Annotated in this window: 49 protein-coding genes, 1 tRNA gene and 1 pseudogene (1 of these 51 running past the window's edge); 21 read left to right on the forward strand and 30 right to left on the reverse strand. The window is 57.8% G+C overall.

Annotated elements, in window-relative coordinates; all coding sequences use genetic code 11:
• Nucleotides 1–543: 543 nt before the first annotated feature.
• The 5 genes from ACQ4N7_RS09640 to psbX form a co-directional block, all read right to left on the reverse strand.
• Entirely contained in the window at nucleotides 544–1,434 is an 891-nt protein-coding gene (locus ACQ4N7_RS09640; protein WP_430711399.1) for a nucleoside monophosphate kinase, read from the reverse strand.
• Nucleotides 1,435–1,628: 194 nt separating this feature from the next.
• The gene (locus tag ACQ4N7_RS09645) at nucleotides 1,629–1,934 is read right to left on the reverse strand and encodes a hypothetical protein (RefSeq protein ID WP_430711400.1); all 306 of its coding nucleotides are present in this window, start codon (nucleotides 1,932–1,934) and stop codon (nucleotides 1,629–1,631) included.
• Between the two features lie 131 nt (nucleotides 1,935–2,065).
• The gene (locus ACQ4N7_RS09650) at nucleotides 2,066–2,374 is read right to left on the reverse strand and encodes a hypothetical protein (RefSeq protein WP_430711401.1); all 309 of its coding nucleotides are present in this window, start codon (nucleotides 2,372–2,374) and stop codon (nucleotides 2,066–2,068) included.
• A 59-nt stretch (nucleotides 2,375–2,433) separates the two neighbouring features.
• The gene (locus ACQ4N7_RS09655) at nucleotides 2,434–3,177 is read right to left on the reverse strand and encodes a Ycf66 family protein (RefSeq protein ID WP_430711402.1); all 744 of its coding nucleotides are present in this window, start codon (nucleotides 3,175–3,177) and stop codon (nucleotides 2,434–2,436) included.
• 144 nt (nucleotides 3,178–3,321) lie between these two features.
• Nucleotides 3,322–3,444, reverse strand: coding sequence for a photosystem II reaction center X protein (gene psbX, locus ACQ4N7_RS09660; protein ID WP_194053584.1), 123 nt, complete (start codon nucleotides 3,442–3,444; stop codon nucleotides 3,322–3,324).
• A 339-nt stretch (nucleotides 3,445–3,783) separates the two neighbouring features.
• Between psbX and ACQ4N7_RS09665 the strand changes: the two genes are divergently transcribed.
• Nucleotides 3,784–4,068 (forward strand): YggT family protein, encoded by a 285-nt coding sequence (locus ACQ4N7_RS09665; protein WP_430711403.1) that lies wholly within the window; start codon nucleotides 3,784–3,786, stop codon nucleotides 4,066–4,068.
• Nucleotides 4,069–4,324: 256 nt separating this feature from the next.
• Here the strand turns inward: ACQ4N7_RS09665 and accC are convergent, their stop codons facing one another.
• Nucleotides 4,325–5,674, reverse strand: coding sequence for an acetyl-CoA carboxylase biotin carboxylase subunit (gene accC / locus ACQ4N7_RS09670; protein WP_430711404.1), 1,350 nt, complete (start codon nucleotides 5,672–5,674; stop codon nucleotides 4,325–4,327).
• A 275-nt stretch (nucleotides 5,675–5,949) separates the two neighbouring features.
• Between accC and ACQ4N7_RS09675 the strand changes: the two genes are divergently transcribed.
• Nucleotides 5,950–6,031 (forward strand) — tRNA-Leu (locus tag ACQ4N7_RS09675).
• A gap of 270 nt (nucleotides 6,032–6,301) precedes the next feature.
• Here ACQ4N7_RS09675 and ACQ4N7_RS09680 read toward each other — a convergent pair.
• Nucleotides 6,302–6,856, reverse strand: coding sequence for a phycobiliprotein lyase (locus ACQ4N7_RS09680; RefSeq protein ID WP_430711405.1), 555 nt, complete (start codon nucleotides 6,854–6,856; stop codon nucleotides 6,302–6,304).
• A gap of 303 nt (nucleotides 6,857–7,159) precedes the next feature.
• Between ACQ4N7_RS09680 and ACQ4N7_RS09685 the strand changes: the two genes are divergently transcribed.
• Nucleotides 7,160–7,696 (forward strand): phycobiliprotein lyase, encoded by a 537-nt coding sequence (locus tag ACQ4N7_RS09685; RefSeq protein WP_430711406.1) that lies wholly within the window; start codon nucleotides 7,160–7,162, stop codon nucleotides 7,694–7,696.
• A gap of 30 nt (nucleotides 7,697–7,726) precedes the next feature.
• Here ACQ4N7_RS09685 and ACQ4N7_RS09690 read toward each other — a convergent pair whose 3' ends face one another.
• On the reverse strand, nucleotides 7,727–8,710 hold the full coding sequence (locus tag ACQ4N7_RS09690) for a ligand-binding sensor domain-containing protein (RefSeq protein WP_430711407.1): 984 nt from the start codon (nucleotides 8,708–8,710) through the stop codon (nucleotides 7,727–7,729).
• A 517-nt stretch (nucleotides 8,711–9,227) separates the two neighbouring features.
• On the opposite strand from ACQ4N7_RS09690, the gene ACQ4N7_RS09695 reads away from it, so the two are divergent.
• The 3 genes from ACQ4N7_RS09695 (at nucleotide 9,228) to ACQ4N7_RS09705 (ending at nucleotide 11,706) form a co-directional block, all read left to right on the forward strand.
• Complete coding sequence (locus tag ACQ4N7_RS09695; protein ID WP_106871752.1) at nucleotides 9,228–10,658, forward strand: form I ribulose bisphosphate carboxylase large subunit; 1,431 nt, start codon at nucleotides 9,228–9,230, stop codon at nucleotides 10,656–10,658.
• 189 nt (nucleotides 10,659–10,847) lie between these two features.
• The gene (gene rcbX, locus ACQ4N7_RS09700) at nucleotides 10,848–11,276 is read left to right on the forward strand and encodes a RuBisCO chaperone RbcX (RefSeq protein ID WP_430711408.1); all 429 of its coding nucleotides are present in this window, start codon (nucleotides 10,848–10,850) and stop codon (nucleotides 11,274–11,276) included.
• Nucleotides 11,277–11,358: 82 nt separating this feature from the next.
• A complete protein-coding gene (locus ACQ4N7_RS09705; RefSeq protein ID WP_106921642.1) occupies nucleotides 11,359–11,706 on the forward strand; it encodes a ribulose bisphosphate carboxylase small subunit in 348 nt (115 codons plus the stop codon).
• Between the two features lie 91 nt (nucleotides 11,707–11,797).
• On the opposite strand, the gene ACQ4N7_RS09710 is transcribed toward ACQ4N7_RS09705, so the two are convergent.
• On the reverse strand, nucleotides 11,798–12,433 hold the full coding sequence (locus ACQ4N7_RS09710) for a TetR/AcrR family transcriptional regulator (protein ID WP_430711409.1): 636 nt from the start codon (nucleotides 12,431–12,433) through the stop codon (nucleotides 11,798–11,800).
• A 289-nt stretch (nucleotides 12,434–12,722) separates the two neighbouring features.
• Between ACQ4N7_RS09710 and psbA the strand changes: the two genes are divergently transcribed.
• Entirely contained in the window at nucleotides 12,723–13,823 is a 1,101-nt protein-coding gene (psbA, locus tag ACQ4N7_RS09715; protein ID WP_430711410.1) for a photosystem II q(b) protein, read from the forward strand.
• A 76-nt stretch (nucleotides 13,824–13,899) separates the two neighbouring features.
• Here psbA and ACQ4N7_RS09720 read toward each other — a convergent pair.
• The 3 genes and pseudogenes from ACQ4N7_RS09720 to ACQ4N7_RS09730 form a co-directional block, all read right to left on the reverse strand.
• A pseudogene (locus tag ACQ4N7_RS09720) lies at nucleotides 13,900–14,088 on the reverse strand (Uma2 family endonuclease); the annotation flags it as partial.
• Nucleotides 14,089–14,177: 89 nt separating this feature from the next.
• Nucleotides 14,178–14,672, reverse strand: coding sequence for a hypothetical protein (locus ACQ4N7_RS09725; protein WP_430711411.1), 495 nt, complete (start codon nucleotides 14,670–14,672; stop codon nucleotides 14,178–14,180).
• Between the two features lie 285 nt (nucleotides 14,673–14,957).
• Nucleotides 14,958–15,782 (reverse strand): photosystem II manganese-stabilizing polypeptide, encoded by an 825-nt coding sequence (locus tag ACQ4N7_RS09730; RefSeq protein ID WP_430711412.1) that lies wholly within the window; start codon nucleotides 15,780–15,782, stop codon nucleotides 14,958–14,960.
• Nucleotides 15,783–16,201: 419 nt separating this feature from the next.
• Here ACQ4N7_RS09730 and ACQ4N7_RS09735 point away from each other — a divergent pair, with 419 nt between their 5' ends.
• The 3 genes from ACQ4N7_RS09735 to ACQ4N7_RS09745 all read left to right on the forward strand — a co-directional run bounded on the left by ACQ4N7_RS09735 (nucleotide 16,202) and on the right by ACQ4N7_RS09745 (nucleotide 18,890).
• The gene (locus ACQ4N7_RS09735) at nucleotides 16,202–16,570 is read left to right on the forward strand and encodes a hypothetical protein (RefSeq protein WP_430711413.1); all 369 of its coding nucleotides are present in this window, start codon (nucleotides 16,202–16,204) and stop codon (nucleotides 16,568–16,570) included.
• Between the two features lie 56 nt (nucleotides 16,571–16,626).
• Nucleotides 16,627–18,180, forward strand: a complete 1,554-nt coding sequence (locus ACQ4N7_RS09740) for a hypothetical protein (RefSeq protein ID WP_430711414.1) — start codon at nucleotides 16,627–16,629, stop codon at nucleotides 18,178–18,180.
• A 116-nt stretch (nucleotides 18,181–18,296) separates the two neighbouring features.
• Entirely contained in the window at nucleotides 18,297–18,890 is a 594-nt protein-coding gene (locus ACQ4N7_RS09745; protein ID WP_430711415.1) for an antibiotic biosynthesis monooxygenase, read from the forward strand.
• Nucleotides 18,891–18,940: 50 nt separating this feature from the next.
• On the opposite strand, the gene treS is transcribed toward ACQ4N7_RS09745, so the two are convergent.
• The gene (treS, locus tag ACQ4N7_RS09750; RefSeq protein WP_430711416.1) at nucleotides 18,941–22,480 is read right to left on the reverse strand and encodes a maltose alpha-D-glucosyltransferase; all 3,540 of its coding nucleotides are present in this window, start codon (nucleotides 22,478–22,480) and stop codon (nucleotides 18,941–18,943) included.
• A 390-nt stretch (nucleotides 22,481–22,870) separates the two neighbouring features.
• On the opposite strand from treS, the gene malQ reads away from it, so the two are divergent.
• Nucleotides 22,871–24,379 (forward strand): 4-alpha-glucanotransferase, encoded by a 1,509-nt coding sequence (gene malQ, locus ACQ4N7_RS09755; RefSeq protein ID WP_430711417.1) that lies wholly within the window; start codon nucleotides 22,871–22,873, stop codon nucleotides 24,377–24,379.
• A gap of 376 nt (nucleotides 24,380–24,755) precedes the next feature.
• Here the strand turns inward: malQ and ACQ4N7_RS09760 are convergent, their stop codons facing one another.
• Entirely contained in the window at nucleotides 24,756–25,592 is an 837-nt protein-coding gene (locus ACQ4N7_RS09760) for a lysophospholipid acyltransferase family protein (protein WP_430711418.1), read from the reverse strand.
• A gap of 203 nt (nucleotides 25,593–25,795) precedes the next feature.
• On the opposite strand from ACQ4N7_RS09760, the gene ACQ4N7_RS09765 reads away from it, so the two are divergent.
• Entirely contained in the window at nucleotides 25,796–26,992 is a 1,197-nt protein-coding gene (locus ACQ4N7_RS09765) for a sensor histidine kinase (RefSeq protein ID WP_430711419.1), read from the forward strand.
• Nucleotides 26,993–27,099: 107 nt separating this feature from the next.
• On the opposite strand, the gene ACQ4N7_RS09770 is transcribed toward ACQ4N7_RS09765, so the two are convergent.
• The 5 genes from ACQ4N7_RS09770 to ACQ4N7_RS09790 form a co-directional block, all read right to left on the reverse strand.
• On the reverse strand, nucleotides 27,100–28,743 hold the full coding sequence (locus ACQ4N7_RS09770) for an alpha-amylase family protein (protein ID WP_430711420.1): 1,644 nt from the start codon (nucleotides 28,741–28,743) through the stop codon (nucleotides 27,100–27,102).
• A 200-nt stretch (nucleotides 28,744–28,943) separates the two neighbouring features.
• A complete protein-coding gene (locus tag ACQ4N7_RS09775) occupies nucleotides 28,944–30,014 on the reverse strand; it encodes a 3-deoxy-7-phosphoheptulonate synthase (protein ID WP_430711421.1) in 1,071 nt (356 codons plus the stop codon).
• 100 nt (nucleotides 30,015–30,114) lie between these two features.
• On the reverse strand, nucleotides 30,115–30,612 hold the full coding sequence (locus ACQ4N7_RS09780; protein ID WP_430711422.1) for a GNAT family N-acetyltransferase: 498 nt from the start codon (nucleotides 30,610–30,612) through the stop codon (nucleotides 30,115–30,117).
• Nucleotides 30,613–30,872: 260 nt separating this feature from the next.
• Entirely contained in the window at nucleotides 30,873–31,481 is a 609-nt protein-coding gene (locus ACQ4N7_RS09785; RefSeq protein ID WP_430711423.1) for a CPBP family intramembrane glutamic endopeptidase, read from the reverse strand.
• A gap of 186 nt (nucleotides 31,482–31,667) precedes the next feature.
• A complete protein-coding gene (locus tag ACQ4N7_RS09790) occupies nucleotides 31,668–33,800 on the reverse strand; it encodes a PAS domain S-box protein (RefSeq protein ID WP_430711424.1) in 2,133 nt (710 codons plus the stop codon).
• A 284-nt stretch (nucleotides 33,801–34,084) separates the two neighbouring features.
• On the opposite strand from ACQ4N7_RS09790, the gene ACQ4N7_RS09795 reads away from it, so the two are divergent.
• Both ACQ4N7_RS09795 and ACQ4N7_RS09800 read left to right on the forward strand, forming a co-directional pair.
• A complete protein-coding gene (locus ACQ4N7_RS09795; RefSeq protein ID WP_430711425.1) occupies nucleotides 34,085–34,801 on the forward strand; it encodes a response regulator in 717 nt (238 codons plus the stop codon).
• A gap of 135 nt (nucleotides 34,802–34,936) precedes the next feature.
• A complete protein-coding gene (locus ACQ4N7_RS09800) occupies nucleotides 34,937–35,338 on the forward strand; it encodes a DUF2294 domain-containing protein (protein ID WP_430711426.1) in 402 nt (133 codons plus the stop codon).
• A 189-nt stretch (nucleotides 35,339–35,527) separates the two neighbouring features.
• On the opposite strand, the gene ACQ4N7_RS09805 is transcribed toward ACQ4N7_RS09800, so the two are convergent.
• Entirely contained in the window at nucleotides 35,528–35,908 is a 381-nt protein-coding gene (locus ACQ4N7_RS09805; RefSeq protein WP_430711427.1) for a response regulator, read from the reverse strand.
• 772 nt (nucleotides 35,909–36,680) lie between these two features.
• Between ACQ4N7_RS09805 and ACQ4N7_RS09810 the strand changes: the two genes are divergently transcribed.
• Nucleotides 36,681–38,165 carry a TldD/PmbA family protein gene (locus tag ACQ4N7_RS09810; RefSeq protein WP_430711428.1) on the forward strand — a complete coding sequence of 495 codons (1,485 nt, stop codon included), beginning with the start codon at nucleotides 36,681–36,683 and terminating at the stop codon, nucleotides 38,163–38,165.
• Between the two features lie 358 nt (nucleotides 38,166–38,523).
• Complete coding sequence (locus ACQ4N7_RS09815; protein ID WP_430711429.1) at nucleotides 38,524–39,867, forward strand: TldD/PmbA family protein; 1,344 nt, start codon at nucleotides 38,524–38,526, stop codon at nucleotides 39,865–39,867.
• Here the strand turns inward: ACQ4N7_RS09815 and ACQ4N7_RS09820 are convergent.
• Complete coding sequence (locus ACQ4N7_RS09820; protein WP_430711430.1) at nucleotides 39,851–40,426, reverse strand: hypothetical protein; 576 nt, start codon at nucleotides 40,424–40,426, stop codon at nucleotides 39,851–39,853. The two genes, ACQ4N7_RS09815 and ACQ4N7_RS09820, sit on opposite strands and share 17 nt — an antisense overlap.
• A 47-nt stretch (nucleotides 40,427–40,473) precedes the next feature.
• On the opposite strand from ACQ4N7_RS09820, the gene ACQ4N7_RS09825 reads away from it, so the two are divergent.
• Entirely contained in the window at nucleotides 40,474–41,463 is a 990-nt protein-coding gene (locus ACQ4N7_RS09825) for a hypothetical protein (RefSeq protein WP_430711431.1), read from the forward strand.
• 45 nt (nucleotides 41,464–41,508) lie between these two features.
• Here the strand turns inward: ACQ4N7_RS09825 and ACQ4N7_RS09830 are convergent, their stop codons facing one another.
• Both ACQ4N7_RS09830 and ACQ4N7_RS09835 read right to left on the reverse strand, forming a co-directional pair.
• Nucleotides 41,509–41,886 carry a helix-turn-helix domain-containing protein gene (locus tag ACQ4N7_RS09830; protein WP_430711432.1) on the reverse strand — a complete coding sequence of 126 codons (378 nt, stop codon included), beginning with the start codon at nucleotides 41,884–41,886 and terminating at the stop codon, nucleotides 41,509–41,511.
• A 29-nt stretch (nucleotides 41,887–41,915) separates the two neighbouring features.
• Complete coding sequence (locus tag ACQ4N7_RS09835; protein WP_430711524.1) at nucleotides 41,916–42,080, reverse strand: type II toxin-antitoxin system HigB family toxin; 165 nt, start codon at nucleotides 42,078–42,080, stop codon at nucleotides 41,916–41,918.
• A 142-nt stretch (nucleotides 42,081–42,222) separates the two neighbouring features.
• On the opposite strand from ACQ4N7_RS09835, the gene cbiD reads away from it, so the two are divergent.
• Entirely contained in the window at nucleotides 42,223–43,347 is a 1,125-nt protein-coding gene (cbiD, locus tag ACQ4N7_RS09840) for a cobalt-precorrin-5B (C(1))-methyltransferase CbiD (RefSeq protein ID WP_430711433.1), read from the forward strand.
• A gap of 338 nt (nucleotides 43,348–43,685) precedes the next feature.
• Nucleotides 43,686–45,233, forward strand: a complete 1,548-nt coding sequence (gene guaA / locus ACQ4N7_RS09845; protein ID WP_430711525.1) for a glutamine-hydrolyzing GMP synthase — start codon at nucleotides 43,686–43,688, stop codon at nucleotides 45,231–45,233.
• Between the two features lie 189 nt (nucleotides 45,234–45,422).
• Here the strand turns inward: guaA and rpe are convergent, their stop codons facing one another.
• Entirely contained in the window at nucleotides 45,423–46,133 is a 711-nt protein-coding gene (gene rpe, locus ACQ4N7_RS09850) for a ribulose-phosphate 3-epimerase (protein ID WP_430711434.1), read from the reverse strand.
• A gap of 117 nt (nucleotides 46,134–46,250) precedes the next feature.
• Nucleotides 46,251–47,432 (reverse strand): aldo/keto reductase, encoded by a 1,182-nt coding sequence (locus tag ACQ4N7_RS09855; RefSeq protein ID WP_430711435.1) that lies wholly within the window; start codon nucleotides 47,430–47,432, stop codon nucleotides 46,251–46,253.
• Nucleotides 47,433–47,739: 307 nt separating this feature from the next.
• On the opposite strand from ACQ4N7_RS09855, the gene ACQ4N7_RS09860 reads away from it, so the two are divergent.
• Entirely contained in the window at nucleotides 47,740–48,594 is an 855-nt protein-coding gene (locus ACQ4N7_RS09860; RefSeq protein ID WP_430711436.1) for a manganese catalase family protein, read from the forward strand.
• A 317-nt stretch (nucleotides 48,595–48,911) separates the two neighbouring features.
• Here ACQ4N7_RS09860 and ACQ4N7_RS09865 read toward each other — a convergent pair whose 3' ends face one another.
• From ACQ4N7_RS09865 to rpiA, 3 genes are all read right to left on the reverse strand, one after another.
• Complete coding sequence (locus ACQ4N7_RS09865; protein WP_430711437.1) at nucleotides 48,912–50,552, reverse strand: MFS transporter; 1,641 nt, start codon at nucleotides 50,550–50,552, stop codon at nucleotides 48,912–48,914.
• A gap of 15 nt (nucleotides 50,553–50,567) precedes the next feature.
• A complete protein-coding gene (locus ACQ4N7_RS09870; protein WP_430711438.1) occupies nucleotides 50,568–52,391 on the reverse strand; it encodes a mechanosensitive ion channel family protein in 1,824 nt (607 codons plus the stop codon).
• Nucleotides 52,392–52,751: 360 nt separating this feature from the next.
• Nucleotides 52,752–53,459, reverse strand: coding sequence for a ribose-5-phosphate isomerase RpiA (gene rpiA, locus ACQ4N7_RS09875; protein WP_430711439.1), 708 nt, complete (start codon nucleotides 53,457–53,459; stop codon nucleotides 52,752–52,754).
• Nucleotides 53,460–53,684: 225 nt separating this feature from the next.
• Between rpiA and ACQ4N7_RS09880 the strand changes: the two genes are divergently transcribed.
• Nucleotides 53,685–54,605: an alpha/beta fold hydrolase gene (locus ACQ4N7_RS09880; RefSeq protein WP_430711440.1), complete on the forward strand. Its 921-nt coding sequence runs from the start codon at nucleotides 53,685–53,687 to the stop codon at nucleotides 54,603–54,605.
• A 65-nt stretch (nucleotides 54,606–54,670) separates the two neighbouring features.
• On the opposite strand, the gene ACQ4N7_RS09885 is transcribed toward ACQ4N7_RS09880, so the two are convergent.
• Nucleotides 54,671–55,756, reverse strand: coding sequence for a protein kinase domain-containing protein (locus ACQ4N7_RS09885; protein WP_430711441.1), 1,086 nt, complete (start codon nucleotides 55,754–55,756; stop codon nucleotides 54,671–54,673).
• A 463-nt stretch (nucleotides 55,757–56,219) separates the two neighbouring features.
• Nucleotides 56,220–56,846, reverse strand: the final stretch of a protein-coding gene (locus tag ACQ4N7_RS09890; protein WP_430711442.1) for a helicase HerA domain-containing protein. 1,119 nt of this gene lie beyond the right edge of the window; 627 of the gene's 1,746 nt are visible here — the last part of the coding sequence; the start codon falls outside the window, past its right edge; it ends in the stop codon at nucleotides 56,220–56,222.

Raw genomic sequence — 56,846 nt, forward strand, 5'->3', positions numbered from 1 at the left:
TCGCTCGTAACTTCGCGCTCAATCTCTACCGCTCCAACGCCTTCTCCAATATGGCTCAGGCTGAACGATTCTGTAAATTCGGCCTAGATACACTCAAGACCGTTTTTAGAATGAAATAGCCCTGGATGAAATCCTAACTATTTCACTTCCTCTACTGTAAAAAATTAACAGTTATTTATATGTCTAATTCTGCATCAAGCATCCGATCCGACGGCCAGTTCCCCTTATAATCCGCATTATCCGTCATGCTTTCAGAACGATACTAGTTCTCAGAGATGTTGCACTGAATTCACCTTGACCAACCCTGATTGAGCTGGACAAACACCGTTTGCCCCTACGCAAACCATCTATTTTGAATCGGGGCTATGCGATTCAAGTTTGATATTAATCACTATCTTTGACGGTTGAGTCCAATGATTAATGGCATTATCTTTCAACTCTAAAGGCTGTCTTGTCGAGTAAGCCGCCTGAAATAACTGAGTCGCTGCTGCGGTCTCTCAACTTTAGGCGATCGCAGCAAGGCTCGGTTTTCTGCCTTTAGCTTCAGGTCAACAGGCGAGTTACCGCCGCATTATATTCTTGGTAAGACTTGACGCCGGTTAGAGTCTCTAACCGCTCACCATTTTTAAAGAACATTACCGCTGGAATGCCCTTCAGCTCAAACCGCTTGGTGATCTGCCGATTGGTGTCAAAGTCGATTTTTCTAATCATGACCGAATCGCCATAGGCCTCAGCCAGTTTATCGATCGCAGGCGTCACCTGCTTACAAGAACCACACCAAGACGCCATACAATCGACCACCAGCAAAGGCTCACTGGCCAACAGCGCATCGAGTTCAGCCTCATCGCGAATTAGTTTGGCGGCACCCGTGTCTTCTTCACCTAACTGGGTTAAGGCGCTAGCTACTTCCGCAGACGATAGGTTGGCGTTGATAGTGGCAAGCTGCAATCGCTGCTGATAGTAGTCAATCAGCGGCTCTAACGACTGCTGAAAGCTCTCTAACCGCTCTCGAAGAGCCGAAATTGGCGGCTTTTCGCTGCTTTCGTTCAGCAGGCGAATGATCAAAAACTCAGGCGTTGCTTTGAGATAGGCCACCGTCGCCGGGGGCTGCCCCACTGCTGCCCACCAGTCATCAAATGCTTGGGCCTGGGTCAGCGATCGCGGAAACCCCTCCAAAACCCAGCCTTTGAGCATGGTATCGGGTTGCTCAAACCGCTTACGAATCAGCTTCATGGCCAGTGCATCGGGTACTAGTTCGCCCGCATCTGCGTAGGGGCGGGCCTCGACGCCGATCGCAGTCTCTGCGGCGATCGCCCCATGCACCAGTTCCCCCATAGAGACATGGGGAACCTGCCAGCGTTCGGCGAGGGCCGCCGCCTGGGTTTTCACCCCCACCCCCGGCAGCCCCAAAAGGATCAGTTGCTTAGGTTTCATAAAATGGCAATACCCTACTCCCACTGTTCAACTCTAGACTCATCATCTAGGGGAAAGAGCCAAAGCCTGAGTTTTTTAAACTCATTTAACGCCAGCTGAATGTAAGGCAGGCAAGGAAATGAAGCAGCCCACAACTAATCAATAGTTTTAGTTTTTTACTAAACGTTCTACGGTAGCCGTCGAGCGTTAAGTTTCTAGTCGTCATTACGTTTCTTTTTGCCTTTCCCTTTAGACGGCTCCTCGTCTTTGTCTTCATCAATGACTGAGAGGGTTGCAGCAGAGTCTACCTGTTGAGACGAGTCGGGCATTGGAGATATTTGAGCTGGAGAAACTGGAGCATTTGCATCTGAGCTAGCTGGGGCTACAGGTGGGGGCTGCAAGGAACGCTGAACTACGATTGGAATAGCAGTAGTGCCAGCCAAAGCAACACTACCGACTAGCCCTTTGATCAGCAGTGCCTTAAAGCCGTCCTTTTCGGGAGCAGAGCCAGAGTTACTCATAAATTTAGGAAGTATTTACTTAAAGAGTTCTTTAGAACAATGCGTTTTTCAGGCAGAAGCCCTGTGCTGCTCGCTAAGTTGACTGCCCCGAGTCATGTTTAGTTCCATCTGCTCGGCTCGTTAAAGACACTCTATTCAGATGCCTGACCGTCGCGTCGCCCCAGTTCGTATACACCACAGCCTATAGCAGAAATCACCCCCAAACTGACGGCCCAGCTGCCCCCTAGCGACAGAGTAAGGCCGTAGTGAACTAAGCCCCCCACCGCTAAAAACGGCACCACGCTTACCAGCGATGCCGCTGGTGAGTCTGTTCCTAGCCAGCCCTCCAGGGCTGAAATCAGGCGATCGCTCAGGGGCGAAAACCCCCAGTAGAGTGCGATCGCCCAGAGGGCCGTGCCGGCAATGGTAGCGGTGTCGAAGGTGACGGGCAGAGGCAACAAAGCAATTACCAAACTAACGCCAGCAGATGAACAGGCCGCGCAGCTAGCCCAAGGCGTTTCTAAAGCTGATCGCGATCGGGACGATAGTCGCGCGGTGGCGGGCCGGGGTCGAGACGGTAGCGATCGTTGTACTCGCTGCGGCTCTTGGGGGGGCGACGACGGCGGACGCGATCGTCGGCAGGGCGAGGGTTACTGTCGTAATAGGGCGGGCCGTCAGGGCCATCGGGGCGATCGCTGAGGGGCCTATTGAGGGGGCGATCGTTCACTGGAGGCCGATCGATCGGCCCGTCATTGGGGCGCATGGGCCGACCGTCGCCATAGACATCGGCGTTGTAGGGAGGACGACCACCCGGTTCGCCGCGCCCCTCCAGCATGGGTCGGGGACGGTTGTAGGGGTCAGCGGGGCCGTAGTCGCGGCGATCGAGCTCGGCCCGCAGGTTGGTGCGGTTGTCGGGGGCGTAGGGCTGAGGACGGCCACCGCCACGGCTAGGTGGGCGGTAGCCGCCGCCGTAATCACCGCCATCAGCAGGGCCAGAGCGCAGGGTCACGGGGGTTCTGGAGTTGATGTTTTGAATCATCAGCGATACCAGCATTCCCGCCAGCAGCATCTGCTGAAAGGAGGAGATGACATCCATACCCAGATTGGCGAGCAGAAACACCCCTGACAGCAGGAACAGAATGGCATAAACTTTGTCGGAATCGCGCTCATAGCCGGGTTTTAGCCGATCTAAAAAGAACAGGGCTACAGCGCTGATCACCATAAAGATGCCCAGCAGCAGGGGGACGGGGGTACCAAAATTCACGGCAAATTCCTCTTAGGCGATCGCCTCTGCCAACCGAACACGTTAATTCTAGCTGACTTGATGAAAAAATCGGGAACGCCCGCAGGGTTCCCGATCGCAAAACCAGTAAGTTGTGCCCCCAGACCTATATCGGAGGGGCAGCCTTTACCTGCTGCGCTGAATCTTATCGCGCTGGCTCACAAAAAACAGGAAAGCGCTAGCCGGTACAACAATAATTACGGCCCCAGCCAGCAGGCTCAGCAGGAAGTTGGTTAAAGACGGTGTCATATGCCCTTGTCCTGATAATGATTTAGACAAATTGTTACCAATCATTATTGATCAAGTTATGCCCCCTGCCCATAGCCCGTGAGGGGCGATCGCAATAAATTTGCCCCAATCGACCGAGCATGGTGGTGCTAGGCGCATTCCACGGGCAAGAATAAGCTGAGTAAAGCTTTAGAATTGTACATATAGCTATCGCCAGGCCGGTCAGAACATTCCGGTACCTTAGAGCGATGGCTACACGCCAGTTCACCGCTCTATTTTTTTCTGTTGGCGAGTTGAGCACGTCTTAAGCGAACTGGCCATTGGGATACATTACATCGGCGAATTTTTGGAGGGTTTACTGTGGCTGCTACACAAGTGCTATCGATTGGCGTGGGCCTGCTGCTGGGGCTGATGACCCTGCTGTTTATTTTTCGCATTGTGCTCACCTGGTATCCCCAGGCTGACCTCTCTAAGCTGCCCTTTGCCCTGGTGGCCTGGCCAACCGAACCGTTTCTCGCCCCCATGCGCAAGCTAGTGCCCCCCATTGGCGGCGTCGACATTGCCCCCGTCATCTGGGTCGGCATCGTTACCCTGCTGCGCGAGATTCTGGTGGGGCAGCAGGGGCTGCTGCGAATGATTGGGTAGATGGGTGGATGGATAGATGGTTAGTCCCGTAGGGTGGGCTAGGCCTCAGACCAGCTCTGGCTAAACTCTCCAGCCTCTGGCATGGCCGTAACCCACCACAGCATTGACCGCAAGCACTCCAACCCAGAGGTTGAGAGGGGGCACTCCTCACAGAATGATCTTGTTTGATCGGCTAAGCTACGGCAGCACTCAGGTTAAGCCGTTCATCGCCAGGGGCTGGGACACCTAACGCATCCTACAGGTGTCCTAGCTTGGTCTACTTGATCGCCATCATCTCGACGACGAAGTTGGTGTAGACATCGCCGCTGAGGAAATTGGCGTTTTCGAGCACCTTTTGATGAAAACCGATGGTGGTCGGCAGCCCGGTGATGGCGCATTCTCGCAGGGCGCGGCGCATGCGCTGGATAGCGGTAGGCCGGTCTGGTCCCCACACAATGAGTTTGCCCACCAGCGAGTCGTAGTAGGGGGGAATTTCGTAGTCGGTGTAGACGTGGGAATCCATGCGGACGCCCATGCCGCCGGGGGCCAGATAGCCGCTAATGCGACCGGGGTTGGGGCGAAAGTTGTGGTCGGGGTCTTCGGCGTTGATGCGGCACTCGATCGCATGGCCGCGAATTTGAATATCTGACTGGGTGAAGGGCAACCTTTCGCCCTGGGCAATAGTGAGCTGGGCGGCAATCAGGTCAATGCCCGTAATCATTTCGGTGACGGGGTGCTCAACCTGAATGCGGGTGTTCATCTCCATAAAGTAGAAGTTGCCCTGGCTGTCGACTAAAAACTCAACGGTGCCCGCCCCCACATAGTTGATCGATTGAGCGGCGAGGACGGCGGCAGCCCCCATTTTTTCCCGCTGTTCTGGGGTCAGGCGAGGGCTGGGCGCTTCTTCGAGCAGCTTTTGGTGCCGCCGCTGAATTGAGCAGTCGCGCTCGCCCAGATGCACAACGTTGCCGTGGCTGTCGGCCAAGATCTGAAACTCGATGTGGCGGGGGCGATCGATAAATTTTTCCATGTAGACGCCAGCGTTGCCAAAGGCGGCCTGGGCCTCACCCTGGGCAGCCATAAAGGCTTTGACCAGGTCAACCTCACTGTTGACCAAGCGCATGCCGCGCCCGCCGCCCCCGGCGGTGGCTTTGATCATCACCGGGTAGCCAATTTCGCTGGCCACTTTATAGGCTTCGGTTTCGTCGGTGAGCAGGCCGCCGCTGCCGGGCACAGTGGGCACGCCCACCTTCTGCATGGTCTCTTTGGCGGTCGACTTGTCGCCCATTTTGCGAATCGAGTCGGGGGAAGGGCCAACGAAAACAATCTGGTGGTCGGCGCAGATTTCAGCAAAGCGGGCATTTTCGGCCAAAAATCCGTAGCCGGGGTGAATGGCGCTGGCGTTGCGGGTCAGGGCGGCAGCAATGATATTGGGAATGTTGAGGTAGCTTTTTTGGCTAGGGGCTTCGCCAATACAGACGGCCTCATCGGCCAGCTGCACATGCAGGGCGTGGCGATCGACCGTGGAGTGAACTGCAACGGTGGCTATGCCCATTTCTTCACAGGTCCGGAGAATGCGTAGCGCAATTTCTCCCCGGTTGGCAATCAAAATCTTGGAAAAGCGCATGTACGTAGGGCAAATAGCAAGAGACCATTGAGTTTTGGCGTTAGCAGCCTAGCTAAGCAATCCCAGCCCACTACTGCAACCCACCATAATCAGCATCATACGATGACGACGGTCGCTGATTCTATCATGGTGGCGGCCCGACGCTGGGGCGACAAATTTTGCTGAGAATGTGCGCTTACAAGCGTGCCGTTATGGTTTACTCTTATATATCTGAGCGATCGCTTGGGCGACAGTTTCCCTCAGTACGCCCGCTAAGTACAGCTCAGAAATCACCAGCGGATGTGGTGGAATTGGTAGACACGCACGCTTGAGGGGCGTGTGGCTCACGCTGTGCGAGTTCGAGTCTCGCCATCCGCATTTTAAAGTTGAGCTGCACCTGATTAGGGCTGAGTCAGATTCACCCATAACAGGTGCCCTAAAAATAACCGAGGGCTGAGCGGAGTCGTTTGTCCTTTGGACAGGCTACGCCAACGTGAAACGTCTCCCGCAGGGAGAAAGCCCGTTCCCTGAGCGGAGTCGAAGGGAACGGTGGGGTGTTTTCATTGTTTGGGGTGCCGCGCTAGCGGTATGGCCGTTTTTCTACAGAGCGGAAACTCTCATTTTTGCTCCTTAAAGAATTAGCGTGGCTTACCCCACTTTTTGCTCGACCCCGAACCCGACCAGCACCAGGGTATCCATCGCCTCTCCCTCAGCGGGGCGCTGGTAGTTGAGAATGCGGCGAATGCGCAGGTTGGGGTTGATCAGCAGAATGGAGTCGACCGAAACGACCTTGGTGTAGGGGGTGGTCATGAGCAGCTCGCGGTTGCTCTGGTCGTAGGTGAAGCTCGAAACAATAGGGCGATCTTCTTCGTAGGCGCGATCGCGCAGGTAGTCGCCGCTGAGCACAGGTCCTTCCTGCTGCTTGGGCACAAACAGCGCCCGCAGCTCCTGGGTGACTTCTTCGCCTTTGTCGGAGACGGTGCGAAAGGCAAGCTGGAAGCCGGGCAGCTGGTCAATGTTTTCGACGGGGTCGTAGCCGTTGTCGGCTAGCACCTTGCGCCGCAGTTCGGGAGTGATGGCCTCGACGCGAAAATCGGTGTGCGATCGCTCGATCTCCTGGTGCGTGAGGTAGTGGTAGGTGCGCTCGATTGACCACTGACCCATGCAGCAGTCGAAAAAGTAGGTGATGTCGGCCAAATCCATCGTGTTAGCCCCAGGGATGCTCGCTAATTTATACGGTACCAGGGTTGCGGGTGGGCTAACCAAGACCTCAGGCTGATATTCAGCGATCGCACGCCATAAGTATTAATGCTTACAGAATCTATTGCCAGACCGCGTAGGATAAGCGGCAGCCTGAGCCCGCCGTTGATCTAAATGACCCCGACGAGTGATTGCCGAACCCATCTTCTCCTCCTATGATGTAGAGACCCGAGGTTAAGAAAATTAACAAATCCATTTTTTGGATTGACTTCCATTACCTTACGCCCCTTGTCTGGATGAGTGACTATGCCTTTCTCCGCTGATACCGCCCGTATTTTGGCTGAGCCTCTGGTGCAGGCTTTCTTTAGAGACACTGCCGGAGACTGGCGATCGGAGCGCCGCTACTACACGCTCAAAAGTGGCGAAACTCAGGAAGTGGTCAGCCAGATCGCGATCGCATTCCTGGAGGCTGGCGCACCCCAGCTGATCAAACTGGCCCAAATGCACCAGTTAGACCCTGCCAAACCCCTGATCTGCGGCACCACCGTCACCTGGGAGAGCGACTACGTGGGCACCGGCAAAAAGCCGGTGAAGGGCAGCACTATTTTTGGGGTGCGGGGTACGACCCTGTACCGCGATCGCGGCTTTGCCACCTCCAAGCCCGTCACCGCCCAGTACCACTTCAACGACAACCGCACCCTGGTGCTCAAAACCCAGTACAACGACTCCAGCTTTGAGGAGGAGATTCGGCTGATCGGCCAGCGCTATCGCACCCGCCAGACCGTCATCTCCCGCGCCGGAGAAGAGATCATGATTGGTCAGTATTTAGAGACTCGGGTTTAGCACCATGGGAGGAACCGCTTCCTTCTTTGCCTAGCGCAATGCTTCGACCACGGTGGGGCTGACCAGACCCCAGTGAGGGTTGCCCTCCCCTGTGGTCAGGCTGACCCAGCCCAGGCCCTCGGTGGTACCGGCCCAAATCTTGTTGCCAGTATTGGGTGACAGCGCCAAAATTTCTCCCGAGGGCAGCGAGGGCACCTGCCCCAGCAGTTCACCGCTGTCGGGCTTGAGCTTAAACAGGCCGCTGGTGGTGCCCACCCAGACATTGCCCGCCCGGTCAAACTCAACGGACTGCACGCTGCGGCCTCGCATAGTACCGACCGATCGCACCAGTTCGGCCCGCACCGGATCTACCACCAGCAGGCTGCTGGCGGTACCAACCCAGAGGTTGCCGCGCGGCCCCAGGGTGAGCGACTGCACCGCGCCCCCCGGCAGATCATCCACTTCGCGAATGGGGAAGGCGCTGGCGGTATTAACCTGCACCAGTCCGTCGAGGGTGCCGACCCAGAGGTTGTTGTTGCCGTCGAGGGCCAGGGCGTTGGCGCTGACGCCGGGCAGATCCTGCACGGTGGTCATCAGCAGGCCGCGATCGGGGCTGATCATCACCAGGCCGCGATCGGTACCGGCCCAGAGAAAGCCACGGCTGTCTATCAGCAACGACAGCACCCGGTTTGAGGGCAGCGTAAAGTTTTGGGCTGTAATCACATTGGTGCGGGGGTCCACCCGCACCAGGCCATCGTAGGTGCCCACCCATATGCGCCCGACCCGATCTTGGGCCAGGGCTTCGAGAGTGCGGCTCGGCATTCTGACCCGCTGCAGTATCCGCCCTGTCTCAGGGTTGATGCGAGCAAGCCCCGCCCAAGAACCCACCCACAGGTCGCCGGTAAAATCGGGCTGCAGGGCGGTAATGCGGTAGTCGTTGGCAATGGGGGCCTGGGCCAGGGTGGTGGGGGCTACGGGGAGAGCAGCCGGGTGCAGGGTGAAAGGTAAAGGGTAACTCCCAGAAGACAGGGTCAACGACGATAGAACCAGCAGGCTTAACATATTCTCTCCCCACAGTTTGCGGTGGCGTGCAGCAGCCCCGAATGGATTGCCCCCAAACGCTTTAGGCGCTTTCGAGCATCTCAAGCGTTACAGTATATCGACAATTGCTGGGGTTGGAGTCTCTGAGCCAATTTTGTTAAGCAGCATCCCTGGGGGCCAATTGGCGGCCTGCTTCAAGGAACTTGAGAAACCCACACCTTGGTTCACTTTCATTCATAACTTTGAGTTATGAATGTATACAGATCTTCCAAAATTAAACTTATCCGATCGCTGATAGTATGCTAACCATAAGGTAATGAAGGATACCTAAAGCGCTTGCAGAACAGATGTTTTGGAGTTGCTTAGGTATTTTCTATCGGCTCAAATTGGCGTGGACTGACCGGAGCTTAGGCTGAGCATGGGCTTTCTTAACTAAGGAAGCTCGTTTGTTTGCGGCTGGGCTGTAGGGGTTCGCTTGAGGGATTTCTTAGATTCACGAGGAAAGGGAGACATGTCTTACTCTCAGACAACGACTCAATCAAAAGCTGGATACAGCGCCGGGGTTAAGGACTACAAACTGACCTATTACACTCCGGACTACACACCTAAAGATACGGACATCCTGGCGGCGTTCCGGATGACTCCCCAGCCCGGCGTGCCTCCTGAAGAGTGCGCTGCTGCTGTGGCCGCAGAATCGTCTACCGGTACCTGGACCACGGTGTGGACTGACCTGCTGACCGACATGGACCGGTACAAGGGTCGCTGCTATGACATCGAGCCCGTACCTGGTGAAGACAACCAGTACATCTGCTACGTGGCCTACCCCCTCGACCTGTTTGAGGAAGGCTCTGTTACCAACCTGCTGACCTCCCTGGTGGGTAACGTGTTTGGTTTCAAAGCCCTGCGCGCCCTGCGTCTCGAAGACCTGCGCATTCCCGTGGCCTACCTGAAGACCTTCCAGGGGCCTCCCCACGGCATTCAGGTTGAGCGCGATCGCCTCAACAAGTACGGTCGTCCCCTGCTAGGCTGCACCATTAAGCCCAAGCTGGGTCTGTCGGCGAAGAACTACGGCCGCGCCGTGTACGAGTGCCTGCGCGGTGGTCTCGACTTCACCAAAGACGACGAGAACATTAACTCCCAGCCCTTCCAGCGCTGGCGCGATCGCTTCCTGTTTGTAGCCGACGCCATCCACAAGTCCCAGGCTGAAACCGGTGAGATCAAGGGTCACTACCTGAACGTCACCGCCGCCACCTGCGAAGAGATGATCAAGCGGGCCGAGTACGCCAAAGAACTCGGCATGCCCATCATCATGCATGACTTCTTGACCGGGGGCTTTACCGCCAACACCTCGCTGGCTCACTGGTGCCGCGACAACGGCGTGCTGCTGCACATCCACCGCGCCATGCACGCTGTCATTGACCGCCAGAAGAACCACGGTATCCACTTCCGCGTGCTGGCCAAGTGTCTGCGCATGTCCGGTGGTGACCACATCCACACCGGTACCGTTGTGGGCAAGCTAGAGGGCGATCGCGCTGGCACCCTGGGTTTTGTTGACCTGCTGCGCGAAAACTACATCGAGCAAGACAAGTCTCGCGGTATCTACTTCACCCAAGACTGGGCTTCCATGGGCGGCGTCATGGCTGTGGCCTCCGGTGGTATCCACGTGTGGCACATGCCCGCGCTGGTCGAAATCTTCGGCGACGACTCTGTGCTGCAGTTTGGTGGTGGTACTCTGGGTCACCCCTGGGGTAACGCACCCGGTGCTACCGCTAACCGCGTGGCCCTCGAAGCCTGTGTTCAGGCCCGTAACGAAGGCCGCGACCTGGCCCGCGAAGGCGGCGATATCATCCGCGAAGCCTGCAAGTGGTCGCCCGAACTGGCTGCCGCCTGCGAACTGTGGAAAGAAATCAAGTTCGAGTTTGACACCGTTGACACCATCTAAATCAACGGCTCGGTACTCCGGTACCCGCCTGAGAGCGGCTTAGGGCGTGCTGGTAGCTCAGCGACGGGCAGGTTCTCAAAATCGCTTGAGAATGCTGCTTAAGTTACCGAATCTTCACACCATTCGGGCTTAGATCAGAGCTACCAACCGCCCCTGGTGGGGTCTGCGTCAATCGTTCGAGAGACACCGATGGACCTTAAGCAAACGGCTAAAGACACCGCCAAGGTGCTCACTAGCTACCTGACCTTTCAGGCCGTGAAAACGGTGCTGAACCAGCTCAAGGAAACCAACCCCGCCCGCGCCTATTGGCTGAATGCGTTTTCAACCAAAGAAGCGCTTCAGGATGGCGAAGCCTACCTGAGCGCCCTGCTAGACGAAAGCGCAGACCTGGCAATTCGAGTGATGACCGTGCGGCAGCACATTGCAGAGGGTATCTGCGAGTTTTTGCCCGAAATGGTGGTCACCAGCATTCAGCAGGCCAATATGGAACACCGCCGCCAGCATTTAGAGCGCATTACTCAGCTGGGAGATGCCGAACACGCCGTAGAGTCAGATCTTGTTGATGACCCTGGTGTTCCGCAAGAGTCTACGGCTGACGCTGACCCCTCCCCTGAGTAGGGCATTGCTCAACTCTGTTTTGGCTCATTCATTTAGTTCACGGCATCAGCCGATCGCACCCTAGTTAACCTAACGAGGACCTATGAAAACTCTGCCTAAAGAGCGTCGTTTTGAAACGATGTCCTACCTGCCCCCGCTCACCGATGCCCAGATCGAGCGGCAGATTGCCTACATCCTCAAGCAGGGCTATTTCCCCGCTGTGGAATTCAACGAAGCCTCGAACCCCGAGGAGTACTACTGGACCATGTGGAAGCTGCCCCTGTTCAACGCTACCTCTACCCAGGAAGTGCTGAGCGAAGTGCAGGCCTGCCGCTCTGAGTACTCCAACTGCTACATTCGCGTGGTGGGGTTTGACAACGTCAAGCAGTGCCAAATCGCTAGCTTCATCGTGCACAAGCCCGGCGCTAGCAGCAGCGGCTACCGCTACTAAGGTCTTACCTGTAAGAGGTTAGACAACGAGACAAAGGGCGGCGAGGATATCCTCGCCGCCCTTTGTGTTTTGAACGTTTTGGCAAGTTGAGTTAGGCCTTTAGACCGGCTAGCACCATAGCGATCGCTGATTCGGTAAATCGCTCAATCGCCTCTGGGGTAAACCACTCGTAGTCAGGTTGTACGTTGCGCATATTGGCCTGGGCGTTGTGGTAGAAGGTGCAGATACCCATAATGTGAATCACGGCCAGAAAAGGATCTACTGGGCGAAATACGCCTTCTTTCATGCCTCGTTCTACGACTGCAATAACGCGGGTGATGGGATTGATCCAGCCGGTCAGTTTGAAATGTTTGCCCTGGTTCTGCATCGCTTCATGGAGCAGAACCTGACCGTAGTGGGGATGGCTGACTTCGTGGGCAATCGCCACCTTGATCACGGTTTTCAGCGCTTCCTCGGGCGGCATGGTCTCCAGCTCTAGATCGCCAAAGGCATTGGTAAAGTCTTCGGCGGGGCGCTGGATGACCGCTTTGTAGAGTTCTTCTTTGCTGCCGAAGTGGTAGTAGATCATGGCTTTGGTGACGCCAGTTTTGGCCGCGATCGCCTCGGTTTTAGCTCCGCTAAAGCCAAACTTGGCAAATTCTTCCTCCGCCGCATCTAAAATTTCAGCCTTGGTGGCTTCAGCATCGCGGGTCTGCCGGGGCGAGGTTCGAGCAACTTTCGAGGCCAAGGGCTATCCAGGGATTACACCAATCTACCTTCCCAGCATACAGCGCCAAACTAGGGCACAACCACAGCTTTGGCAGCAAGCATACCAGAAAATTCGATTAACTAACAAGTTGGTTAGTTGTTGACACAGTCAAAACAGGGCGCTAAGCTAACTAACAAGTTGGTCAGTTATCCCTGGCTAACCTAGCTAGTCAGTGTACGGCTCAAGCGCGGCTTCTTCTGATTCAGGAAAGGCTAGTGGCTGTAATGCGCTGACGGCTATTCTTGCTGTTTTTTGTGATTTAAATACTATGACGACTACCTTGCAGCGGCGCGATCGCGCCAGTCTGTGGGAGCAGTTTTGCAACTGGGTCGTCAGCACCGAAAACCGACTCTACGTGGGTTGGTTTGGCGTGCTGATGCTGCCTACCTTGCTGGCTGCCACCACCTGTTTTGTCATTGCCTTTATTGCCGCTCCCCCGGTGGATATCGACGGCATTCGGGAGCCTGTGGCGGGCTCGCTAATGTACGGCAACAACATCATTTCTGGTGCTGTGGTGCCGTCGTCGAATGCGATCGGCCTACATTTTTACCCGATTTGGGAGGCAGCCTCTCTCGACGAGTGGCTGTACAACGGCGGCCCCTACCAGCTGGTGATTTTTCACTTTTTAATTGGGGTGTTTTGCTACATGGGCCGTGAGTGGGAACTGAGCTACCGCCTGGGTATGCGCCCCTGGATCTGTGTGGCCTACTCTGCTCCGGTGGCCGCCGCGACCGCCGTGTTTTTGGTCTATCCCATCGGTCAGGGCTCTTTCTCTGACGGCATGCCCCTGGGTATTTCGGGCACCTTCAACTTCATGCTGGTGTTTCAGGCGGAGCACAATATTTTGATGCACCCCTTCCACATGCTGGGGGTTGCTGGGGTCTTTGGTGGAGCGCTGATCTCGGCCATGCACGGCTCGCTGGTGACCTCTACCCTGGTGCGGGAAACTACCGAAAACGAGTCGCAAAACTACGGCTACCGCTTTGGCCAGGAAGAGGAAACCTACAACATTGTGGCCGCCCACGGCTACTTTGGCCGATTGGTGGGGCGCACCAATGAGATTCTGCTGGGTGTGAATGCTAACAGCCGCAGCCTGCACTTCTTCATGGCCGCCTGGCCGGTGGTGGGCATCTGGTTTACGGCCCTGGGCATTAGCACCATGGCGTTTAACCTCAACGGGTTCAACTTTAACCAGTCGATTCTCGATGCTCAGGGTCGGGTGATTGGCACCTGGGCCGATGTGATCAACCGGGCTAACTTAGGTATGGAGGTGATGCACGAGCGCAACGCCCACAATTTTCCGCTCGATCTGGCGGCAGAGGGTGAGGCGACTCCAGTGGCGCTAGTTGCCCCTGATTTGGTTAGCTAAAGCGTTTGTCCTTGGTATTTAACAGCGAAGCTGCTGCGAGCGATCGCAGCGGCTTTTTATTGATGAGATTCTGTAACTATTGCCCTGCTGCAAAAATCTGATCGGTTGTTAGCCGCAAATTGAGAAATCCTGGTGAGATGATGGCATCTCCCTGGCGAAAAAGCCGGGTTTCGTAAACGCCATCTACCCAGCGACAAATGGTGATGGTGGGTTGTTTAGGGTTGCCAATGTAGCGACGACCGCCCAAGCCTAAGTAGTCCACAATTTAGAGGATGGGGTGCGATCGCAAAATGTTAGAGCAGCTTCTCTTCAGCGATCGCCTTGCCGTTAGCCTGATTCTACCGTCCGGTCAGTCTAGCCGGGATTGCAGGTGGCCAGCAGCTGCTGGTCTAGCGCCGAGAGCGTGGCGATCGCATGCATGCCCTCTAGCTGGGCTGGTGCGCCGCCGCCGCTGGTGCTGGCCACGGTGGCATTTCCCACCAGGGCGACCGAGTAGGGCGATTCGCTCTGGTCGTAGGCGTCGGTGATCACCAGGTCGAGAGCACCCTCTGCCACGGTGCCGCGCACGCAGTCGAAGGAAGAAGAGGGCTGGTATAGCGCACCGCTCAAGCGGCCTTCCCTGGCTTCAAACACGAAGTAAACCGCTCCAACTGTATTGGCTACGGGTGACTCGCCGTAGAGATAGGTGCCGTTGGGCAGGCCGGGGGTGCTGCCCGCTGCGCTACCCGCCATCGCCGAAAGCCCAATCACAGCGGCGGCGGCAGTAGCCAGGCGGCACAGGCTAGTCTGAATGTGATTTCCCCAGGTTAGGGTTGCGGTCTGAGTCGAGCAGAGGGGGGAAGAAGCCATAACGAGAGCGTTTCACGCGACATCAGTAATATCCCTCATTGGGCTGATGTACGTAGTGATAGCCCCCTCTGCTAGGGGTGATGTTGGTAGGGTAGGGGTGTGATCTAGATCAGTCTTACCGCCCTAACCGGAGTAGTGCCGGAGTCTGGTCAGACGGTCGTTATGGTGCTGGCTGAGGCGGGGGAACTCGCGCCAGTGGATTTTCTGGAGGTGAGGCAATAAAAAAGGAAGGAGGCTGGCTCCTTCCTTTGGTCAACAGGTTAAGGGTTTAAATCAAAGACTGGCTTAGGCCTCTTCAAGGCGAGCGTAGAAGACGCCCTGCACTTTGATGTCTACGGGTTCAGCCGTGCCCATGTCGGTGTCAGAGGGCTGCTCGGCCTCAAAGGTGCCGCCAATTTCGCCCGTGTTGCCGTCAATCTTAGACACCCGCAGGGAAATGTGGCCCTGGCCAATGTCAAAAGCTTTGGTGTTCTCTTTGACATACTCTTCGCTGTCGCCGCTGGCGGGCAGCGCTACCGCCGTATCGTAGCCGGTTGCCAGACCACGACCCTTAGGATCTAGGAAGTTAGAGGTGCGGTAGGAGGGCACTTTGTAATCGCCCTCAAAGTCGGTGGAGGTGGTCAAAGCGTTTTGACCAGGCTGCGACTGAGCCGCCAGCCCCTTGACGGTGAACAAGAAAGGCTCTTGCTGACCACCGGGAAGCTGCACGGTGATAGCTTGGAAATCCATGCCGCCGGTTTCAGAGAACAGCAGGCTGCCGTCAGGTTGCAGGGTCAAATCGCCGCGCACCTGATCTAGGCTGGAGGTGTAGCGAGTCAGCACCTTGCCAGGAATGTAGGTGGCGTCTTGGCGCTTCGAGGCCTCTCCTTTAACAAAGTAAGCGGTGGGCTCGATGCACATGCCTACCAGTTGATAGGTCTTACCGTCTTCGAGGGCAATGCTGCCCCGCGTCATTTCAGAAAGCTGTGGGCACTTGTTGGCCAGGCCCGTATTGCGGATTTGGTCGTAGGTCAGGGGCACACTACTGGTGGCACTGGGCGCTTCGCTACAGGCTGTCAGTACACTCAGGCAGATGGCCAGGAATGCAACTAAGAGGGCGCGATACCTCATGGTCTACCTCAAAAATTTAGTATGTAAAAGGCGCTGTCAAACTACTCAAATAATGCGACAGCCGTTGGCTCTGGGCTTATGGCGCTGGCCAGAATAGCCCTGGCGCGATCGCCCCTAAGGGCTGGTCTAACTCCTCTGGAGAGGCTGCGCCAATGACCATTGCGAGCGGCGGGAGTAATTTGCTCCTAAAGCCCGGCAGCAATGCTGGGCCTGCCCTCAGCCGAGTAAAGCCTCAAGTAAGCATTCTACATGGCTCTGCGCCTCTTTCCTCAGATTTAGAAACCCCTGGTCTGGACAAGGCTAAGCGGCTCGGGCTGAGGCAAAAATCCTAGACGGGGCGGGCTTTACAAAAATCTGACGTGGCTTTTGCGGCTTGACAGCTAACATTAAGCTATTTAACAGATGTTTGGCCTAGCCCCATGACCGACTACCCGTTTGGCGATCGCCCTGAAAGTCTGCCAGAAGACCTCCAAGCATTGTCGCAATCGATCGATCGGGCTGCCCTAGCTCGCCGAGGCCAAAGTCTCAACCTTTTGGCTCTGCTGCGGCTGCTAGAGCAGCAGCACCGAGATATCTGCGAGACGCTCTTTCGCGATGCCCTACCCGACAATCGCCAGCACCTCTATGCTTTACTCAGAGACATCGAAGTTAGCGGCGGCTGGCCCTACATCCAGCGTATGAAGCTCCAGGCCCTGCTGGCCAACGTTCCTGACCTGGATTTTGATACGCTTTTCCCGACCACCGTACCTACTATCGACGAAGATCGGTTTCCGGGGGAAGAAAAGTAGAGCGTTTTTTCGTCTCAAACGTTACCCTAAACGTCGATCTGTAAGGCCCCCACCCTATGGTTAGCTCCCTGTTTCTAGCCCGGCTGCCTGGTTCACTGCAGCGACTTACAAAACCACTGCTTTTGCAGGGGCTGGCCCTGATAACTGGGCTGGCGGGGTTGGGGGTGCTGCCCCTGGGTGGCACAGGCCGCGCTCTGGCCCTCAATGCCTACTGCCAGGTCACCCAGGCCGACGCTCTGGCCAAGGAGAATCTGCGCAAGGCCGCGCTCGAAGGCGATGCGGCGGCTCAGCAGCAGTACCAGACCCTGGTGCGTCAGCACACCGAAGCCATGAAGCAGTGCCGCAGCCGCACCTGGCCCCAAAAGCAGGCGGTGTGGCTGCGCCTGTATCCCTGCGATTTGCAGCCCGGCATTTTGGACGCTCTGTTCGATCGCGTCGTTAACCTGGGCTACAACGAAGTTTTTATCGAAGTTTTCTACGGCGGTCAGGTGCTGCTGCCCCAGGCCGACAACCCCACGGTGTGGCCTTCGGTAGTACAGACCCCTGGCTACGAGCGCCGCGACCTGTTTGCCGAGGCTCTAGAGAAGGGCCGTCAGCGGGGGCTGAAGGTCGATGCCTGGGTGTTTGCCCTCAACTTTGGCTATTCCTACGGGTTAAGAGCCGATCGCGAGCAGGTGCTGGCCCTCAACGGTCGCGGCCAGACCACCTACACCTATGCCAAGTCCGGGGCCTCCAGCAACCCCGACGAAGTCTTTGTCGATCCGTACAATGCCCAGGCCCAGGCCGACTATAGCCGTATGCTGGGGGCAGTGCTGCGCCGACAGCCCGACGGCATTTTGTTTGACTACGTGCGCTACCCCCGTGGCGTTGGCCCCAACTCGGTGGTCGACAGCGTCGATGATCTGTGGATCTACGGCCAGGCCTCGCGCGATGCTTTCCTGCGCCGGGCGGTCAATCAGCAGGGGCAGGAACTGATGCGCCGCTACATTAGCCGGGGCCACCTGGTCGATCGCGACATTCAAGATGTGCGCGACCTCTACCCCAGCGAGCCAGAGCCTCTGTGGCAGAGCCGCACCCCTTCATCACCCCTACAGCCCGGCCAGGCACCACCGACCCCGGCCAGTCTGCGGCCCCAGCTTCAGACTGAACTGTGGCAGCTCAGCGTCGCCCACGCCGTGCAGGGTGTGGTTGATTTCGTCAATCTGGCTGGGGAACAGGCTCGGCGCACCGGCATTCAGCCTGGAGCGGTGTTTTTCCCGGAGGGAAACCAGACCGTAGGCACTGGCGGCTACGACTCGCGCCTGCAGTACTGGGATCGATTTCCCACCTGGATGACCTGGCATCCCATGGCCTACGCTGTGTGCGGCAATACGGGCTGCATTTTAGACGGCGTGCGCCGCGTGCAGTCGATGGTGCCCAGCGGTACCTCGCCTACCATTACCCCGGCTCTGGCGGGCATTTGGGGGCAAGCGACCTACAATCGTCCGGCTCTCGAAACCCAAATGGAAGCCCTGCGGCGGGCGACTCCAGACATTACCTCGGTCAGCCACTTTGCCTACTCCTGGCAAGATCCCGAGTTTGACCGGGTGCGCAAGTTCTGCTCGCTATAGATTTGCTATTGGTTCGCTACAGCAGCGCTGGCTGGGGCAAATGGCGGAAATTCATGACCTTCTGTATTCTGGAGGTTTCTGTTTGACACTACCTGCTCTGCCCTTCACGTGCTCCAATGGACGCAACTCAGTCGCAGTCTGGCCCGGTTACGCTGGTAATTTCGGAGCTGGTTGACCCTGGCAAAGTGGCGGCCTACGAGGCCTGGACCAAGGGCATCAATCGCGACGCCAGGCAGTTTGAGGGATTTTTGGGCGTTGAGGTGATTCGCCCGCGCGACCATAACCACCCCGAGTACGTGGTGATTGTCAAGTTTGAAACCTACGAATACCTGCGCCGCTGGCTGATATCACCCACCTACCGCGCCTGGATGGAGCAGTCCTACGGGTTGATTGCGGCCCGATCGCAGCAGCAGTTGCCCAGCGGTCTAGAGCTGTGGTTTACGCTGCCCAATGCCCAAACTGAGCCGCGACAGCCGCTGCCCAGCCCGCCCTACTACAAACAGGTGGTGCTGGGAGTACTGGCAGTCTACCCGCTGATATTGCTGGCCAACGGACTGCTGGGGCCGCTGCTGGTGGGGCTGCCACCGCTGCTGGCGCTGTTGATTTCGGTAATTTTTGTCTCGGCGTTGCTGACCTACCCCGTTTTGCCGTGGCTGAGCAAAGGGCTGGGGTTTTGGCTCTACCCCAGGGCGCGGCGATCGCGCCAGTAAATCGCGCCATTGAGTCGTGCCGCCAGGTTGTCTAGACTCACGCGCTCATCTTAAGCATTTCTCAGCGGTTCAGATCTGGACGAAACAGTCTCCTCTAAGGTTTTAGAGTTTGGCAAAACACTCTCCAGGTCGATCGCTAAAAGATGCAGAATACGCCGCAGGGGAATATTGATGTGGTTCGTTCGCTCGACCAGCTCTCGGCCCAGGTTGTAGATCGCCTGCTCAATCAAATAATTGTCGAGCAGCACCTCTAGCTCCTGCTGCGTCTGCGGCAAAAAGCCATCGCGGGAGGCAGTGTCCAGGTAGGCTTTGATAAACGTGGTGCTGACCCAGCGGTACCAAAATTCGGCCCAGCGCTGCAGCTGATGCCGCTGTTCGGGCTGGCTGATGCCGCTTTCTATTTCGTCGTCCAGGGCAATGTTGACGGCGTAGTAAAACGACTGCAGCATACCCGCTACGTCTCGCAGGGGCGATCGCTTCATGCGGCGCTCGTTGAGGCTGCGGGCCGGGTCGCCTTCAAAGTCGATGATAAAGAAGTCTTTGCCCGTATAGAGCACCTGCTCCAGGTGGTAGTCGTTATGGCAGCGAATGCGCAGGGCCGTAATTTTTTGGTCTAAAACCGCCTGAGACCGCTGCAGACAGACCTCCTGCTGATTCAAAACGGCTGTGGCCAGCGATCGCGTCTCCGAGGGCAGCGTATTCAGCCGGTTTTTGAGCAGCAAAAAGACCTGCCCGGTCAGGTTGCGGCTGTACTGGTAGATCGATCGCTGGTAGAGCGAGGTAAACGGCTCGGGCGCAAAGGCCGGGTCGCTCTCGGCATCAATGGTGAGGGCGATGTGGAGTTCGGCGGTGCGCTGCCCCAGCAGCTGGATGTTGGCCAGATAGCTGTTGATCGCTTTACAGGCCGGAATTTGCGATTCTAGGGAGGGCAGCGGGCAGTAGGGCACCGGAAAAAAGACCTCAGCCGGGTCTGAGTCTGCGGGTCTGGGCTCCAGGGCCAGCGGCGACCCTGTGGGCATGGGCGCTTCGGCCACATTCGACTGATCCATAACGACGAGGTCAAAGAAGTCGCGCAGGTGATCGAGGGTGTAGTCCCAGCCGCTGCGGGTATCGGGAATATACTCCTGCAAAATGCCGATCGTGATCGGCTCGGCGGCAGGCCGATGGTAAGTCAGGGTGCCTGCGATCGAGGTGATGTTGGTAAAGCGGTGGTGGTCGTCCAAAAAGCGACGCACTTCCTGGTCGGGGTGCTGCCCTTCGTCTACTTTTTGAAACAGCTTGAGAATGAGGCGGTTTTGGGCCGCGACTCCGCTGGCTCTGGCGTAGGCGATCGAGGTGTTGTTGTGGGTGCCTTTAATCAGGGTGGGCTCAAAGGGCGGGCTGGGCTCACCGGACGCATCGCTGGGCTCGCCGCCGCTGAGTTGATCAAACAGCGCCGTGGTGGTAGAAACCAGCCTGCCGGTGGCATTTTCGTAGATCTGGTGCCGCGCAATGCCGTCGAGCAGAGTGGTTAAGAAGGCCTTGTCGGCGATCGCATCGAACAGCACCGCCACCTCATCGCTCTGGGCCAGCTTCAGGCGGGTCACCACCGCACCGGGGTTCTCGGACAGCAGGTGCAGCGCCTGGTCGCCCTCGGCCACGGCCAAAAACAGCACATAGGTCTGCGGATTGCCCTGAATGTAGTCAACGTGCAGCTCTACCATTTGGGCATAGCTGTCGCCATAGGGGCCGTAGGGAATGGTGATTGCCCCCGTGATGCGAGCCGCTTGCACCGTCCGGGTTCTGCCGCCAAACCAGCGGTGGTTGGCCAGGTAGTGGGGCAGCAGATTTTCTAGACTAGCGGCAAACCGGCGGGTTTGGGCCGACTGCAAGCGGGCAAAGGCCCCGTGCCAGTCGCCGTCGAGCGCCAGCGTGGGCAGCTCGGTCTGCGGGTCGGTGGCGGGCAGCGGTACCGCCTGGGGCTTGAGCGTAAACCAGTAGACCGCGTAGGCCCCAATGCTGAGGAAGTAGGGCAGCTCGTCGATGGGCGGAAACTCGGTGCGGCCAAAAATCTCGACCGGCATCCACCCCTTCAGGGCGACTAGATCAAGCTCCACGGTCTGCACAAAGCGCGACAGGTTGGCCACCACCAGAATTTTTTCGTCTTCGTAGGTGCGGGTAAAGGCCAGCACCTTGCGATTTTCGGGGTGCAATAGCTGAAAATCGCCGCTGCCCAGGGCGCGAAAGTGCTTGCGCATGGCGATCAGCCGCTTGGTGGCGTTGAGCAGCGAGGTGGGGTTGGCCCGCTGGGCTTCCACATTCACCGTGGCGTAGTGGTACTCGGCTTCGACAATCAGCGGCAAAAACAGCCGCTGGGGGCTGGCGTTGCTAAACCCGGCGTTGCGGTCGTAGTTCCACTGCATGGGGGTGCGCACGCCGTTGCGATCGCCCACGTAGACGTTGTCGCCCATGCCAATTTCGTCGCCGTAGTAGAGCACCGGGGTGCCGGGCAGCGACAGCAGCAGGCTGTTGAGCAGCTCGATCTGGCGGCGATCGTTGCCCAGCAGCGGCGCTAGCCTGCGCCGAATGCCCAAATTCACCCGCATTTCAGGGTCCTGGGCGTAGACGCGATACATAAAGTCGCGGTCTTCGTCGGTGACCATTTCCAGCGTCAGCTCGTCGTGGTTGCGCAAAAACAGGCCCCACTGGCAGTTGTCAGGAATGGCGGGGGTTTGCTGGAGAATGTCTGCGATCGGAAAGCTGTCTTCCATCCGCAGGGCCATAAACAGGCGCGGCATCAGCGGAAAGTGAAAATTCATGTGGCACTCGTCGCCGTCGCCAAAGTAGGCGGCGGCATCTTCGGGCCACTGGTTGGCCTCGGCCAGCAGCATGCGGTTAGGAAACTTTTCGTCGATGTGCTGGCGCAGCCGCTTCAAAAAGGCGTGGGTTTCGGGCAGGTTCTCGCAGTTGGTGCCCTCGCGCTCGTACAGGTAGGGCACCGCATCCATGCGCAGCCCGTCTACCCCCATCGCCAGCCAAAAGTCCATCACGTCAAACACGGCCTGCTGTACGGCAGGGTTGTCGTAGTTGAGGTCGGGCTGGTGGGAGTAAAAGCGATGCCAGAAGTAGGCGTTAGCGACCGAATCCCAAGTCCAGTTGGAGGTTTCAAAATCCTGGAAGATAATTCGGGCTTCCTGGTATTTCTCGTAGGTATCGCTCCAGACGTAGAAATCGCGCTCGGGGCTGCCCTTGGGGGCTCGCCGCGCCCGCTGAAACCAGGGGTGCTGGTCGGATGTGTGGTTGACAATCAGCTCGATAATGACGCGAATGCCCCGCTGGTGGGCCGCCTGCATCAGCTCTTTGAAGTCGTCCAGGGTGCCGTAGATGGGGTTGACATTCATGTAGTCGGCAATGTCGTAGCCGTCATCGCGCAGCGGCGACGGAAAGAACGGCAGCAGCCAGATCGCCGTCACGCCCAGGTCTTGAAGATAATCCAGCTTCCCGGTCAGGCCCCGAAAGTCGCCAATGCCATCGCCGTTGCTGTCGGCGAAAGCGCGCACCGGCACTTCGTAAATAATGGCGTTCTTAAACCACAGGGGATCATTCTTCAAAGCCAACGACTTCCTTCACGCACGATATCAGCCCCTACGCTAGCGGAAATGGTGAAGCGCGTCATCGTCCTGAGGTAAGAGCGATCGCGCCTTAATCGCCGCTTACGGGCGCTTGAGCAATCCTATTTTTTGTAGCAAGCGCGAAAATCGTTCTAACTCCTCCTCAGGAAAGGGGGTTAAGGAAAATCGACAGCCATACCTTAGGGGGGATGCCTGCGGCTAGCATTCTCTTTTATGACTAATACTGCCAATTCTTTGGCGATCGCTGTTGTCAGTTCTGCGGGGCGACATTTCTAGAACCGTTTTGTTTCGTCTTGAATGTGAGTCGCCAAACTGGCTCTAAAGCTCAGCAGCAGTTCGGCAATTAACCCAACCCAGTAGCAAATTCGTATGAGTTTTCAACGTGCCAGTGGTGTTTTACTGCATCCCACCTCTTTACCGGGCCGCTTTGGCATTGGCGATTTAGGGCAGGCCGCCTATGCCTTTGTCGATTTTTTGGCCAGAAGTGGACAAACGCTGTGGCAGGTTTTGCCGCTGGGGCCGACTGGCTACGAACACTCGCCCTACATCATGAACTTCAGCACCTTTGCGGGCAACCCGCTGCTGATCGATCTAGAGCAGCTGGCCGCCGAGGGACTGCTGGAGGCCACCGAGCTCACGCCCTTGACCGATGTAGACCCTGAAAAGGTCGATTTTGACAAAGTTATTCCCCACAAAACCCACTTTCTGAAGCTGGCCCACGATCGCTTTCTGAGCAATCAGTCGTCCGATCAGCAGGCCAAACTGGAGCAATTTTGCCAGGAGCAGGCCTCGTGGCTGGACGATTTTGTGCTGTTTATGGCCCTGCTAGAGGCCAACGAGGGCAAAAGCTGGAATCACTGGGAACCTGCGATCGCCCGCCGCGAACCCGAGGCCCTACAAGCTCAGCGCGAAGCGTTAAAAGACAGCATTCAATATCACCAGTTCTTGCAGTTTAAGTTCTTTGAGCAGTGGCAAAACCTGCGCCAGTACGCCAACGACAAAAACATTAAAATCGTGGGCGACATTTCCATTTACGTGTGCCACAACAGCTCGGATGTGTGGGCCGACCCGGAAATCTTTAAGCTCAACCCCGACACCTTTGAACCCGCTTTTATCGCTGGCGTACCGCCCGATTACTTCAGTGCCACCGGGCAGCTCTGGGGCAACCCGGTCTACAACTGGGATCAGATCGAAAAAACCAGCTTTGCCTGGTGGATCAAGCGCTTTCAGGTGACGTTGCAGTACGTCGATATCGTGCGCGTTGACCATTTTCGCGGCTTTGAAGCCTACTGGCAGGTGCCCGCTGGCGAAGAAACCGCCATCAACGGCGAATGGATTGAAGCGCCCGGTGAGCGATTTTTTACCGCCTTAGAAAAAGCGCTGGGAACGCTGCCGATCATGGCCGAAGATCTGGGCATTATTACGCCCGAAGTGGAAGCTCTGCGCGATCGCTTTGACTTTCCGGGCATGCGAATTTTAATGTTTGCCTTTGGCGAAGATCCCGACAATCCTTACCTGCCGCACAACTACACGCGCAACACCGTGGTCTACCCCGGCACCCACGACAACGACACCATCATTGGCTGGTGGCAGCAGGCCAGCGACAGCGAAAAACAGTTTCTGGCCCGCTACGCTGGCTACGCCTCGCCCGAATCGATTGAGGCGATCAACTGGTTATTTATTCGCATGGCGCTGTCGTCGGTGGCCGATCTGGCCGTCATCGCCCTGCAAGATTTGTTAGACCTAGACGGTCGCGCCCGCATGAACGACCCCAGCCGCAACGACGGCAACTGGCGCTGGCGCTACCGCAGCTCTACCCTGCTGACCCAGGCGCTCAGCGATCGCCTGCTGGCGATGACTCAGCTCTACAGCCGCTAGTCGTTCACCGCCGCCGATTTGAGGTAACGTCTGGAAAACAATTTCCTCAGTGGCGGGCACTACCCACCCAGCCCTGTCAAGGTGGTCTAAAAAAAGATTTTGTTCCATCGAACCGCCGAAAACTCGATTTGGCATAGGGTGTGTTTCCGGCCCCAGACTTACTCTGCGTTCGTGCAAAATCCCTGCCCTGGCCGGAACGCACCGCTTACGTCAAGCGAGCCTCTCGATACCGTAAGCGGTGCGTTTCGGCTCAAAGGTTCAGTCTGGGAGGCTTCGCGCAGGTTAAGGCCGATAACGCACCCTACGCTTGGAGCAGAGCTTGGCAAAAAGCTCACCTTGACAGGGGTGGCAGTGCCCACCCTACGGCTGGCTAGGGTTAGGATGCAGATCGCTTGCTGTGCTTGGCGATCAGATCGTTGAGGTCTTGCTGCATCTGGTCTCGAACGCGGCGGTAGCAGGCCTCAACGTAGGGGCGATCGCGGGCGGCCTCGGCTCCGTAGCGCTCAAAGTAGATGGGTGCGCCAATGTGGGTCGCGATCGGTCGGGGCCAGGGAATATTGGGCACGGGGCCAAAGGCGATGCCCCAGGGCAGCCCCAAATACACCGGAAAAACCTCCGGGTCAATGCCCAAAAACCAGGGCATACCCCAGTCGTGCAGCTGCTGCATGAGGGGGTAAATATCGGCTAAGACCAGCAGCGTGTCGTGGGCACCCCAGGAGACCACCGGCACGATCGGCAGCTGGCGCTCTAGAGCAATTTTGACAAAGCCCTTGCGATCGCTCAGGTGAATGCGATCGCGCTGGCTAAAGGGGCGAAAGATATCTTGAGCACCACCGGGGTAGACCAAAAGGCTGGCCCTGCGATCGAGGGCGGCCAGGGCCACCTTTGGATGCGCCGCGATCGCCCCAGCTCGTTCTGCCAGATTGGCCAACGGCGGAGCGGCCTGCCACACCTTGGGGTGCATAAGGCCATAGACGGGGCGATCGGGGCCAAAGCGCCTGACCCAGTCGTAGATCATCATGAACATATCGGGGGCCGCCAGACCCCCATTGTGGGAGCCAACCAGCATCACCTGACCGTCAGGAATCTGCTCCCACCCCTCGGTTTGAACGTGGAAATAGTGCTCGTACAACCAGCCCCACAGCGGCTGAAAAGCTTCAACAAAGTGAGGATCGCGGCGATCTAATGACCAGCCTGGACGATGGATCGCCATAGAGCCGTAAACTTTCATCTAAAAGGCATTTTCAACCATACTCCAGAGATGTACTGGCAGCCCGAATTGATTCATGTCTGTAGGCGAAACCCTCATAAATTGAGAACCGTTCTATGCCTTTTACTAGATGCCTGGGCCGATTGCCGTAGGGTAGCGTGGGGGCGCTTGCCTAAGCTTGGCACCTCACCTCGGCATGTATGAAGATGGACTTCAGCACAATTCTGAATCAAAAGCGCGACACAATTATTGATTTGTGGATTGGTGCAGTTTTTGAAGACCAGCAAATTGAGGCCACTAACGAATTAACCTTTAACGCCGTGCGCGATAGTCTGCCTAGGGTGCTAGAGTCTCTTGCTGATATGCTGGCCCATAGCAATCCAGAAAATTATCAGGTTATTGATGAGGCCAGTTTAGAACATGGTTTAATTCGAGCCGAGCAAGGGTTTGAACCGGCAGAAATTGCGCGAGAATACCGCCTGCTGCGATCGGTGATTTTTGAGGAGTTAGAAACAGATTTGGTGCAGGCGTCCCCCAAAGATGTGCTGTGGGCAACGCGGCTGATCAATTCAGTGGTAGATGAGGCGATCGCTCGCTGCTTTGATAGCTACACCCAAAGCCGTATGGAGGAGTTAAACAAACTCAGAACTCAAATGCAGCTCACCAACCAGGAACTCACGCGCCTGGTGCGGGCTAGCCACGACAATATGTCGAAGCTGACCCACGAACTCAAAACGCCACTCACCTCAATTATTGGCTATGCCGATTTGTTTCTGCGGCAGCAGCAGCAGGCAGACCTCAACGATTCTTATGCCCATTTAGAAAGTATTGAGCGAGTTCTGCGCAGCGGGCGACTCCTGCTGCGGCTGATTAACGATACGTTGCAGCTGCAGCAGGGCGACGGACAAATTAAGTTGAAGGTGGTTACTATCATCCCGCAAGATCTCATTCAGTCGGTGATAGAAATTGTCGAACCATTGGTGCGCGATAAAGGGCTAGAGCTGAAGGTAGACTGCGATCGCGCTCCTCAAACCGTGCAGACCGACCCCCTGCGGCTGCAGCAAATTATTACTAACCTTTTGAGCAACGCCATTCGCTACACCGAAAACGGCTTTGTCTCTATCTCTGCTGCAACCCTTGATCACAACCGCTGGTCAATTGTGGTTAGCGACAGCGGCATTGGCATTGCCCAGGCTGAGCAAAAATATATTTTTGAGCCCTACTACCGCATTCACCACGGCCCTACCGCCCCCACCGATCAGGGAACGGGGCTAGGTTTGGCGATTGTTTCACAACTGGTAGAGCTAATGCAGGGTGAAATTTTTGTATCGTCCATGGTTGAGAAAGGCTCGATATTTACGGTAGTCATGCCGATTGAGCAGCACGAGCCGAAGGAGAATTAGGTCTGCAAAAAATAGGGGCGATGGCCCTCTGGGCCGGTCTTCGACCATCGCAATTTTCAACGGCAAAATTCAGCCAGCGTTTCGCAGCAGTAGGCTTGCTAGCTTACCTAGAGATGAATGCTGCCTACCCGGAACCAGCGATACCCATAGCCTTCCAGTTGAACCTCACAAGACTCGTGTTGAACCGACTTATAGGGCTGGTCTCCTAAAAGATCGATCAGTGGTGTGGCCTTGTCGCTATTGAGCTTTAGCGCCACAACGCAGGCCTCTCTCGATAAGTTGTGAATAGCAATCACGGTGCCGTCTTTCCACTGGCAGCGATGAGCAAAGACAGTTGGACAGTCAGTTTCGATGATTTCCCAACTGCCCCAGCCAAATTCAGGGCACTCTTTACGCATCCGAATGGCGCGCTCCATCCAGTTGAGCAATGAATCAGAATCGCGTCGCTGGGCAATTACGTTGAGCTGCTGATAGCCGTAGGGGCCTTCGTCAATTACCGATCGCACCAGGTCTTCAGGGTCAGCGGTGGAAAAACCGCCGTTTTTGTGATCTGACCACTGCATAGGTGTGCGCAGGGCGTCTCGGGCTTCGAGTGACAGATCATCCCCCATGCCAATTTCTTCGCCGTAGAATAAAACTGGCGTACCGGGGAGGGTCAACATTAGACTATAGGCCAGGCGAATTCGCCGTGGATCGTTGTTGAGCAGCGGAGGAAAACGACGACGAATACCGCGATCGAATACCCAAACCTGTTCCTTATCCTGATTGAATCGCTGCAAAATTTCGTTTTGTTCTTCAGCCGAAAGCTTGTCTAAGGTCAGCTCATCGTGGTTTCGCACAAAGTAGGCCCACTGTCCAATCTCGGGCGGCTGAGGCTGTATTTTTAAGCCATTGATCAGGGGAGCGGCTTCTTCTCTGGCCATCGCTAGAGTAAAGGTCTGGTTGCCCATGAAGCTAAACAAAAGCTGCATGCGATCGCCGTTGCCAAAGTACTCGGCGATCGTATCCATCGGCTCGTTAACTTCGGCTAAAACGATCGCATCGCCTCGCCGCCAGGACAAAAATTCGCGAATTTCCCTCAGGAACAGCAGCGGATCTTTGGCTTCGTCAGTGTCTTTAATGCCTTCTAACTCAATCAAAAAGGGAACGGCATCGACTCGAAAGCCGGAGACTCCCATTTGCAGCCAAAAGCCCATCACTTTATAGATCTCTTCGCGCACCTGAGGGTTGGCGACGTTTAAATCTGCCTGATGCTCATAAAAGCGATGAAAATAATAGGCCCCAGCTTCGTCGTTATACGTCCAGGTACTGTCTTGATACCCTGGGAAAATGATACCCTCGTCTGCATTTTTGGGCTTTTCCTCAGCCCAAACATAGTAATCTCGGTACTTGGAGGTTTTGTCTTTGCAGGCCGTTTGAAACCACGGATGATCTATTGAGGTATGGTTTACCACCAAATCGACAATCACTCGCAAGCCACGCTGACCGGCTTGGCGGGTAAACTCAACAAAGTCACCTAATGTTCCTAACCGTTGATCAACGCTGTAGTAGTCGGTAATGTCGTAGCCGTTGTCTCGATTGGGGGATGGGTAAAACGGCATCAGCCAGATGCAGTTGACGCCCAAACCGGCAATATAATCAAGGCGATCGATTAATCCAACAAAGTCTCCTACCCCGTCGCCGTTTCCATCCATGTAAATTTCTACATCAAGGCAGTAGATAACGGCGTCTTTGTACCAAAGATCAAGCATGATCGCCTGCGATTAGGAGCCTAGCCATCCTACCGTTACGAGCCGCGACCCCAGCATCTATCAGCAGACACATTTGAGCCTAAGCAATCCATCAGATTGCCTTTTCAATTTGGTTTAAAGACTGAAGTATTGATCTGCCGTAGGGTGAGCACTGCCCACCAATTTTAATTCAGTTACATTTCACTCTATGAATGTCGAGCTTAGCCCAGCGGCGCGGCCTGCATTGAGGGCTCTACTGCGCTAGCCAGTTTCCGCAGCATGGCGGCGGTGGTGTCGAAGTCAACGCAGGCATCGGTAATGCTCTGGCCGTAGGTGAGCTGCCGCAGGTCGTCGGGGATGGGCTGGCTGCCCGCCTTGATGTGGCTCTCGATCATGACGCCGAGAATGTGGCGCGAGCCGTCGCGCACCTGGGCGGCGATATCGTCGAGCACGGCGGTCTGGCGGTTGTGGTCTTTGTTGGCATTGGCGTGGCTGCAGTCGACCATCATGCGGTGGTTGAGCTTGAGCTTGGCCATTTCGGCGGCGGCTTGGGCTACGTGATCGCCGCTAAAGTTGGGGCCGCCCTTGCCGCCGCGCAGCACCAGGTGGCCGTCGGGGTTGCCCGTGGTGGTGACAATGCTGGCCAGCCCGTGGTGGTTAATGCCCAAAAAGTGGTGGGGGCGGCTGGCGGCCACCATGGCGTTCATGGCAGCCTGTAGGCTGCCGTCGGTGCTGTTCTTAAAGCCGATGGGCATGGAGAGGCCAGAGGCCATTTCGCGGTGGGTTTGGCTCTCGGTGGTGCGAGCGCCGATCGCGGTCCAGGCAATCAGGTCGGCGATGTACTGCGGCGTTACCGGGTCGAGCAGCTCGGTGGCGGCGGGCAGCCCCAGCTGGGCCAGGTCGAGCAGCAGCTTGCGGGCCAGGCGCAGGCCGGTGTTGATGTCGTAGCTGCCGTCGAGGTGGGGGTCGTTGATCAGTCCCTTCCAGCCCACGTTGGTGCGGGGCTTTTCAAAGTAGACCCGCATGATAATTTCGAGCTGGCCTGAGAGCTCGTGACGCAGGTTGACCAGCTTTTGGCCGTACTCGTAGGCGGCATCGATGTCGTGCACCGAGCAGGGGCCAACAATCACCAGCAGGCGGCGATCTTCGTTGTAGAGAATGTGGCGAATGCGATCGCGGGCCTCGGCCACTAGCGTCGCGGCCTCAGCCGACATGGGAAACTCATGGTGCAGCAGCGCCGGGCTGACGAGGGGGCGAGTCTCAACAACGTGAAGATCCTGGGTTTGGTGCATTGAATTTGGCCTATGTAATGTGGGCTCCACCCCGGAGCCATGCCTACAAAATGGTAGCGTACCTTACTCCCTGCCAGGGTTAGACGACGATACCGGGTTCTTAACTAACCGTGATTTCAGTCAGCGCTTCGGGCCGCACCTCAGCCGGTGAGCCCAGGGGCGGCAGCATTTCGAACTCAGCGCTGTTGTAGAGCACCATCGTGGTTGAGGCGTTTTCTTCAAAACCGATGCGCTTGTAAAAGCCCTGCTGGTGGGTGGTCATCAGGTAGACGCGCTCGACCCGGCTCATGTGGGGGTGGGCGACCAGGGTTTCGACCAGTCGGCGACCCAGTCCGCCGCCTTGATAGTCGGGCGAAATCACTACATCCCAAATGGTGGCGCGAAATACGCCGTCGGAGGTGGCGCGGGCAAAGCCGATGAGCTGGTCGCCATCCCAGGCGGTAACAACGGGGTAGCTGTGGGCGATCGCGGTTTCCATATCGGCCCGAGTGCGATCTTTGGCCCAAAATGCCGCCGCCTGAAACAGACCCACCAGCTGGTTTAGATCCGCCGTAGAAAAGCGATCGGTGTACTTAAATTGAATAGCACTGCAATCCATCGACAACCTCTGTTTGCATCCCAAGTAGGGCTAAGGGTTAGCAGGAGTTAGCAGAGCAACGTCGAGGGTGCGCCCAGCGCCATGCTCTCTAGACAGAATAAACAGATTTTTTGGATAACGGTATACCGAAACCAGAATTCTGCTGATATTGCCAACAAGCCATGACAACTGTATGCAGAAGGGGGATGAGGTGTACGGTTCAAGGGATAAGGTTCAAGGTCTAGGGGTGCCCCTTAAACCCCATACCCTTTGACCCCAAATCATGCTGGGGTGCGCTGCTGGCGCAGCTTCCACACAACGCTAGAAACTAAATTAGTGACCGTGTGGGCCACAACGGGCACCAGCAGGTTGCCGGTCAGCACCGCCGCGATCGCCAGCACTAGGCCAATCGCCGTCGCCCACACCACGTAGGTCCACTGCTGCAAACTGCTCAGGTGCAGCACCCCAAAGCTAGCTGCCGACACCACAATGCCCAAAGCATTGAGCCCGATCGCGGGCAGCATGACCCCGCGAAACAGCAGTTCTTCGCTCAGCCCTGGCAGCAGCCCCAGCCAGATCAAATCGGGCCACTGAAGGGGCTGCAGCACCATGGCCAGGTAGGTGTCGGCGCTGTGGCGGTAGGCGGGCCACAGCCGATAAATAACGCCGCTGGCCAGGGTAATGGCCAGGCCCAGACCCAGGCCCAGCAGCCCGTCCTGCAGCGACAGCCGCAGCGGCAGCAGGCCCGCTGAGTCAAAATATAGCCAGGCTTTTGAGATCAGCAGCAGCACGACCGCCGTTACCCCCATCGCGGCCAGCACCTGCATCCGGGTCAGCGGTTCAAGGGGTGGATCTGGCTGCGGGTCGGGGGTGGCGGGCGGCTGGGTCACAATCGGTTAAGGCTTACGCAGGTAGGGCATTGCTATCTTAGCGGAGCGATCTGGGGGAACTCGTTTAATTTGGCAGTTTGGGGTCTGTTCAGCTTCAACTGTATCGGGGTGCCGCACGGCAATACTCCCCCTTTGGTATCGATTGCCAAGCGAAATTTTGTCAGTTGTATTCGCCAACAAACCGCTCTAGGCATCGCTTTGGTCTTGAGCGGGCGGGGTTTGGGTAAAGGGCCAGGTGAAGTAGAAGGTGGTGCCCTCGCCCACGGTAGAGGTGAGCCACACCCGCCCCTTTTCAGATTCGATAATTTTTTTCACCACGGCCAAACCCACGCCCGTGCTCTCAAAGTCATCGCGGGCCTTGAGGGTTTGAAAGATAGTGAAAATTTTGTCGTGGTACTGGGGGGCAATGCCGGGGCCGTCGTCGGCAACGGCAAATTCGAGCCACTTGCCCTGGTTCCGCCAGCTAATGCGCACGGTACCCTGGTCGCGGTGGTGGTGCTTGATGGCGTTGTTGATCAGGTTGGCAAACACCTGTCCTAGAGCGGTTTTGTGGCTGTAGAGCGTGGGCAAGTCAGTTGGAACGTCAACCATAAACGATTGGGGCGGGGCCAGAGAATCGACGACATTGCTCAGCAGCTCGTTGAGATCGATCGCCACAATGCTGCGCTGGCGGCGACCCACCCGCGAGTACTCCAGCAGGCCGTTGATCAGCGCCTCCATGCGATCTACCCGGCTGCGCAGCAGCTCTAGCTGGCGCTGATTCTCGGGCGGCAGCTGGTTGCCCAGGTCTTCGCCAATCCAGTCGGCCAGGTTAGAGATAGCGCGCAGGGGCGCTTTGAGATCGTGGGAAGCCACGTAGGCAAACTGGTCAAGCTCGGCGTTGCGCTGCTCCAGCATGGCGGTGGTGTGGGCCAGCACCAGGTTGGTATTGGCCATTTCGTCGGCTCGGTGCAGCAGCTCTTCGCGGGCGGCTTTGCGCTCCTCGATATCTTCAATGATGGCGATAAAAGCCGAGGGGCCATCGGCATCGTCGCTTTCAACCGAAACGGTGACCAGGGTCCACAGGGGGGTGCCGTCTTTGCGCAGGTAGCGCTTCTCAAACTGGCAGGGGGTTCGCTCAGTGAGCAACTGATGGTAGTAGTACTCATCCTGCAGCCTATCGCCCTCGTAAGTAATGGATTGGAAGGAGCGATCGATGATCTCCTCGGGCCGATAGCCCAAAATATCGCAAAACTTCTGGTTGACCTGTATCCAGTGCCCTTCCCAGTCGAGGCGGGCCATGCCCACTGCGGCCTGCTCAAACACGGCTCGAAAGCGCCTTTCGCTGGCCCGCAAGTCAAGCTCGGCCTGCTTGGCGGCGGTAATGTCTTGCAGCACTCCGACCATGCGCTGGCTGCGCCCGTCTTTAACATCCACCACGCGACCGTAGGCGCTGACCCAGCGCCAGGTGTTGTCGGGCCAGCGCAGGCGATACTGCCCGGCCAACTCGCCCTGATTGGCGATCGCCTCCTTGACCAGCCTGTCGATGGTGGGCAGGTCGTCGGGGTGCACCCGCTCGGTCCACACCTCTGCCGTCTGGGGTGTAGTGCCCACCTCCAGGCCCAGGATGCGCTCGACCTGGGGTGACCAGAGATGGGTGTCGCTCTCCAGCTGCCAGTCCCAGGAGCCCATCTGGGCCGCACTGAGGGCCAGATTCAGCCGTTCTGCGGTGTCTTGCAGCTCATCTTTGGCCTGTTGCAGCGTGGTGCGATCGCGTCGTTCTTGCTCCAGCAGGGTTTCAATCTGCTGCTTGGCTTCCTCCAGCTGGGCGGTGCGCTGCTGTACCCGCTCCTCCAGGGTTTGGTTGAGCTGTCTGACCTCAACCTCGGCGGCGCGCAGGCTGGCTTCGGCCTGCTTGCGATCGCTGATCTCGCTTTGCAGCGCCTGGTTCATATCCATCAGCTGGGTGAGGTTGGGTAGCGCCAGCGCCAGCGGCAGCCGGGGCACTAGCTCCAGCGCCGTATAGAGCGATATCAGTGCTGTCAGCCCCTTGACCGCTCCAGACACCCAGTAGGTCGGAAACCACAGCGTCCACACCTCCAGCAGGTGGGTGGCACCGCAGGCGGCAATAAACGCTGCAAATAGCCAAAACAGTGGCTTAAAGGGTACATCGGGCCGCCGTCGCACAAAGTAGACCAGCCCCGCCGCTATCGTCCAGTACGACAGCGCAATCAGGGCGTCAGATAACAGGTGCAGCCACACCAGCCCTGGTCGCCACAGGTAGCAGTGCCCGTGGGGAATAAATGGCCCCGACAGCAGAGACTGCCAGTATTCAACCATGGCACTATCCTTTCTCCGGTGAGTTTACTGGGATGAGTTTGACGGGGCGAGTTTGTAGAACGTAGTCACTGTGTATAGGGTGAAGGAGAGACAGGCGCGTTGTTAACCTTCCTGAAATACCACGTCCTTTGACCGCCCAGAGTCTATCCTTGGAAAGAGGCCAACGGCACAGTAGGTCAGCCCGAAGATACGTGCCACCCCTTTAGAGTTGGCGCATAATCAGAGGACCTCGGGCGCTAGCATAGCCCGTAGTTTTTTACAATGCCTCATTTAGGGGGCTACCTATGACAGATATTCGCATTGTATTGATTGAAGATCACGACCTTACCCGTTTAGGCCTCAAGGCGGCGCTCCAGCGAGTACCTGGTATGACCGTAGTGGGCGAAGCCGCCAATGGGGCGCGAGGCCTCAGCCTGCTCGAAACCGAACATCCCGACATTGCGATCGTGGATATCGGCCTGCCCGACATCGATGGCATCGAGCTGGTAGAGCGTCTGCGCCAGAGCCAGGGCGACCTCAATGAGAACCCCACCCGCGTGCTCATGCTGACCATGCACGACAGCGAAGCCGCCGTAATGGCCGCTTTCGCCGCCGGGGCAGACTCCTACTGTATGAAGCAAACCGAGCTAGACGACCTGATTGTGGCCGTTCGCGAAACCAACGAAGGCAACTCTTGGATTGACCCGGCGGTCGCCAGCGTGGTGCTGCGTCAGGTGCGCAAGACCCCGGCTGGGGCGATGGCGGCCAGCAACCGCACCGTCGCGATCGAGGCGGTCGAGCCTGAGTTTGAGCAAATTTTAGAATCGTACCCGCTGACCGAGCGCGAGCTCGAAATTCTGGAGCTGATTGTCGGCGGGTGCAGCAACGCTGAGATTGCTGAGCGCTCTTACATCACCGTGGGTACCGTCAAGACCCACGTGCGCAGCATTCTCAACAAGCTGGGGGTAGACGATCGCACCAAGGCCGCCGTGCGTGCCCTGCGATCGGGTCTGGTGACCTAGGGCTGCGCGACGGCTCTAGGGCTACTCAAATTTTAGTTAGCTGTGTCCTCTAGAGTCATGGTTAAATAATTTCACAACCGTTCATAACTCTCAAGAATTGACTTGCGATCGGTTGTCAAACCCCGAAGCACCCCTATGGACACCACCCCCTCTACTCTGTTACCTACGCTGGGTCAGCTTCAGCGTAGGCTGGCTCAGCAGTTTCAGCGGTTGTACCGCGAAAAGCTCAATCACACGCCTGGCAAAATCACCTGCCAAATTTTAGAAGAAAAGCTGTTGTTCGTGGTTGAAGACTCGGTCACCAAGCCTGAGCAGCTGCTGCTAGACGAAGGTCAATCGGAGCTGGCCGAACAGGTAAGAAACGATCTGGCGACAGCGTTGCGATCGCAAATCGTTGACATGGTTGAGGCCATTCTCGACCGCCAGGTGGTCGATGTTTTGACCGATGCTACCCTGGCCACCGGTCGCACCAGTGTGGTCATTATTCTGGCTGAGCCACCAGAGGCACGACCCGCTGCCAAAGACTCGTCGAGTTAAACCCAAAAGCCGGAAGATACAGCAAGTATCTTCCGGCTTTTGGGCTATGTATTTTTAGGGGTGACAATACAGCTCTGACACCGCGCCTGCACCTTTGGAGATGCAGATAGGGTCATTGCCAAAAACAGCTATAGGAGGAGAACCATTGCGCATGGGATTATGGCAGAGGCATCGCGGGCATCCTCAGCCCTAGGGCTGAACTGCCGGTTGAGGCACGCTGATGAACCGATTGATCAGATGCTCTAGCGGTTCAATCAAAAAAGGCTTGCTAATGTAGTCATTAAACCCTGCCGTCAAAATCTTTTGGCGATTTTCCTGACCGGCTAGCGCAGTGACCGCAACCACCGGAATGTCTCGGGTGTGCGTATCGGCCCGCAGCTGCTGAAGCAGGCTGTAGCCGTCTACCTGGGGTAGATGAATGTCCGACAAAATGAGCTGAGGATGGTGCTGTCGTGCTGCTACTAAGGCCGCCAGGCCATCAGCTACAAAACAAGTCTCGCACGACAGCTGCTCCAGGATGTAAGCCATCAGAGTGAGGCTATCTTCATCGTCGTCTACCACAAGCACCATGGGGGATTTGGAACGAGCAGCTAGTGAAACAGAGGCTGAGTTTTGCACCACCACAGGCGGAGTTCTCCATGTTGAAACCACGAAAGGCAGGGTTAGCGATTGCTTTACCTGTTAGAGAGGCATTCCGCCCGTGGTCAAAGAGCACGCGAAAGGATTGGCTGAAAGTGTAAGGTCTGCTGGACCGTGACCTGGAAGAGTCAAGCAACGTTTGGCAGAGCTAACAAAAGAAACTAGCAGAGCTAACAAAAGAAACTAGCAGAGCTAAGAAAGCGAAACTAGCAGAGCTAAGAAAGCGAAACTTTCTTTAGTTTTGCTTAATCTTCCGCCCATCTTAGCATAGCCTCTCTAGAGATGGAGGGAGAGGGCTGACTTAGAGCAACCTTCTTAATTTCTCTCTTCTACAGATGGTTTTTTCTGTAGAGAGTTACAGCGGTGCGGATGGGATTGCAGCCGTTGGGCAATGGGCAGACATGAAATGGTCCCTGCCCACTCTAGCGATTCTCGCAGCATAGGGTGAAGAGGGAGCAGCGGGATGTGCCTGCAACTACGGTTGGGTTAAAAATTTAGTCGCCAGCAAAAAAAACTGGTGGAGACATTGTTGCGGTGAGGCCGTGGCCTGGGCGATCGCGGTTCGTAGGTATTCGTAGGCATATATCTCCTCTGTCCTGCTTTCGCCGGGTCGGGCTTGTAAGCTCGCGTTTGTTCAGGGCGGGTTTGTTAGACTAGGGAAGTCCTACTGGCATTTCCCCTCACCCCACAAGGATTCTTTGGCATGACGGTTGCACCCTTACCGACTCCTTTAATTAAGACCAACGACCTGCTCCAGCGCGACTACTCGGCCCCCCGCGATCGCTTCGATGCCGCCTGGGAGGCCACTCTGTCTAGCCTGCTGGGTCTGGGCCGCTCTGCCGGGGCCGACTTTGTCGAATTTTTTCTGGAGCGTAACAACTACATCAGCTGTCAGGCCGAAGACGACGCCATTACCAGCCTCTCGCCGCGCCTGGTAACCGGGGCCGGGGTACGGGTGTTTGTGGGCAAGGCCGACTGCTACGTCAGCACCAACGACCTCACCTTTAACGGACTCAAGGCCGCCCTCGACCAGGCGCTGGCCATCATGGGGCTGTCTCTACCCGGCCCCCACGCCAACCTGGCCGAAATTAACCTAGAGCTGCTGCGCGATTACGCCACCGCCAAGGGCAAAGACGACTGGCTGGCCCAGTGCAGCTCAATGCAGGAAATGGGCGACGTGCTGCTGGCCGCCAACGCGGCCCTGGCCAACGATGCTAGCCACGTGCAGTCGCGCCGCGCCGTCTACTTCCGCGACTGGCAGGAGGTGCTGGTGGCCGCCAGCGACGGCACCTTTGCCCGCGACATTCGCCTCACCCAGTCGGTGGGCTACAACCTGCTCTGCGCCGACGGCGAGCACCGCTCCTCGATTGGCCAGCGGGCGGGCGACACCAGCGACCCGGCCTTTTTGCGCAACTGGGACTTTCGCTCGGCTTCGGCGGATGTAGCTGAGTCAGCAGGCAAAATGCTCTACGCCGACTACGTGGAGTCGGGTACCTACCCGGTGATCATGGCCAACAAGTTTGGCGGCGTGATCTTCCACGAGGCCTGCGGCCACCTGCTCGAAACCACTCAGATCGAGCGGGGCACTACCCCCTTCATCGACAAGAAGGGCCAGAAGATTGCCCACGAAAACCTCACCGCCTGGGATGAAGGGATTTCGCCCGACGCCTTTGGCACCATCGACATGGATGACGAGGGCATGCCCGCCCAGCGCACCCTGCTGATTGAGAACGGCGTGCTGAAGAACTTTTTGAGCGATCGCGCCGGGTCCATGCGCACGGGCCACCCCCGCACCGGCAGCGGTCGCCGCCAGGGCTTTACCTACGCCGCCGCCAGCCGCATGCGCAACACCTACATCGCCCCCGGCGACTACTCGCTGGATGAGCTATTTGCCTCCGTCGAAAAAGGCATCTACTGCAAGCAGATGGGCGGCGGCAGCGTCGGCCCCACCGGCCAGTTCAACTTTGCCGTCTCCGAAGCCTACCTGATCGAAAACGGCAAAGTTACCAAGCCCCTCAAGGGCGCAACGCTGATCGGCGAAGCCACCGAAATCATGGACAAAATCTCCATGTGCTCTAACGACCTGGATCTGGCGGCGGGCTTCTGCGGCTCGATCAGCGGCAGCATCTACGTCACCGTAGGGCAGCCGCACCTGAAGGTTGACTCGATTACCGTCGGCGGCCGGTAGGAGATGGTGAGGGAGATGGGGAAGGTGGGGAAGTAAACCTTCTGCTGGCGAACTGAACTCCCAGCAGGCTGTAGGTTGGGTGAAACGCAGTGGATCCCAACAGCCTCAACCCCTGGTTGGGTTTCGCTAGCACTCCACCCAACCTACTCCCCTTTCTCTGTGCCTGCTTTGGGATAGCTAATCTGCCATAGCCTTGTGGGATAGGCATCCTGCCTGTCCTAGATGGACAGCCGAGACGGCTATCCCACAAAAGGTAAAAGTTACACAAGACTTTGATTACTTCCCCACCTCCCCACCCTCCCCATCCCCTCATCCTCCCTATCTCACACTCCCCCACCCCATTACACCCCCACTCCCTATGCCCTCCATTCAAGACATTGCCGCGTACGCGGAATCTAGCGCCAAGAAACTCGGCATTTCCAAGTACGACGTCTACGGGTCTTCCGTGGATGAGACCAGCGTGCAGGTCGACAAGGGCGACCCGAAGCAGGTCAAGGCCTCAAATCGCTCCAGCGTGATTGTGCGGGTGTGGAACCCCGACGGCAAGGTGGGAGTGACCTCCACCAGCGATGTCGATCCGCTGGGGATGGATCTGGCCCTGCAAACCGCCCAGGAGGCCAGTGCCTTTGGCGTCAGCGACCACATCCCCGACTTTAGCCCCGAGTCGGTGGCCCCCACCGCCGATGTGCAGGTGGAGACGGTGTCCCCGGCCCCGGTGGGCGATTTGATTTCGACCCTGGTTGACGTGGAGAAGCAGCTGCTGGGGGCGCATCCGGCGATCGCCAGCGTGCCCTACAACGGCCTGGCCCAGCGCAGCATCGATCGCTTTTACCTCAACAGCGCTGGAGCCCTGCGCCACGAGGCCCGTTCCTATGCCTCGCTGTACCTGTACAGCAAGACCGAGCAGGAGGGCCGCAAACCGCGATCGGCCGGGGCCATGCGCGTGAACCGGGGTCTGCCCCTGCTCGATATTGAGGGCTGCCTCAAAGAAGCTGCCGAGAAAACCATCAGCCACCTCGACTACAACAAGGTGGCCTCGGGCAAGTATCGGGTGGTGTTCTCAGGCGAGGCGTTTTTGAGCCTGCTGGGCGCATTCTCGAATATGTACAATGCCCAGAGCGTGCTAGACAACCGCAGCCTGTCCAACAAGGACTCTCTGGGCAAGGTGGTAGCTTCGCCGCTGCTGTCGGTGTACGACGATGCTCTGCACCCTGAGAACGTCAGCGCCGAAACCTTTGACGGCGAGGGTACGCCCACCCGCCGGGTGCCAATTATCGAGCAGGGCGTGCTGACCCAGTTTTTGCACAGCGCCGGGACTGCCAAGCGCATGGGGGCCAGCCCCACGGGCCACGCCAGCATTGGCGCTAAGGTGTCGGTCAGCCCCAGCTACTACCACGTGCTGCCGGGAACCGAGGCCTCGACCGAGTTCAGCCTGGACAATGCCGAGAACGTGATCTTTATCGACGACTTGCAGGCGCTCCACGCTGGGGTAAATGCGCTCCAGGGCTCGTTCTCGCTGCCCTTCGACGGCTGGTTGGTGAACGGGGGCGAGCGCGTCAGCGTGGAGTCGGCCACGGTGGCGGGCGACTTCTGCGACCTGCTCAAGGCGATCGTGCATGTGGAACCCGAGGTCGAAATTACCCCCGGCGGCCTCTGCCCGCGCGTTTGGGTCGATGCCCTGTCGATTACTGGAGAAGGTTAGGGGCAACCCAGTTCTGCACGCCCTCCTGCACCAGGCCAATACCGACCTGCACCAGGGTAAAGCCCACCCCGGCCAGCAGCGTTGCCTTGACCAGGCCAATATTCAGCCCGGCTCGCACGGCGGCGATCGCCCCCAGCAGCGTCCACCCCGCTAGGGCTAGGGTAATGGGTCTTCCCAGCAGCGGAATTACCGTCAGCAGGTTGAGCATTTGGGGCGTATAGGCAAACCCCACTGGCACCAATAGTTCCCGGTAGGGGGGCACGGGCGGGGCCAGGTAGGCGTTGATCTTCCAGAGGCCGTAGGTCCACAGGTAGTACCCGGCAACCACACTGAGGCCGTTGATCAGCACACCCGCGACCAATTCTAGCAAGGATGGTTTGTAAAGTAGCAAAATGAGGCCACTGCCCAACCCGTGCGACAGGCCCGCCAGCACCACAATGCTGCGGGCATACTGTTTCGCGGCCGGGTACTGGTGGCTATGCTCATAAAAATCTTGGTTGAGGGTGAGGGCATCGGCCAGCACCTGTCTCAACCACCTGATAGAATGCCGCTGACCCATAGCTGTATCGTTGACTACCTGGCCCAGTCTACCGCTGGGCGCTGCCGATGAAGTCTTTCTTGCAAACTCTAATCGCGCGATCGCTGGGTGACACCAGCAAGCTGCTGACCGCCCTGGGACTATTCTTTTTGGCCTGGGGCACCATCGCGCCGATCAGCACCCTGTCGTGGTGGCTGCGCGACGGCAACCGGCTGGCCCAGCAGCGTCCTGAGCTGCCCCCAAGTGACATCGCGACAGGGTCAGGGCCACCGTGCTACCTGGTGTTTTTAGCCGGGGTGGGCAATGTGGCCGACGTCGATTTGGCCCCCGGCGAAGACGTCTTTTTGACCCAAATGGCGGCGGCGGTGCCCAACTGTGTGGTAGTGCGCCAGGTATTTCCCTACTCGGCGGTAAGCGATAACGTGGGCGGGCAGCCGTTCTTTCGCTGGGTGTGGCGGCTGAGCGAAAGAACCGGCGGCGAAGATGCGCCTGCCCGCATCGTGCTTAAGATTCGCAATCTGTGGCGCATGGCTCTCTCCGCCGACAGCCGCTACGGGCGGGCCTACAACCGGGGAGCTGCGGCCACCATTCTGGAGCGCATGGCTGCCACCGAGCCCGTTCCCCTGGAGGCTGACGAGCCGTTTCAGCTGGTGCTAGCGGGTACCAGCGGCGGTGTCCAGGTGGCCCTGGGAGCGGCCCCCTACCTGCAACAGTGGCTGCCAGTCGAAATTACGGTGCTCTCCTTTGGCGGTGTGTTTGACGGTCAGGTGGGTTTTACGGCGGTCGATCAGGTCTACCACTTCTACGGCCAGAATGACTGGATCGACAACCTGGGCCTGGTGCTCTTTCCCTCCCGCTGGGAGTGGACCGTGGGCTCAGCCTTTAACCAGGCCCAGCGGGAGGGGCGGTACGAGGCGATCGCGATCGGCCCCCACGCCCACGACGGCGATCGCGGCTACTTTGGCCAGGCCCTGGTAGGCGGTGAAGCCCCAGGCGATACCTACCTGGATCTGACTCTAGAGCAGATTAGGGCATTGCCCCTTTGGAATCAGTTTTGAGGTAATCCCTGCTAGACCAGTGCCGTTTGGGTTCAGTTTCAATTATTAAATAAATAGGGCTGGAGACACATGGAAAAAAGCCCCGAGTACTTTAGCTTGAGCTTTACTAATTGTTCGCTTGCCGTTGATGATTTCAGAGACTACGCCCTTAGAGCCAATCATGGGCACCAGATCAGCCTGCCTCAAATCTCGTGCCTCCATCAAGTGGCGCAAAACTTCGTGAGGCGTCACAGCTTCTAGCTTTATCTGATCAATTTGCTGTTCTTCATAGTCTTCGATCAGCGTAGCCAGGAGAGTGACAATAGCCGATTCTTCAATGCTCAAGGATTCTCCTTGATCTAGAAGGGTTTCTAACGCTGCCAGAGCCTCGTTATAGGCTGCCTCAGACTGAATCACCTGGGGCTGATAAGCGGCCAGCAGCATACCGTAGGATTCGCGATTGAGGGTGAGTATCATACCTTCCACTTACCTTTGTCGTATTCTTGATGAGTCAAAAGAAAACGATAGTAAATAACTTGAGCCTTGAAGTTACAAATCACAATGAGTCGATAGCTCTTGATGTTAAACACCAAAAATTTTCCTACCTGGTCTACTGAGCGATCGTAGGTTTTTCTGATGTCGTCTAGGCTTGCTCAGTGGGCTTGCTTTACTACCATGCACCAGGCTAGTACACCCTTCTGACTGTCAACAGGGTAGGCTTGGGCGTCTTTAATGATATTAGTCTTTTTAATCAATCTCACCGCAAGGTGCTCAGTTCGTATGGATACTACTCTACCTCTACCGCGCTCTGGCTATACGCTGCCGGTGTTTGCCTGCGCTGGGGCTGTGGCCGCGCTGAGATGTTTGTTAGATTCTGGCGATCGCTCCGCCACCATCATCCTCGATCTGCTCAACCCACCCCAGCCCGCCGACATTCCCATCGCTCAGCTGGCCCCCTTGCCCGATGGCTCGGTGCTGGCGATCACCCACAGCGACCCCGGCGACAATTTGGACCTTACCCGCCACACGCCGATCTGGTCGCTGGTGGCCTGGGGGCAGAGCGATCAGCCAGAGCCGATTCAGATTGAGGGAGGCGAGGGGGTGGGGCGACAGGTCAACCAGGCGAATGCTCCGGCCATCTATCGCTACGCCAGGGCGTTGATCATTCACAACCTGACTCCGCTCATTCCCCCCGGCAAAACCCTGCGAGTGACGATTATTTTGCCGGAGGGCCGGGCGCTGGGCGATCGCACCTCTAACGCCGCCTTTGGGGTGGTCGAGGGGCTTTCGCTGCTGGGTACCGCTGGCCTTTCTGAACCCCTCAGCGCCCCCGGTCAGCTCGATCAGGCGCGAGATGTCCTGCGGGATAAGGCCGCCCGGTACCGTCACCTGGTTTTTTGCCTGGGCGAAAACGGTCTGGATTTAGCTGTGCAGTTGGGGATCGAGGGCGATCGCCGGGTCAAGACCGCCAACTGGCTGGGGCCAATGCTGGTGGAAGCCGGGCAGTTGGGGGTGGCTGGCGTGCTGCTGCTGGGCTACCACGGCAAGCTGGTCAAGCTGGCTGGGGGCATCTTTCACACCCATCACCACGTCGCCGACGGTCGGCAGGAAATTTTGGCGGCCTGCTGCGCGGCGGTAGGGGTGGAGTTGCCCCTTGTTCAGAGCATTTTGACGGCTAAAACCGTCGAAGCGGGGCTAGAGATTTTGCGCCAGCAGGAGGCCGCCCTGGCCCAGCTGGTCTATCAATACATGGTCGATCGCATAGACGAGCGGGCTGCCGCCTACGTCTATGCCCACGCGGCCCAGTCCCTGATCGTGGGAACGATGGTGTTCGATCGCCAACGACAGATTGTCGCCCAGAGTCATCTAGCCAAGGACTTGTTCAATCAAGTTTTGGTAGACTAGAAGGAATAACTTTTTATAAAACGTCCATAACATCTGCATAAACACCCCGCGTTTGCTGCCCTTGGGCAAACGCTCCGCTTCTCTCTTGATGGATTCTGTTCGATTGCAGACCGTTTAATCTGGACGTCGATCGCCTCGAACGGTACCGCCAGAAGACGATTTAGAGCCAGGTTATGGCCTGGTCTTTTGGCTTTTCTCCCCTCGGCTCAACGCTGAGGTCTTTTATGTCCAATCGTCAAACTTCCCGAGCCCACCACCGCAGGATTTAACCCGTGACCCTTCAAACTGAACCTACCACCCACTTTGGGGAAGACTCCCTGCCCGAGGTCAACCGCCAGATGCTGGTCATTCTCGACTTTGGCTCCCAATACTCTGAACTGATCGCCCGCCGCATTCGCGAGACCGAGGTGTACTCAGAGGTGCTCTCCTACCGCACCACCGCCGAGCAGCTCAAGCAGCTCAACCCCAAGGGCATTATTCTCTCCGGCGGCCCCAACTCTGTCTACGACAACGGTGCGCCCCACTGCGACCCAGCTATTTGGGACCTGGGTATTCCGGTGCTGGGGGTGTGCTATGGCATGCAGCTGATGGTGCAGCAGCTTGGCGGCCAGGTCGACCGGGCCGAGCGAGGCGAGTATGGCAAGGCTGAACTTTTTATTGACGACCCCACCGACCTGCTCACCAACGTCGAAGAGGCCACCACCATGTGGATGAGCCACGGCGACTCGGTGACTCGCCTGCCCGACGGCTTTGAGGTGCTGGCCCACACCCACAACACCCCCAGCGCTGCCGTCGCTGACCACGCCCGCAAGCTCTACGGTGTGCAGTTTCACCCCGAGGTGGTGCATTCCAAGGGCGGCATCGCTCTAATTCGCAATTTTGTTTACCACATCTGCGAGTGCCAGCCCACCTGGACCACCGAAGCCTTTGTGGAGGACGCCATTCGCGAGGTGCGGGCGCGGGTGGGCGACAAGCGGGTGCTGCTGGCTCTCTCGGGCGGGGTAGACTCCTCGACGCTGGCCTTTTTGCTGCACCAGGCGATCGGCGACCAGCTCACCTGTATGTTCATTGACCAGGGCTTTATGCGCAAAGATGAGCCCGAGCGCCTGGTGAAGCTGTTTGCCGAGCAGTTTCACATTCCGGTGATTCATATCAAGGCGCGCGATCGCTTCCTCGCCAAGGTAGAAGGCATTACCGATCCCGAAGAAAAGCGCAAGCGCATCGGCCACGAGTTCATTCGCGTGTTCGAAGAAGAGTCAAAGCGGCTTGGCCCCTTCGACTACCTAGCCCAGGGCACCCTGTATCCGGACGTGATCGAGTCTGCCGATACCAATGTCGACCCCAAAACCGGGGAGCGCGTGGCGGTGAAGATCAAGAGCCACCACAACGTCGGCGGTCTGCCCAAAGACCTGCAATTTAAGCTAGTAGAACCCCTGCGCAAGCTGTTCAAAGACGAAGTCCGTAAGGTGGGCCGCTCCATCGGCCTGCCCGAGGAGATTGTGCGGCGTCAGCCCTTCCCAGGGCCGGGGTTAGCCATTCGCATCATTGGCGAAATCACCGAAGAGCGCCTGGAAATTTTGCGTAACGCCGACTTTGTGGTGCGCGATGAGATCGCCAAGCAGGGCATGTACCACGACTTTTGGCAGGCCTTTGCGGTATTGCTACCCGTGCGCAGCGTGGGCGTGATGGGCGATCAGCGCACCTACGCCTACCCGATTGTGCTGCGTCTGGTCAGCAGCGAAGACGGCATGACCGCCGACTGGTCGCGGGTGCCCTACGACCTGCTAGAGACGATCTCCAACCGCATCGTCAACGAGGTCGATGGGGTTAACCGGGTGGTTTACGACATCACCTCCAAACCGCCTGGCACCATCGAGTGGGAATAGAGCTTAGCGGCGGAACGCTGGCTGAGCGGAGTCGAAGCCAGCGTTCTCTGAGCGGAGTCGATGTTCTCTGAGCGGAGTCGAAGAGAACCGCTGGCTCAAGACACAAGCCGTTCTCAAAATAAAATAAAAGGGGGAGGTGATTTGCAAATCACCTCCCCCTTTTTGTTCAGGCTGTTCGCCTTACGGATGCTAAACAGTAGCCAGCTCAGGCGCAGGGCGCTTGCTGTTGCGAATGCCTTCGATCGCCGCCGCATAGTCGGGCGCGTTAAACACCGCCGAACCGGCAACGATCGCGTTGGCCCCAGCCTCCAGCACCTGCCAGGTGTTGTTCACCTTGAGGCCGCCGTCTACCTCAATCCAGGGGTTGAGGCCGCGCTCGTCGCACATATTGCGCAGGGCACGCACCTTATCCACCATGGTAGGAATAAAGCTTTGACCGCCAAAGCCGGGGTTGACGCTCATAATCAGCACCAGGTCGCAGAGGTCGAGCACGTTTTCGATCAGCGATAGCGGGCTGCCGGGGTTGAGCACCACGCCCGCCTCTTTGCCCAGCTCTTTGATCTGGCCCAGGGTGCGGTGCAGGTGGGGCGAGGCATTGTGCTCGCAGTGCACCGTGATGATGTCAGCGCCAGCCTTGGCAAAATCGGCCACGTACTTCTCGGGTTCGACAATCATCAGGTGCACGTCGAGAGGCTTTTGGGTAACGGGCCGAATGGCATCGACAATCAGGGGGCCGATGGTAATGTTGGGCACAAAGCGACCATCCATCACGTCGACGTGAATCCAGTCAGCGCCAGCTTCGTCAACGGCTTTGATTTCCTCGCCCAGGCGGCTGAAGTCTGCCGACAAAATTGACGGGGAGATCACGACAGAATTTTTGTTGGAAGAAGTATGCGGCATGGTGGATGGTTCTCCTGTGCGTTTGTGACCATCGTAACAAAGTCTTAAAATCACTTCTCACAAAACTTGAGGAATTGCGGCAATTCCCCATCAATATATGGTGAAGCCCTGGGATCGCTACGCATTCGACAGCCGCGCCATGGCCTGCCCCGCCAGCCGGTTGTGGGTCTCGGCCAGCAGGTGCGGAATTTTGTCGGCGTGGGGGCTGCGGCGCAGACACTCAGACAGATCCACCTGGTCTAAATTCTCAGCCTTTTCGCCGGGGAACCAGTGGCCTGCGTTGCCCAGCATGTTGTAGCGGGCCTTGCCGTAGTCTTCCATGTCGAAGGCGAGCAGCAAATTCCGCAGCCGCAGAATGGCGGGAATGTTGATGTTGCCGGGGGTTTGCTCGGGGCTGGGCAGGCCGATCGCCCAGGTGCGCAGCCAGTCTTCGCCCAGTATGGCCTGGGCGTGGCGGTGCAGGCGATCTAGGACGGGCGTTAGATGTAATTCGGCCTCTTTCAGCAATGGCAAGGCCTTCAGGTGCTCGTCAAAATCGCTGGGCCGCGCCGCCCCAATGCTGAGGGTGTGCACCTGGGGGTGGCTGAGGCAAAACAGATCGTTAAACACCAGCGGGCTGAGCGGGTCGCACAGCTCTACCAGCCTGGCGGGCGGGCTGTACAGGTGCCCCCCTTTGTCTGACGGGCTAATGATAAACACGCCCAGATCGTGGCGCTGGGCCAGGTCGATCGCAGGCCAGTTGTCTTGGTTGATGTAGTACCAGTGCAGGTTGACGTAGTCAAAGGCATCGGAGGCGATCGCCTGCTGAATTACCACCGTCGGCGCATGGGTCGAAAAGCCAATGAACCGCACCCGCCCCTGGCGCTGAAACTCCCGCGCCACCTCCATACAGCCGCCGGGGCGCAGGGTCCAGTCCAGCAGCTCTGCCGTGTTGATACCGTGGATGCCGAGCAGATCCACCGTTTCCAGCTTGAGATTGTCCAGCGATTGAGCGAGGTGCTGGCGAAACTCGGCGGGGTCGGCGGTGGGAGAAACTTTGGTTTGCACGATCAGGCGGCTGCGGTCTAACTTCGGCAAAATCTGCCCCAGCTGAATTTCGGAGGTGCCGTAGCCCCGCGCCGTTTCGATGTGGTTAATGCCCACCTCCAGCGCGCGGTGAATCGTGGCCTCCAGGTTCTGCTGATTTTTGGTCGGAACGTCCGCCAGCGGCACGTCTTTCCACGAGTGCTGGTAGCGCATACCGCCGCAGGAAAACACGGGCATTTGCAGCTCGGTGCGGCCAAAGCGTCGATATTGCATAGAAGTTTGAACTGGCGAAGGATTATCCCTCACGGTAAGCAAGGAGCTGCTGGTTGTAAAGGTTAGCTAAGGCTGGACTGGGTTCGGCACGTCGGGCGATCGCCCTTTAGGAGCGTAAAGCTGGTCGGCATTACAGCCAGATAGATCTTTAGCAGGAGAAGGCTCTACAGCTATAGGGACAGATTTATTCGGCCTAAGTTTTGATGCCCCTTTTGAGAGATGGGGAACAGGTTCTATCCCGCAACTATGAAAGCAGAAAGGAGCAGATTTTCTACGCTCCTACTCTGTTGATCATTGGAAAAATTTCATGTTTTACCATAAGAAACGCCTCCAATATTTCACCAAGCCAGAAAATCCCGATCCGGTTTATGCCAAGCAGCTGCAAGAGCTGATCGGCGGGCCTTTTGGTGAAATGTCTGTGATGATGCAGTACCTGTTTCAGGGCTGGAATTGCCGAGGTCCTGCAAAGTACAAAGACATGATGCTCGATATTGGTACCGAGGAAATTGGCCATATTGAAATGCTGGCCAACTTGATTGCTCATCTGGTCGACAAAGCTCCCCCGGATGTTCAAGAAGACGCCGTAAAAGATCCCATTGTTGAAGGGGTGATGGGGAGCATGAAAACCGAAGACATCATCATGGGCAGCATGAACCCTAAACATGCTGTGATGTCGGGCGGCGGTGCTCTGCCTGCCGACAGCGTGGGCTATCCCTGGAACGGCAACTATATTGTCGCCTCAGGCAACCTGATGGCCGACTTTTTCTCTAATGTGCAGGCCGAAGCCCAGGGCCGCCTGCAGGCCGTGCGTCTGTACGAAATGTCTACCGACCCCGGCGTAAAAGATACCTTGAGCTACATGATCGCCCGCGATACCATGCACCAAAATCAGTGGCTGGCTGCGATCGAAGAACTCAAGGCCGATGGGCTAGAAAGCCTGCCCGTGCCCAGCCGCTTCCCTCAGTCTCAGGAGAAGCAGGACGCCTCTTACACCTTCTGGAACCTGTCGGAAGGCACCGAAAGTAAGGAAGGTCGTTGGGCAAAAGGCCCCGCCCCCGACGGCAAAGGCGAATTTAAGTATCTGGAAAACCCAGAAGGCCAAAGCCCCATGGGCGAGGCCCCAGTGCCCAATCCTAAGCTGTACTCTACGCCTAAGCAGTAGAGCATCACCTAGGATCAGCCGTCTCGATGTCGGTGATATGGCTACAGTCAATTGGATTAAGACGGAGCAAGACTTCCATTCCCGTGGCCACGGGAATCCATTAGAGAGCATCTACTCCCGCGTGGATTCTCGAGCAAGCGGGAATGACGGTCAAGAGTCATTTGATAACACGTCCTAATCGTGACGGCTACGGCTATAGTTTTAGGGGTCAGGTTCCTTGCCGTACCGAGGGAACCTGACCCCTCAGTGCGTCTTGCTCTACTTCAAGCGCTCTTACCCGCTCTAGTATTCGCTCATAGCGCTGCTGCCGCACCGCCTTACTCAATCGGGGCCTCGATCGTCTTGACCGTTTTGGGCAGCAGAAACGACAGGCCCAGACACAGCAGGCACAGAGCCAAAATCACCAGCAGCGTGCTCTGCATCGCCTGCACCGCCGCCGTTTGCAAAATGCCGCTGAGGGCGGGCTGAATCGAGTCGGGCAGGTGGTCAAAGATTTGGCGGCGATCGCTGCGCCGCAGGGTTTGAATCGCCACCTGCAAAGAGCGAATGGCGCTGCGCCGCACCTCCGGCGTAACCGACTGCCCCAGCTCGGCCAAAATGCCATCCACAATTTTGAGCGAGGCCAAACTGACCAGCATCGTGCCCAAAACGCCTCGCCCCAGCGAAGCGCCCAGGTTTTGAAAGGGACGGTAGACCCCGCGCGCCTCGGCTTTTTGGTCTTTGTGAGTATCGGCAAAGGTGAGCGAGGTAATGTAGGTGGCAAACAGGCCCGTGCCGGCCCCCATTACCACCAGGGCGGGCAGCAGCTCCAGGGCCGTTACCGGGGGGCCAATGGCGGCCCACAGCATGGCAATACCCACTGCCTTGACCACCAGTCCCGACTGCAGCAGGTAGCGAGGCGGCAGCTGGGGCCGCCGCTTGACCAGCAGCAGCAGTACGGCCAGCTGAGCCACGGTAAAGGGAATCACCGCAACAGAGGTCTGGATGGGATTCAGCCCCATCACCGCTGGCATAAACTGAAACAAATTGAACTGTACCCCCACCGTGGTCATGGTGTGCAGGGTGCCAATGGCCAGCCCCAGAGTGTAAATGCGGCGGCTAAACACCCCCAGCCGCAGCAGCGACGGCTGCCTCTGGCGGGCCCGACCCCGCTCCCAAAAGATCAGTATCCCCAGGCAAATTAGCCCCACCGTCATTAGCACCGGGGCCGCCGAAATGCCAAAGGGGGCCAGCACAAAATCGAGGGTTTGAGGGTCGCCCTTGGGCTGCCACCAGCCCAGTTCCGAGGCCAGGCTCAGCCCCACCAGGGTCAGCCCAAACCCTGCCACCGAGAGCAGCCCCCCCAGCCAGTCGGCGGGCAGCGTCTGGGCCGGAGTGGGTACCGCGATCGATCGCACCAGCCACCAGATGAGCGGAATCAGCCCCAGCTCAAAGGCAAAGGCCCAGCGCCAGCTAAAGTCAAAGGCCATCACGCCGCCGGTAATCGAGCCAACCAGGGCACCAAGTACCCCCGCGATCGCCAGGGCCACCAGTCCATAGCGCTGAATGCCTTCGCCGGGGAAGGTATCCATCAGGGCGACAGGGGTACTCATCAGCACGGCTCCCGCCACGCCAATGCACCCCGCCAGCCCCAGGGTAAACAGACCAATATTCGAGCTGAGCACAATCACCACCAGCCCCAGGGCAAAGAACCCGAGGGCGATCGCCAGCACCGGTCGTCGTCCCAGCCGTCGGCTCAGGTTTTCGGCGGTGGGGGTAAACGAGGCCGTCACCAGCGACATCAGCACCAGGGCCGACTGCACGTAGCCCACGCTGGAGTTAAACTCCTGCACCAGGGGCGGCATAATCGGCTGCACCACCCCAATCGTGTACGACAGCATAAACAGAATCAGGCACAGCCCCAGCGGCTGGCCCCAGGTTGCTAAAAATGGCTGCCGCAGGGCTGGTGGAGTGACCATCTGCATCTAGAGGGGTTAGGAACCGTTGGTATCTGGCTTAGACTCCTTGACCCTAGACTCTCCCAGCGGCGACTGACCGTTGCTGCCCTGCACCACAAAGGCGGGGGCGGCGTAGTCGGCGGCCAGGTAGTCGGCGGGAATGGTGGAGTGGTTGCCGTCGCGCAGGGCCGAGAAGGTGGGCGACAAAATTTCAATGTCGGCGGCGTTGCAGTAGTCCTGAATGTTTTGGTGCAAATGGGAGTAGATTACCGGCATCTTCTGCGGGTAAACGGTGTAGGCGTTGAGCTCGTAGCTAACGTTGAAGTCGTTGAGCGCGGTTTGCAGCACAAAGGGCTCAGGCTCAGGGCTGATGTCGGGGGTAGCCAGGGCGGCCTGGATTAGCACCTCATGCACCTTGCGCCAGGGCAGGTCGTAGCCGAGGGTAATGGTAGTGTGCAGCAGCAGATACCCGTGCGATTCGCGGCAGATGGCGCTGTAGTTGGTGACGTTGCTGTTGAGCACCGAGGCATTGGGAATGGTGACGGTTTCCTGTTTGGGCGTCAGCACGCGGGTCACAAACAGCGATTTGTCCTGTACTTCGCCCACAATGTCGTCAATGCGAATAAAATCGCCCAGCTGAAAGGCGCGGGTGTAGATCAAAATAATGCCCGACAGAGCATTGGCCACTGCCGATGACGAGCCCAGGGTGAGCAACGCCCCCAAAAAGATTGAAATTCCCTGGAACGCCGGCGAGCCAAACCCCGGCATGTACGGCCCGGCAATGACGAGCGCGATCGCCACAATCAGCAGCGTCGCCAGCCGAATCGTCGGCTGAACCCACTCGGGGTAAAACCAGGGGTAAACATCGTGACGGCCCAGCTCAATAATCACCTGCCGGGCAAACTCAATCACGTAGTAGGTGACAAAGGCAATCACGCCAAGCATGGCCAGCTCGGGCAGGTAGGCCACAAACCCCTGGGCCAGCAGGCTGAGGCGAAAGGCCATATCCTGCAGCAGACTGTCGCCAAACTCTGCCGTCGCCGGAAACTGGCTCAGCACGAAGGGCACATACAGGTACAGCGCTAGCAAAATGAGCCCAGGGCGCAGCAGACGCACCAGCCCGCCTAGCAAATAGCTGGTGGCCCCAGACCCCAAAACCTGCACCGACTGAAAGCGAATGGCCAGGGTATTGGCGTTGCGCCGCTGCTGAATATAGGTCAGCAGCCTGGAGCTGCCAAACAAAATTCCTCTCAGCACCAGAAACACCACAATGGTGCTGAGAATGGTCATGCCCAGGCTGGTGGCAATGCGCTGAATGCTGCGCTGCTCACGGTAGATCACAATTCCCTGCCGAATTCGCGCTACGGCCTCCGCCGCCAGCTCAGGGTGGGAGCGACCATCGTAGGCTCCAACATCCTCCTGGCGCACGGTAAACAGCACGGTGTCGCCCGCCAGCACCACGCTCTGGTTTGCTTCGGTCTCGGCGCGAATGGTGTCGGGGGCCAGGGTAGAATCAGCCGCGATCGCCCTCACCCGCTGGGTAATAATCGCGGCCCGCTCCTCAGCCGAAGTCACCCCCGCAATCCCCAGCTTGACGTAGAACAGCGGCTCTCCATTCAGCATCACCGGAAAGCCATCGACCACGTTGCCAACCACCGCCTGTGAGGGAACCGGGCTGGCGTTCTCGCCCCCAGGGTGATCTACCTCAGCCTGCTCTATCCCAGCGTTTTCTGAGGTTGGGGCTGTTAAGTCTCCAGTGGCTAGGGTGGGCGGCACGATCACCAGCAGCACCATCGCCAGGCTCAGCAGCCAGCCTCTGAGCTGTCGCTTTTGAACGCGCCAATCTGCTAAAAAACCCATAGCGTTGATTGCTAGTTGGCCGTAGACAATAAATCCCAGACTGAGCTGGGTATAAGCAGTGTATGACGACTGACCGCTGGGCCGACAAAATCATGTGTTTCCTTAAAAAAACGGGCGATCGCCCCTCCGTCCGATCTCCACACGCCCCGCACATCGCACGCTGAAACGCTTCAGCAAGTAAGTTGTTGTCAGTAAAGTGACCAGATGTAGGTTGCGGTTGATTACCGTTGGCGAAGCCTTGCCAAAGATAATCAACCAACTCCATGTGCACAGTTCATGGCACGCTGTAGCGTCACAATCAAAAAGCCGAGGGCCAAACGAATCGCAGCCCTCGGCTATTGACACACAAAATTTGAGGTCCTACAGCTTGCGAACGCTGGCCTGGCCGTCTTTGACTTCGCCCACCAGTACTTCGGTAGCCACACCCACAAACAAGCCGTTATCGAGCACGCCAGGGATGTTGTTGATCGTCTTCTCTAGCCCCGCCGGGTCATCGATCGCATCAAATTTCACATCCAAAATCATGTTGCCCTGGTCGGTGATCACCGGGCCGTCTTTTTTGATGCCCATGCGCAGGTCGGGCTTACCGCCCAGGGCCTCTAGCGCTTGGGTGACGGGGGTAACGGCCAGGGGCATGACTTCCACGGGCAGGGCAAAGGTGGTGCCCAGCTTATCCACCAGCTTCGAGCTATCTACCACCACGATAAATTCTTTGGCCAGAGAATCTACAATCTTCTCGCGGGTGTGGGCCGCGCCGCCGCCCTTGACTAGGTTCATCTGGGGGTCAACCTCGTCGGCTCCGTCAATGGCCAGAGCGATGTCGCCACATTCGTCGAGGGTGGTCAGGGGAATGCCGTACTGCTTGGCCAGCACCGACGCCTGAAACGAGGTGGGTACGCCCTTGATGTTGCTGATTTCGCCCGCCGCCAGCCGCTCGCCAATAAACTGGATGGCAAAGGCCGTGGTTGACCCCGTGCCCAGCCCCACCACGGTATTTGACTGCACCCGCGCCGCCGCCTGGCGACCCACTTCCTGCTTCATCAGCTTAACAGGATCCATTTCAGCCATAGCTCTGTTTTCTCCGTACGCTGCGTTTTCGGTCTCTAGCATGACCTAAAGCGGTGCGGCTGCATAGGGTGAGGGGATGTTGGAGGGTAGGTGGGTGGATGAGGGGATGGGTGGATAAGGGGATGGGTGGATAAGGGGATGCCGTTAGCTACCATCGTAGGGTGGGCATTGCTCACCATTCCTGCTTGCCTGCCATTCCTTCGTTTCTGCAAAGAGCTGTGTTCTGTGCATCAACTCCCGACGCTGCTGAGTAGTCTGCCTTCTACCCTGAGCCAGTCTGGCTACCAGCGCTTCTGGCACTGGCGGGGCTGGCGGGTGCGCTACTGGTTTCACCCAGGGCCAGCGAATGTGGACCTACCGCCGCTGCTGCTGATTCATGGGTTTGGGGCTAACCTGAACCAGTGGCGGCACAATCTGCCTGCGCTGAGTCGGGTGGCTCCGGTCTACGCCATCGACCTGCTGGGCTTTGGCGATTCTGAGAAGGCAGCCACCCTCTACGGCGCAGAGCTGTGGGCGGCGCAGGTGGCCGATTTCATTCAGGGTGTGATTGGTCAACCCGTGGCGCTGGTCGGCCATTCTCTAGGGGCGCTGGTGGCGCTGACGGTAACCCACAACCACGACGACTGGGTCAGGCAGCTGGCGATGGTTACGCTGCCGCTGGAGGGCAACCGCGAAGATTTGGTGCCGGGCTGGATCGCGGCCCTATCGCTGCGGGTCGAGAGCCTGGTGGCCAACCCGCTGATGATGCGATCGCTGTTTGCCCTCATCCGCCGCCCCAGCTTTTTGCGTCGAGCGCTGGCGGGCATCTACACCGTGGCCGATCGCGTCGATGATGACCTGGTGAACCTGTTTGCGCTGCCCACGGGCGATCGCGGCGCAACCCGCACCCTCTGCTATCTGGTGCGATCGCGCACGGCACCCAGCTTTAGCCCCTCGGTCAAAGACATGCTGGCCACGCTAGCGGTGCCGACCCTGCTGCTGTGGGGCGACCAAGACCGCGTGGTGCCCGTCGCCCAGTCGAAGGGGCTAACCGACCTCAGCCCGCTGCTGACCCTGGAGGTGCTGCCGGAGGTGGGCCACTGCCTCTACGACGAAACCGACGCCGACTTTAACCAGCGTCTGCTGAGCTGGCTCCAGACAGCTTAGCGCAGGATTCCAGCCGGTGCATCGCTAGCGCGGATGCACCCTACGGGTTGTCTACGCTGCCGCGCCTAGGGCAGTGACACTGGACCTGCCGGACGGCCATTCTGGCCTCGGCTCAGCGATCGCTTGGTGCGCCATTTGCGAATTGCCTGGGCCTCGCGCTGAATGGGGGTGAGATAGGCATCGGGGTTGAGCACAACCTGATCGTCATTAGGGCTATAGGGGGGGCGATCGCGGGTGTTCATGCAGCCTGCCAGGGCTTCGAGGTGGGGCTCTAGCTCCAGGGCGCGCTCTAGCTCATCTACGGTGGTGTAGCGATCGCGGGCATCGGGCATCAGCATTTTGTCGAGCACCATGGTCAGGTGGGGGCTAACGGTAGCGGTGTGGTGCCAGCGAATAGCGCCCGTCTGAGGATCCTGGTCAAACTCGATGGGGGTGCGGGCCGTCAGCAGGTAGAGGCTGGTGATGCCCAGGGCGTAGATGTCGCTGGCGTAGCAGGGGCGCAGGGCCAGCTGCTCAGGCGGGGCAAAGCCGGGGGTGCCCACAAACTGGGTGGCCGGAGCCTGCATCGAGACCTGGTCTTCGACATCGGAGAGAAACTCGCGCACGGCCCCAAAGTCGATCAGCACCAGGCGGCGATCGCGCTCGCTGCGAATGATGTTGGGGGGCTTAATATCGCGGTGAATGATGCGGTTGCGGTGAATGAAGCGCACCACTGGAATAATTTCGCGCAGAAAGTACTTCACCTGGGCCTCGGTCAGTCGACCCTGGCGACGCACTTCCTGCGCCAGAGTTTCGCCGTGGATGTAGTCTTGCACCAGGTAAAACTCGCCCCCGGTGGTGAAATAGTCGAGCAGCTGTGGAATTTGCGAATGGCTGCCCAGGCTGGCCAACGCCCTGGCCTCGCGGCGAAACCGCACCTTGGCTCGCTCTAGCGATAGCTCGCTGCCCGCCTTGGGGCAGAGCTGCTTGATTACGCAGTAGGGCTCACCCGGCAGGGTCGCGTTTTGGGCCAGATAGGTCACCCCAAAGCCCCCCTGGCCCAATTTCTTGAGCACGCGATAGCGATCGCGAAACAGCCGATGCGACTGGTAGTAGTTGCGAATTTCAGAGTTGGCTGCGCGGTCTAGGGATTGTCCTGGTGGATTAGCCATAATGTGTGTTCCTGGCCTCAAGCGAGGGGAAGATGCCTTTTCCCAGTTTAATCAGTAGCCTATTGGGCACTAGGCCCAGCTGCGGTGTAAAAATGCACAGGAACTCAAAAACGGAACGAAGGAGCCGACCGCAGGACGGCGTTTATCTCACTTAGACTAGCAATTTTCTCAACAATACCTAGAGATTTAGGGGTGTGTCAGCAGTAATGCTACGTTATCAGCAACGATTAGCCATCAGGGTACCATGACAGGCTGGCCCTGCTCGACTATAAATCTCTTCTCCATCTAAAGGTGTATTTTTGTTCAAGGGAATGTTTAGATCTCGCTTGGAAAGAGGTGGACTTTAAAGCAGGGACTGGTTGTGAGTCGATGCTTCAGCGCTTCGCCAAGCCCCCCAGCAGTTGACGTACTGCCCGGAGTCTGACGGCGGCTCCAGTCTCTTGGCCTGCCCTACACCGTTTCTCTAAAAGCCCAGATCGGCGCGGGCCAGTTCTGAGGCTTTAAATACAACTTCGTCGGGCAGTTCTTCCCAGGCAGTGGCCCCCACCTGGGTATAAAAAGTGCTGTCGTAGGGGCGGGTGCGCACCACCACGGGCATGGGCACCGCATGGCCCAGCACCAGCGCCTGCTGTTTCGAGTCGAGCTTGGCCAGCACCGATCGCAGGCTTTGCCCCCCCGACACCCCGGTAAAAATCGCGTCGATGTCCTTCTCGTCGTTAAGCAGGGCGGTAATGCGGGTGCCGATCTGCGACATCACCTCGTTGTCGATGCCCGAGGGCCGCTGGTCGACCACCAGCAGGGTGACGAAGTACTTGCGCATTTCGCGGGCGATGGTGCCAAAGATGGTCTGCCGCGCCGTGGCCGGGTCGAGAAAGCGGTGGGCCTCTTCGATGGTGATCATTAGCTGGCGGGGCCTATCGACCACGTTTTTGGTCTGGAGGTAGCGATCGGCCTTTTTGACGTAGCTGGCGTGGATGCGGCGGGCGATCACGTTGGTGGCCAGCATGTAGGCCAGCATGTTTGACTGCGAGCCAAACTCGACCACCACGTGCTTGCCGTCGTCGATCGCCGCCAAAATCTGCTGAATGTA

This window comes from Nodosilinea sp. AN01ver1 (assembly GCF_050565655.1).
Taxonomy (GTDB): domain Bacteria; phylum Cyanobacteriota; class Cyanobacteriia; order Phormidesmidales; family Phormidesmidaceae; genus Nodosilinea.

Coding starts and splice junctions, on each gene's coding strand:
- ACQ4N7_RS09705 (WP_106921642.1), top strand. CDS start 11,359: ATGAAAACTCTGCCTAAAGAGCGTCGTTTTGAAACGATGTCCTACCTG.
- ACQ4N7_RS09760 (WP_430711418.1), bottom strand. CDS start 25,592: ATGGCGATCCATCGTCCAGGCTGGTCATTAGATCGCCGCGATCCTCAC.
- rpiA (WP_430711439.1), bottom strand. CDS start 53,459: ATGGCTGAAATGGATCCTGTTAAGCTGATGAAGCAGGAAGTGGGTCGC.
- psbX (WP_194053584.1), bottom strand. CDS start 3,444: ATGACACCGTCTTTAACCAACTTCCTGCTGAGCCTGCTGGCTGGGGCC.
- psbA (WP_430711410.1), top strand. CDS start 12,723: ATGACGACTACCTTGCAGCGGCGCGATCGCGCCAGTCTGTGGGAGCAG.
- ACQ4N7_RS09815 (WP_430711429.1), top strand. CDS start 38,524: ATGCCCTCCATTCAAGACATTGCCGCGTACGCGGAATCTAGCGCCAAG.
- rpe (WP_430711434.1), bottom strand. CDS start 46,133: ATGCCGCATACTTCTTCCAACAAAAATTCTGTCGTGATCTCCCCGTCA.
- ACQ4N7_RS09765 (WP_430711419.1), top strand. CDS start 25,796: ATGGACTTCAGCACAATTCTGAATCAAAAGCGCGACACAATTATTGAT.
- ACQ4N7_RS09825 (WP_430711431.1), top strand. CDS start 40,474: ATGAAGTCTTTCTTGCAAACTCTAATCGCGCGATCGCTGGGTGACACC.
- ACQ4N7_RS09865 (WP_430711437.1), bottom strand. CDS start 50,552: ATGGTCACTCCACCAGCCCTGCGGCAGCCATTTTTAGCAACCTGGGGC.
- ACQ4N7_RS09780 (WP_430711422.1), bottom strand. CDS start 30,612: ATGGATTGCAGTGCTATTCAATTTAAGTACACCGATCGCTTTTCTACG.
- accC (WP_430711404.1), bottom strand. CDS start 5,674: ATGCGCTTTTCCAAGATTTTGATTGCCAACCGGGGAGAAATTGCGCTA.
- ACQ4N7_RS09725 (WP_430711411.1), bottom strand. CDS start 14,672: ATGGCTTCTTCCCCCCTCTGCTCGACTCAGACCGCAACCCTAACCTGG.
- ACQ4N7_RS09680 (WP_430711405.1), bottom strand. CDS start 6,856: ATGGATTTGGCCGACATCACCTACTTTTTCGACTGCTGCATGGGTCAG.
- ACQ4N7_RS09800 (WP_430711426.1), top strand. CDS start 34,937: ATGGACACCACCCCCTCTACTCTGTTACCTACGCTGGGTCAGCTTCAG.
- ACQ4N7_RS09860 (WP_430711436.1), top strand. CDS start 47,740: ATGTTTTACCATAAGAAACGCCTCCAATATTTCACCAAGCCAGAAAAT.
- ACQ4N7_RS09745 (WP_430711415.1), top strand. CDS start 18,297: ATGGACGCAACTCAGTCGCAGTCTGGCCCGGTTACGCTGGTAATTTCG.
- ACQ4N7_RS09820 (WP_430711430.1), bottom strand. CDS start 40,426: ATGGGTCAGCGGCATTCTATCAGGTGGTTGAGACAGGTGCTGGCCGAT.
- ACQ4N7_RS09795 (WP_430711425.1), top strand. CDS start 34,085: ATGACAGATATTCGCATTGTATTGATTGAAGATCACGACCTTACCCGT.
- ACQ4N7_RS09810 (WP_430711428.1), top strand. CDS start 36,681: ATGACGGTTGCACCCTTACCGACTCCTTTAATTAAGACCAACGACCTG.
- ACQ4N7_RS09855 (WP_430711435.1), bottom strand. CDS start 47,432: ATGCAATATCGACGCTTTGGCCGCACCGAGCTGCAAATGCCCGTGTTT.
- ACQ4N7_RS09645 (WP_430711400.1), bottom strand. CDS start 1,934: ATGAGTAACTCTGGCTCTGCTCCCGAAAAGGACGGCTTTAAGGCACTG.
- ACQ4N7_RS09805 (WP_430711427.1), bottom strand. CDS start 35,908: ATGGTGCTTGTGGTAGACGACGATGAAGATAGCCTCACTCTGATGGCT.
- guaA (WP_430711525.1), top strand. CDS start 43,686: ATGCTGGTCATTCTCGACTTTGGCTCCCAATACTCTGAACTGATCGCC.
- ACQ4N7_RS09770 (WP_430711420.1), bottom strand. CDS start 28,743: ATGCTTGATCTTTGGTACAAAGACGCCGTTATCTACTGCCTTGATGTA.
- cbiD (WP_430711433.1), top strand. CDS start 42,223: ATGGATACTACTCTACCTCTACCGCGCTCTGGCTATACGCTGCCGGTG.
- ACQ4N7_RS09740 (WP_430711414.1), top strand. CDS start 16,627: ATGGTTAGCTCCCTGTTTCTAGCCCGGCTGCCTGGTTCACTGCAGCGA.
- ACQ4N7_RS09685 (WP_430711406.1), top strand. CDS start 7,160: ATGCCTTTCTCCGCTGATACCGCCCGTATTTTGGCTGAGCCTCTGGTG.
- ACQ4N7_RS09735 (WP_430711413.1), top strand. CDS start 16,202: ATGACCGACTACCCGTTTGGCGATCGCCCTGAAAGTCTGCCAGAAGAC.
- ACQ4N7_RS09730 (WP_430711412.1), bottom strand. CDS start 15,782: ATGAGGTATCGCGCCCTCTTAGTTGCATTCCTGGCCATCTGCCTGAGT.
- ACQ4N7_RS09885 (WP_430711441.1), bottom strand. CDS start 55,756: ATGGCTAATCCACCAGGACAATCCCTAGACCGCGCAGCCAACTCTGAA.
- ACQ4N7_RS09695 (WP_106871752.1), top strand. CDS start 9,228: ATGTCTTACTCTCAGACAACGACTCAATCAAAAGCTGGATACAGCGCC.
- malQ (WP_430711417.1), top strand. CDS start 22,871: ATGAGTTTTCAACGTGCCAGTGGTGTTTTACTGCATCCCACCTCTTTA.
- ACQ4N7_RS09775 (WP_430711421.1), bottom strand. CDS start 30,014: ATGCACCAAACCCAGGATCTTCACGTTGTTGAGACTCGCCCCCTCGTC.
- ACQ4N7_RS09830 (WP_430711432.1), bottom strand. CDS start 41,886: ATGCTGCTGGCCGCTTATCAGCCCCAGGTGATTCAGTCTGAGGCAGCC.
- ACQ4N7_RS09640 (WP_430711399.1), bottom strand. CDS start 1,434: ATGAAACCTAAGCAACTGATCCTTTTGGGGCTGCCGGGGGTGGGGGTG.
- rcbX (WP_430711408.1), top strand. CDS start 10,848: ATGGACCTTAAGCAAACGGCTAAAGACACCGCCAAGGTGCTCACTAGC.
- ACQ4N7_RS09870 (WP_430711438.1), bottom strand. CDS start 52,391: ATGGGTTTTTTAGCAGATTGGCGCGTTCAAAAGCGACAGCTCAGAGGC.
- ACQ4N7_RS09790 (WP_430711424.1), bottom strand. CDS start 33,800: ATGGTTGAATACTGGCAGTCTCTGCTGTCGGGGCCATTTATTCCCCAC.